We start from the raw sequence: 56,699 nt of genomic DNA, 5'->3' as shown, positions 1-56,699 counted from the left end.
GAGTTTGGGCCGGCACACCATCGCGCTGGCCCAATCCGCGATCAGCGCGGTGCCGAACAGCGGCAGGATCATCGACCGGTCGGCGGTCATCTCCATCACGATGATGATCGCCGTCAGGGGCGCGCGCACCACGCCGGAAAAATAGCCGACAATGCCCAGCACCACGATCGCCCCGCTGGCATGGGTGGGAAAGATCATCGCCAGAGCCTGCCCCAGACCTGCGCCCACCGAAAGCGAGGGGGCAAAGATGCCCCCCGGCGCGCCGCTCAGCGCCGTGGCCAATGTCGAGATCAGCTTGGCCGGGCCGAAGGCCAGCGAAACCTGATGCCCTTCGAGCAGCGCGCGGGTGGTTTCATAGCCCGTGCCCCATGAGAGGCCATTGCTGACAACGCCCGTGATCGCCACAATCAGCCCGCAGGCGCCCGCCAGAACCAGCGGCCGCCCCTTGATCCGGGCCAGCCAGGGCGCGCTCGACCATGCCATGGCCACCATCGCGCGGGCAAACAATCCGCCCAGCAACCCGCCGCCGATCCCGGCCATCGGCACGACCATCAGCATGGTGCGCAGATCCAGCGCCGCGCTCATCGCGCCGAAATAGATGTAATCGCCCGACAGGCCCAGACTGACCAGACCCGCGATCATCACCGCCGCCATCACCTGCACCGCGACCTTCTGCTCGAATGCGGCGGCCAGTTCCTCGATGGCAAAGGCCACCCCGGCCAGCGGCGTGTTGAACGCCGCCGCCACGCCCGCCGCGCCGCCCGCGATCACCACGCCCGAGGTGATCGGCACCCGCAGCATCCGGTTGACCGCCATCATGATCGAGGCGCTTATCTGCACGGTGGGCCCTTCGCGCCCGGCCGATCCGCCCGCCAGCAGGATCAGCAGCGTGCCGACAAATTTGGCCGCAGCCGTTGCCGGCGAAAGCAGCGCTGCGGCTTTGGCCCCGTCGGGTTTATGACAGGCGGCCATCACCTGCGGAATGCCCGAGGCCCGCGCCATCGGCCAGAAGCGGCGTGTCAACCACACCACCGCCATGAACAGTGCCGGGGTCAGGATCAGTGGCGACCACGGCGCATGGTGATAAAGCGCTAGAAAAGCGCGTTGCGCCCATTCGCCGCCTTGCGCAAATGCGATGGCGACTAACGCCAGCGCCATCGCGCCAAGGATGGCGGCAATACGCGATGCAAAATTTCGGGTCCAGCGCAGGCGGGCGAGCCCGGTTTTGGCTTGTCGTTCCATCGACACAGCGGGCCTCTTGTTGCAGCCTGAAAGTTCATCTCCCTTAGGCGCGGAACGCGGCGGCGTCTATGGGCGGTGCGGCGGATCGATGTGCCGGATTTTCCTGGGGAAGGGGCCGGGTCTGGACCTCGGCCCCCATTCCGGTCAGCCTGCGGCCCGCGTGATCAACCGCCCCAGCCGTTCGGCAAAGGCGCGAGGGTCGAGCGGTTGTTCGCCATCGACAATGCGCGCTTCATCCAGCAGCAGATGGGCGGCATCGGCGCGCAATCCATCCTGCGCGGGCAGGGCGGCAAGGCGCGCGATCTGCGGATGGGCGGGGTTGACCTCCAGCACCGGCTTGGCGCCTGCGGGGGCTTGGCCCGCATTGGCCAGCAGCTTTTCAAGCTGGCGGTCAAGGCCGCTTTCGCTGGCCACAAGGCACACCGCGCTGTTGGTCAGGCGGTCCGAGGCACGCACGTCCGACACCGCCTCGCCCAGCGTGTCCTTGATGAAGGCGAGGAAGGAGGAAACCTCATCGTTCGCCTCCGCCTTGGGTGTTTCGGCGCCTTCGGGCAGGGGGATCAGGCTCAGATCAGCCGCGCCCTGCGTCACCGACTTGAACGGCTTTCCGCCCATGTCGATCCCGCCGCGCACCCAGAAACTGTCCACCTGATCGGGCAGCAGCAGCACCTCGATCCCGCGCGCACGGAAGCCCTCCAACTGGGGCGAGGCGGCGATGCGGTCGATGTCGCTGCCGGTGGCGTAATAGATCGCGGTCTGGTTCTCCTTCATCGCCGCGACATAATCGTCGAGCGAACGCCATTCGCCGCCCGAGGTGGTCGTCTTGAACCGGGCCAGACGCAGCAGGCTCTCGCGCCGCTCGAAGTCCTCGTACAGCCCCTCTTTCAGCACCGCCCCGAACGTGTCCCACAGCTTGGCATAGGCCGCCGGATCATTCTTCGCGGTCTTTTCCAGCTCACCCAGCACCTTGCCGGTCAGGCCCTTCTGGATCGTGGTCAGGATCGGGCTGTCCTGAATCATCTCGCGTGAGACATTGAGCGGCAGATCTGCCGAATCCACAAGGCCCCGCACAAAGCGCAGATAGCGTGGCAGCAATTCGGCCTCATCGGTGATAAACACCCGGCGGACATAGAGCTTCATCCGCCCCTTGCGGTCCGGGTCGAACAGGTCGAACGGGCGGCTTTCGGGCACAAACGCGAGGACGTTATATTCATACCGCCCCTCGGCGCGGTAATGCAGGGTCAGCGCCGGGGCGTCCCACTGGCCTGCCACGCTGCGATAGAAGTCCTTGTATTCCTCCTCGCTGATCTCGTTCTTGGGCCTGGTCCACAGAGCGGTGCCGTCGGCCAGTTGCTCGCCCTCGGCATCGGGCTTGTCCTTCAGCATGATGGGCACGGGGACATGGCCGGACTGGGCGCGCACCATCTGCTCGATGCGATAGCGCTGGGCGTAATCCTTGGCCTCCTCCATCAGATGCAGCACGATGCGGGTGCCGCGCGCAGGCGCTTCATCGGCGGAGACGGCGCCGACAGTGTAGGTGCCCAAACCGTCGGAGGACCAGATCGCCGCCTCATCCTGTCCGGCGCGGCGCGAGATGACGTCGACCTTGGATGCCACCATGAAGGCCGAATAGAAGCCCACGCCGAATTGTCCGATCAATTGTGTCTGTTCATCGCCCTTGGCCGCCGCGATGCTGTCCAGGAAGGCCTTGGTGCCCGAGCGCGCAATCGTGCCCAGCGTTTCGGCCATGTCGGCCGCGCTCATGCCGATGCCATTGTCCTCAAGGATCAGGCGGTTGCCGTCGGCGTCAATGGTGATGGTGATGCGTGGGGCCGGGTCCTCGCCCAGCAGGTCGGGCCGGGCAATCGCTTCATAGCGCAGCTTCTCGCAGGCATCCGCAGCGTTCGAGATCAGCTCGCGCAGGAACACATCCTTGTCCGAATAGACCGAGTGCACCATCATGTGCAGCAGCTTGGCCACGTCGGCCTCGAATGCATGGGTCTGCGGACGCGCCCCGTCCAGCACTTCGTTCGTCATGGGTCGGCAAAACTCCCTGCTGTTGGTCAATAATGGCGCTCAGATGTTGCGCGGCAGCGCCAGTTTCAAGAGCGGGCGGGCGATAAAGCCGGATCATCCCCTGCCAGCGCGGTGGCGCAATGATGCAGGCTTTGGGCCAGACACACAGCGGAGGCGGAAAAGCGGTGCTCCACCCAGCCTCGCAGGAGCGCGCCCATGGCCCCGGCGATCTGTTCGGCCAGCATGGGGATCGTCTCCTGCCGCCGGGTTGCGGGGCCTGTGCGCAGGCTTTCCTGAAAATGGTCGACGAGCATCGCGTGGATTTTCTCACCGGTCCGACCGGCGAACAGGCGGCGCGCTGTGCCGCGATGCTGCCAGATATGGGCGACCCATTGCTCCAGCTCGGGCGAGACGGAACGGCTCTCCAGCGTGGAGGCCAGAGCCTTGGCGAAAGGCTGAAGATTGGCGAGCAGCAGATCGTCCTTGCCGCTGAAATGGTAATAGAAGGTCGAGCGCGCCACCTGCGCCGCACGGATCACGCTGTTCACGCCGAAATCGGCATAGCGGCGGGTCAGCACCAATTCGCCAAAGCTGCGCAACAGGGCGAGGCGGGCATCGGCCCCGGAATGTGTTTCGCCTGAATGGGGTGCGGGGCGTGTCATGCATGATGGTTCGGACATTACGGCCGACTTGTCCATATCGGCCGTGATCCGCCACCATTAAACACCCGGCCATCGTCACCATTGGAGCCCGCCCTTATGTCCTCACCCAGCCGCAATGCACGAACCGGCGCTGTTGCGCTCGCCCTTGGCGCGGCCTCACAAATGGCTGCCGGCCTGCTGGGCCGGGTCAATCTGCCGTGGGCTTATGCGGGATGGCTGCTGTTGGTTTTCGGCGCGCTTTGCCTGTGCGATGAACTGGGCGCGCGCCGTCCGCTCAACCGGGCAGGCATCATCATGCTGGAGGTGGGTTTCGCGGCGCGGACGGTGATGCTGATCGTGCCCGAACCTCTTGTGACTGTCCGCGCCGAACTGACCTTTGTTCTCTCCTGCCTGCTGGCCCTACTCCTCTGGTCGGTTGCGCTTATGCATCGCTCCGAACGGCCCAAGGCTATCGGCATGTTCGGCACCTTGCTGTCCGGGGGAGGGCTGGCCATGCTGGCGGCGGCGCATATCGCGGTGGCGGGGGTGGGCTATCTGGGCTTTGCCGATCTGTTCGCGGCCCTGCGGCGGCCGGATGCGCAGTCCGCGCAGGCCACAATCACCCTTTGCGCGATCATGGCCGCATGGGCGAGCGCCGTTGCCGGTCTTATGTGGACCGGAGGCATTAACGGCGGAGTGCAGCCGTCATAATCAGGCCGCGCTCCGCTCTTTCCGCTTCACTCCCCGGTGGGCATGGCGCTCATATCCATCCAGAAGGCTTCCCAGACATGCCCGTCGGGATCGGCAAGATTGCGGTTATACATAAAGCCCAAATCCTGCACCGGATTGACGTCCGCCTGACCGCCATGGGCATCGGCCGCCTCGTTCATCCGGTCCACCGCCTCGCGGTTCTCGCAGGAAATAGCCAGCATCACTTCGCTTGATGTGGCGGGCGGGATCGGGCGGCTGGTGAAAACGCGCCATTTGTCATGGGTGAGCAGCATTACGCTGATCGTTTCGCTCCACACCATGCAGGCGGAATTGTCGTCGCTGAACTGCGGGTTGTTGGTGAAACCCAGCGCATCGTAAAAGCGCATGGCGCGGGGCAGATCGGTCACCGGCAGATTCACGAAGATCATTTTTGTCATGCAGCTTCTCCCTTGGCGTCCAAACCCATGCCCTCCGGGTCGGTTCCGTGTCCACAGACGAATTGCTCTCCCCATGCGACGAGAATGGAGGCGCGCAGAGAGGGGACAGCGGCGCCAAGGACCGATGGGAGGCCAGCCCAGCACGCCGCCTTGCAAACCGCTTGCCATTTGCTGTTTAGCGTATTAGCTAAATAGCTATGAACGCTATCTTCGACGCTCTCTCCCATCCGATTCGCCGTGAGGTGCTGGAATTGCTCAAGCGCGGCGGGATGACCGCAGGCGAGCTGGCCGAACATTTCCCGGTTTCCAAACCGACCATGTCCGGCCATTTCGCCAAGCTGAAATCCGCAGGCCTGATTTTGGGCGAAAACCGTGGCGGGACCATCATCTACACACTGAACCTCTCGGTGCTCGAAGAGGCGGTGATGGGGTTCATGAACCGGGTGCGCACCGGCCAAAGCACTTCGGGCCATGGCGCTGCGGCCCAAACCTGTCCGCCAAAGGGAGAAACAGCATGAAAGTGAAGGGCCTTTTGATGGCGAGCCTGCTGCTTGCCGCGCTGATGGCCGCGATCGGGGCGCTGGCGCTGATGCGGCTGCCCGAAGGCGCGCGGCTGATCACGCATTGGGCGGCGGACGGCAGGCCCAACGGCTCCATGCCTGCGGCGCGTGCGCTGTTCATCGCGCCGCTGATGGTTGCGCTGCTGGGCGCGCTGTTCGCCGTTCTGCCCAGCATCGAGCCCTTGCAGGACCGGATGGCGCAATCGGCGCAAGTGCTGCGGGTCGGCTGGATTTCGCTGCTGATGCTGATGACGCTGGTGTTCGCGCAGATTGCGGGTCCGGCCTTCGGCATTGTGCTCCCCGTCTCTTTGGTAAGCTTTGGCGCGGGCGCCATGCTGGTCGCTTTGGGCAATGTGCTGCCCAAGTCGCGGCCCGGCTTTTTCGTCGGCATCCGCACGCCATGGACGTTGACCGACACCGAAAACTGGATTGCCACGCACCGGTTTGCCGCGCGTCTTTTCATCCTTGCGGGCCTTGCCGTGATGCTGGCTTCGGTCTTGCCGGTGCCGATGGCCTTGCGCGGCGGATTGCTGGTGGGCGCGGCGCTCTTTGCCGCACTGGTTCCGACGATCTATTCCTGGTGGTTCTGGCAAAGCCGCAAGAGGCGTTCATAAGCGTTGCGGCATTGCGCAAGAACGGTCGAGCGGGGATCCTGCCTTCATGGCTAAGTGACGGGGCCACCACGAAGGAAGTTCCCGATGACCGCTGCCGACACGACCGAGGCCCGCTATCTGCTGCGAATACAGCGGGTGGTCGATCATATCCACCGCCATCTCGACGGCGATCTTGGGCTTGAAGTGCTGAGCGGGGTTGCGGCCTTTTCGCCCTTTCATTTCCACCGGCAGTTCAGCGCCATGTTCGGCATGTCGCTCCACCGCTATGTGCAGATGGCGCGGATGAAACGGGCCGCATCGCGATTGGCCTATCGCGCAGACACCGTGACCGACATCGCGTTCGAGGCCGGCTATGAAGCGCCCGACAGCTTCGCCCGCGCCTTTCGCCAGCGCATCGGGCAGGCGCCTCTGGCCTTTCGGGAACAACCGGACTGGGCGGCATGGGAGGCGGCAATGGCGCCGCTTTCCCGAGCCAGGAACCGTATCATGACCCAGCAATTTTCCAGCAACGATATATCCCTGCGCGAGGTGTCCGATGTAACCATCGCTTTGATGAGCCATCACGGCGATCCGCAGCGCCTTGGCGAAACGATCAGGCGCTTTATCGCGTGGCGCAAGGGCAATGGCGTGCGTGCCGCCGATCATGCCACCTACACGATCTTTCACACCGACCCGGAGATCAGCGGACCCGAGGCCTATCATCTCGATCTGGCCACCGAAATCCGCCGTCCGTTGACAGCGGCCGATGCCGGGGTTGAGGCGGGCGTCATTCCGGGCGGGCGTTGCGCGGTGCTGCGCGTGATGGGCAACAGCGATGATCTGCGCCCGGCGGCGGAATTTCTCTACGGCACATGGCTGCCCCTCAGCGGAGAGGAATTGCGCGACTTTCCGCTCTACGCCCAACGCATCCGCTTCTTTCCCGATGTGCCCGAGCAGGAGGCGATCACCGATCTGTTCCTGCCGCTGCGATAGGGAGGCCGACCGCGCGGGACGGCTCTGCTCGCTTCCGCGCTATGGCGCCACACGCACCCCTGCGAGGCCAAGCCACGATGCCATGCGTTCAAGTTCGGCCCGAAGCCGCACCATGGTCTCGGCCGGAGCATCCGGTTCAAGCGTTATGCGATGGGCAAGGAGGAGCCCCGCCGCGCGGTCCGCTTTCAGATCGACGCGCGCGACCAGAGCCTCGTCCATCAGGAAGGGCAGGACATAATAGCCATGCGCACGCTTTTCCTGCGGAACATAAATCTCGATGCGGTAGCGGAAGCCGAACAGCCTTTCGGCGCGGCCACGTTCCCAGATCAGCGGATCGAAGGGGGCGAGCAGCGCGGCGCCGGTAATCTTGCGTGGCGCGCGGGCATCGCGGTGCATCCAGGCCTTTTGCGTCCAGCCCTCGACGCGCACCGGCACGAGAAGGCCCGCATCGACCTGCGCCGCGATGGCGTGATCGGCCTCATCCGGTTTGAGACGATAATAGTCGCGCAAATCGGCCAAGGTCGCCACGCCCAAAGCCATGGCGCTGCGGGCGATAAGCTCTTGCTGCGCGGTTGCGGCGTCCGGTGTGGGCAGGGCCAAAATCTTTTGCGGCAAAACCCGTTCCGGCAGATCATACACCCGCGCGAAACTTCCCCGCCGCGTGGAGGTGGTGATCTGCCCGGACCAGAACAGCCATTCGAGGGCGTGCTTGGTCTGGCTCCATTCCCACCATCCGCTTTTGCTGGCCCCATTCTCGAAATCGGCGGCGGTCAGCGGGCCTTCCGCCGCGATCCTGTTGAGCACAAGTTGGGCTTCCTCACGGCGCTCGGTCGCAAAGCGCCGCAAGGCAGAGTATCCGATCTCGCCGCGCTCCGCCCGCGCCATGCGCCAGCGCAGCAGCGGATGGAGATCGAGCGGCAGCAGCGATGCCTCATGGGCCCAGTATTCGAACATGCGGCGGTGCCGTCGGGCGCCCCACGCCGCCTGCTCCAGATCTGCACGATCATACGGCCCGATGCGCGAAAAGGCCGGGAGATAATGCGCCCGCGTCAACACGTTCACGCTGTCGATCTGAAACAGGCCCAGCCTGTCCAGCACGCGGCGCATTTGCCCCGCCGCCGGACGCTCGGACTGACGCCCCCCGAAACCCTGTGCCGCAAGCGCAATGCGTCGGGCGTCGCGAAGGGAAAGCTCAATGGTCATGGCCGCAAGTCTGGCGGCGCAAAGCCGAACCTGTCAATCGGAGGTGGAGCGCCGGTTCACAGATGACTGAAGCCACCGGCTGTTCAGCATAAGCCATCCGATCAGGACAGCGACAAAGAACCGGTTGGTGATGCCATAGGGCGCGCCCCTGTGCAGGGTCAGATACTGAGCGATAAAGGCGGCGATCAAAAGCCCGGCCCATGCCAGCGCCGCAATTCGATGGGCGCGCCAGCGGGGATCGAGAGCATAGGACCATGCCAGGCACATCGTAGAGAGCAGGATGCTGACGATATTCACCAGAAAGCTGATCGCGTGAATATCGCCGGTGCGCGTTGACGGCGCGGTTTCAAGGTCTGTCGGATAGAGCGCTGTAACAAGCAGGCCGACAAACGCCACGACCAGAAGCGCCGCCCCGATCCGGCCCGGCCACGATCCCGGCCCATCCCGCAAAAGCCCCAAGGCCAGCGTCAGGCAGCCCGCGCCCAAGGCGACAAAGGCCGTCGTCATGATCCAGCCGAAACGGCCGACCGCATAGTCGCTGATCATATGATCGATGACCGTGTAATCGGGCCGGATCACATGCATCAGCAACAGCGCAGTCAGGAAGTACGCAAAGAACCCCGTCGCCGCCCTGGGCAGGATGGTGGACCTAGAGTGCTTTCCATCATGGTTGGACTCGGCCATCTGCCGCCTCCCATTTGCTTGCCCCGAGCAGTTTAGAGCATGAAGCTGCGTCTGCAAGTAACCGCTCCTGTGCCCGATGACGGGGCAGGGCGGACGGCGCTTTACCGCAGATAGGCTCTGACGATCGCCACCAGTTCCTCGGCGGCCTGCACCTTGGGGTCGCTGACGGGCAGGTCCGGCTCGATCATATGTTCGCGGATGTGATCCTCGATCACCTCGGCGATGAAGCCTTCAAGCGCGCCGCGACAGGCGGTGGCCTGTTGCAGCACGCGGGCGCATTCGACATCGCCGCTGACGGCGCGTTCCAGCGCATCAACCTGTCCCTTCAGCCGTTTCAGCCGATTGAGGAGCTTTTGCTTTTCAGCCGCAACATGGCTCATGCTCTGCCCTTTTCACCTTGATACCATACCCCCCTAGGGTATATGCCCGCCCAAGTCGAGTCGGCCTGCAACCGGCAGCCATGACCGACGTTCCGAGGGAATCAATCGATGCCGCGAAGTTGCAACCATTCCGCCGACGAGGGCGACAGTAGGCTCAACGCCTTGCTGACGCTTGCGTGGCGGTCGGCATCTTTCCGAACCGGGAAGCCATGCGCGTAATCTGATGCGCGATGGGTTGGGACGGAAGGCGTGCCTTTCCGTTCAAGGACCCGATAATGATCAATCTGACTGCTTTGCGCGCCCTGTGCGCCGCGCCTTTCGCGCTGGCTATGCCGGCCGTCCCCGCCTTTGCCGACGAGGCCCCGCCGCCCGATCAGCGCTATGCCGTCCATGGCCAATATACCGGGGTGGTACAGGGCGTCGGCGGCTTCGCCTCACCCTATGCCGCCGACAACAGCCTCGATCCCCATCAGGTCAAGGCCACCAATGATGCCACGCTCTATTTTGGCCTGCGCCTCTGGAAAGGCGGCGAGATCTGGATCAACCCGGAAGTGGATCAAGGCTTTGGCCTGTCAAACACGCTAGGCGCGGGCGGTTTCCCCAGCGCCGAGGCCTATAAGGTCGGCAAGATGGCGCCCTATTTCAAACTGCAGCGCGCCTTTGCCCGCCAGACCATTGCGCTGGGCGGGGATACGGTCGGGCTGGAGGCGGGGATCAACCAGTTGCGCGCGACCACCACGGCAAACCGCATCGTCATCACGGCGGGCAAGATGGGGGTAGGTGATATTTTCGACACCAACAAATTCGCCCATGACCCGCGCGGCGATTTCCTCAACTGGGCGCTGGTCGACACGGGCAGCTTCGATTACGCGGCCAATGCCTGGGGCTATACCTATGGCATTGCGGCGGAATGGTATCAGGGGCCGTGGACCCTGCGCGCCGGTTTGTATAACCTGTCCAAGGTTCCCAATGGCATCGAGCTGGAGGCCGATTTCTCGCAAAACGCCTTGATGGTCGAGGGCGAGCGGCGCTTTCGCATCGCCGGACGCGAGGGCGCATTGCGGGTGACGGGCTTTCGCAATCGCGGCCTGTTCGCGCGGTTCGATGAGGCGCTGGCCAGGGGCGCGCCGCTCGACCTGGCGCCCGTGCGGCGCAGGCAGGATCGCTTCGGCATCGCGCTCAATGCCGAGCAGGACGTGACCGATGCTCTTGGCCTGTTCCTGCGCGCCGGGACCAGCGACGGTGCGATCGAGACCTATGACTTCACCGACATCGACCGCAGCCTTGCTTTCGGCGGAGCGCTCAAGGGCAAGGCATGGGGGCGGCCGCAGGATACGCTGGCCGTAGCGGGCGTGGTCAACGGCATTTCCGATGCACACAGGCGCTGGCTGGCGGCGGGCGGCATGGGCGTGCTGGTAGGCGATGGCGCGCTGCCCCATCCGGGGGATGAAGAGATCATCGAGGCCTATTACGCCTTGCGCCCTGTGGGCTGGGCTTCGTTCACCCTCGATTATCAGCATATCGCCAATCCGGGCTACAACCGCGATCGCGGCCCGGCCGATATCATCGCCTTTCGCGTTCATGCAGGCTTCTGAAGCCTTGTGAGAGGGTCGTTCCATGAGCCCTGACAAAAAACCGCTCCCCGTCCTGCCCAGCTTCTCGCGGATGCTGCGCCTGACACGCCCCAGCCGCGAGGATGCGATGGCATTCGTCATCCTCGCGGGTCTGGCGCTGCTGGTGTTCCGCGCGGGTGAGGGGATGGTCGAGCCGCTCTCCAGCCTGCATCTGGAGCCGGTGACGCTTGATCCGGCGCATCTGCCCTATTATGCGCTGCGCACGGTGCTGCGCATGTTTGCCGCGCTGCTCGCCTCCACGCTGTTCACGCTGATTGTCTCGACGCTGGCCGCACGCAGTCGGCGTGCCGGACAGATCATCGTGCCCGCGCTGGATATTCTGCAATCGGTGCCGATCCTTGGCTTCCTGACCTTCACCGTCACCTTTTTCATGAACCTGTTTCCCGGCAATGTGCTGGGGGTGGAACTGGCCAGCATCTTTGCCATCTTCACTTCGCAGGCGTGGAACATGGCCTTCAGCTTCTACCAGTCGCTGCGCAATCTGCCCGGCGATCTGGAGGAAGTGTGTGAGGGGTTCGATCTCTCGCCGCTGCGTCGGTTCCTGCGGCTCGACCTGCCCTATGCCACGCCCGCGCTGGTGTGGAATGCGATGATGTCCATGTCGGGCGGGTGGTTCTTTGTGGTGGCCTCCGAAGCGATCACTCTGGGCAATACGACCGTGACCTTGCCGGGGATCGGTTCCTATCTGGCCTTGGCCATCGCGCATCAGGATTTCGGCGCGGTGGGCTGGGCGGTGGGCATGATGGCCCTGGTCATCATCGCCTATGACCAGTTGTTTTTCCGCCCGATCGTGGCTTGGGCCGACCGGTTCCGTTTTGAACAGACGGCTAGCGCCGAGGCGCCGCAAAGCTGGGTCTATAATTTGCTTCGTCGCACCCGTGTCCTGCCGTTGCTGTTCGCGCCTCTTGGGGCCTTGATCGGATTGCTGCTAGCGCTTGAACCGCGCCGATCCAAACGCCGCGCGGACGAAACTCGCCCGGCCAATGCCGTGGTCGAGCGGATATGGCAGGCGTCGGTCTGGATGGTGGTGGTCGCGGCCCTGGGCTGGACCGGTCATTATGTGCTGACCTCGCTGGGCCTGCATGACATCCTGCTGGCCTTTGGCTATGCGGCGATCACGCTGGTGCGGGTCGTGGTGCTGATCGTGCTGGCCAGCGCGGTCTGGGTGCCGCTTGGGGTGATGATCGGCCTGCGCTCGCGCCTTGCCGAGAGGGTTCAGCCCTTTGCGCAATTTCTTGCCGCGTTCCCGGCCAATGTGCTGTTTCCCTTTGCGGTGATGGGCATCGTGCGGTTCGGCCCGCTGCCCGACATCTGGCTCTCGCCGCTGATGATTCTGGGTACGCAATGGTACATCCTGTTCAACGTGATCGCGGGGGCCAGTTCGATCCCCAATGACCTGCGCGAGGCGGCGGACATGTTTGGCGTGCGGGGCTGGCAATGGTGGCGTCAGGTCGCGCTGCCCGGCGTCTTTCCCTATTATATCACCGGCGCGCTGACCGCCTCGGGCGGCTCGTGGAACGCCTCCATCGTGGCCGAGGTAGTGACATGGGGCAGCCATCGCCTCGAAGCGCATGGCCTTGGCGCCTATATCGCCGATGCCACCGCGGCGGGCCATTATCCGCAGGTCGCGCTGGGCATCGCCGTGATGAGCCTGTTCGTCCTTGGTTTCAACCGTCTGGTCTGGCGCCCACTCTATGCCTTTGGCGAGCGCCGCCTGCGGCTTTCCTGATTTTCGGAGTATTTCCCATGGCAACCATCGCTCCTGCCGCCCCGCTGCCCGCCATCCCGCTGATCGAGGTCAATGGTCTCAACCATTATTACGGCCCGCCGCCGGGCGGCCATCTGGTGCTCGAAAATGTCGATCTGACGCTGTATCAGAACGAGGTTGTCGGCCTGTTGGGGCGTTCCGGTTCGGGCAAATCCACCTTGCTGCGCTCGATTGCGGGGCTGATCCGCCCGCGCCACGGCACGGTGGAGCGCGTCGCCGGCCCGGATTGCCCCGACCCCAGCGTGGCCATGGTGTTCCAGACCTTCGCGCTTTTCCCATGGCTGACGGTGCAGGAAAATGTCGAACTGGGGCTGGAGGCGCAGAAAGTGCCGCCTGAGGAGCGCCGCGCCCGCGCGCTGGCCGCCATTGACCTGATCGGGCTGGACGGGTTTGAACACGCCTATCCCAAGGAATTGTCTGGCGGGATGCGGCAGAGGGTGGGGCTTGCACGGGCGCTGGTGGTCAATCCGTCCCTGCTGTTGATGGACGAGCCGTTTTCCGCGCTCGATGTGCTGACGGCCGAAACCTTGCGCACCGATCTGCTCGATCTGTGGTCGGAAGGGCGGATGCCGATCAAGTCGATCCTGATCGTGACGCACAATATCGAGGAAGCAGTGCAGATGTGCGACCGCATTCTGGTGTTTTCCTCCAATCCGGGGCGCGTGGTGGCCGAGATCAGGGTGGATATTCCCCGCCCGCGCGACCGGCTCGATCCGCCGTTTCGCGCGCTGGTTGATGATATTTACGCCCGCATGACCGCGCGCCCGGATCAGGTTCAGCCCACTCGCGATGGCGTGTTTCCCGGCACAGGCATCGCCATGGTCCTGCCGCGCGTTTCCACCAATACGCTGGCGGGGCTGATCGAGGAGGTGGATGGCACACCCTTCAACGGCAAGGCCGGTATGGCCGAACTGGCCGCCACGCTCAATTTCGAGGTGGATGATCTGTTTCCGATGGCTGAAACGCTGCAATTGCTGCGCTTTGCCGAATTGCGGGGGGCCGATCTGCTGCTCACCCCATCCGCGCGGCGCTATGCGCAGGCAGGCGTTGACCAGCGCAAGGCGATGTTTGGCGAGGCGCTGCTGGCCCATGTGCCGCTGGCGGGTCATATCCGCCGCATCCTTGACGAGCGCGCCAGCCACAAGGCCCCCGCGCGCCGTTTCCGCGACGAGCTGGAAGACCACATGAGCGAGGATTTCGCCAGCGAAACGCTGCGGACCGTCACTAACTGGGGACGCTATGCCGAGATCTTCACCTATCATGAGGATGTCGATCAGTTCAGTCTGGACGATCCGCAATGACCGGCTTTCATGGGCGCCTTGCCGAAACAAGAGTGCAGGCGCCCGCCACAATGAGGGCCGCGATGCTCAATTCGCCGGTACGAATCCATGCGAACAGTCCGCTCTCTGACAGGGGCATGTGCGGAATCGGGGCGGCGAGGCACAGCAGGCCAAGGCGGCGGACCTGCCATGTCCATGCGCGATGCGCGCATGGGCCGGGACAACCATGGTGGCTGCAACGGCGGCCATACGAAAACTTCCTGATCACAAGCCGACGGGGATTGGTCCGTGACAGCGAGTTGAATTACGAGTTCTCCCGCTGGAAATACGAACCATTCGCAATGGCCGGTTTGGACCTCCTTTGCGGATACCCGCCCCGGTCCGTTCAGCCTTTTCCCTTTGCCTTGCGCGTGCGCTCGGCGGCGATGGTCATCAGGCGGCGGAAGGTGGGGCATTGCGCATGGCTGGGCGCGGGACAGGCTGCCGCATGGCGCAGCCCATCGCGCAGTGCGGCAAGGCGATGAATGGTCCGGTCGATCTCCTCGGCCTTGTTCAGCAACATTGCCCGATCAATATGCGGCGCGCCGCCATCCCCCAGCATATCGGCGATTTCATCCAGCGAGAAACCCGCGGACCGGCCCAGCGCGATGAGCGACAGGCGCTCTACCACATCGGCATCGAATGTGCGGCGCAGACCGCGACGGCCCAGCGATTCAATCAGCCCCTTCTCCTCATAGAAGCGGAGCGTCGATGCTGGTACGCCGCTGCGACGGGCCAGTTCGGCAATATCGATCAATGCCATCTTGACCTCAAGTGGACTTGAAGTGGCAACATGGCGCGAATCGACAGGTTAGGCAAGGAGCGCATATGACGGATCAGCAACCGGAAACCACGGGGTGGAACACACAGCGCAGTCAGGTGTGGGTTGAATTGCAGCCCATGCTCGACCGGTTGTTTTCGCCCTTCGAACGCATTCTGGTCGACGCGGTGGGGGTTCGGGGCGCGCGCGCCGTGCTCGACATAGGCTGCGGGGCAGGGGCGACGACGCTGGCCATCGCGCAGCAGTTCGGGGGCGAGGTGGATTGCACCGGTCTCGACATTTCGCAGGACCTTGTCGATGCCGCCTCCCGCCGCGCGGAGGGCATGGACAACGTTCGCTTTCTGTGTGCCGATGCCCAAAGGCACGCCTTTCCGCCCGAGCAGTTTGACGCGATTGTCTCGCGCTTCGGGGTGATGTTCTTCGATGATCCGGTCGCCGCTTTCGCCAATCTGCGAGCGGCGGCCCGACCGGGAGCCGCGCTGACCTGCATCGCCTGGCGCAGCGCTTCGGACAATCCTTTCATGACGGTGCAGCGCCGGGCCATCGCCGAAGTGCTGGGGCCGCAGGGCGATCCCGCCCCCGATGCGCCCGGCCAGTTCGCCTTTGCCGATGACGGGCGGGTGAGGGGCATTCTTGCCGATGCCGGATGGAGCGACATCGACATTCGGCCGATCAATGTGCCATGCACCTTGCCCGCCGAGAATCTGCCGATCTACGCCCGGCGCATGGGCGGGATGGACGCCATCGCGTCCGATCTGGACGAGGCGCAATGGGGCCGCCTCGAAGCGGCTTTGGATCGCGGCTTCGCCGGTTTCGTGGTCGACGGCGTCGCCCGGTTCGAGGCTGCATGCTGGGTGGTGCAGGCCAGGCGATGATGGTCGCGCCGGAGCGGCTATAGCATCTCAAGCCCTCGGCGCGCGGTCGGGCGGGGGAAGCTGCGCTCAAGCTGGGCGATGTCCTCGTCGCTCAGCTTGAGATCGGCCGCCGCGCGATTGTCCTGCACGTGCCGGACCGACCCCGCCTTGGGAATGGGCAGGATACTGGGGCGGCTCAGCAGCCATGCCAGCGCGATCCGGGCCGGGCTTGCCTCATGACGGCGGGCCACTTCGGCAAGAGTCTTGTGCGAGAGCAGGCGCCCCTGCTCGACCGGGCTGTAGGCCATGACCGGCATCGAGCGATCCGCCAGCCAGGGCAGAAGATTCAGTTCCGGCGCGCGGCGCGTGAGGTTATATAGGATCTGATCGGTGGCGCAGGAATTGCCTCCGGCATCGATCAGTTCTTCCATATCGTCCATATCCAGATTGCTGACCCCCCAGCGGGCGATCAAACCCGCCTCGACCAGTCTCTCCATGGCTTCGACCGTTTCGCCCAGCGGGACCGCGCCGCGCCAGTGCAGGAGATAGAGGTCGAGATGGTCGGTTCCCAGCCGCTTCAGGCTGGCCTCGCAGGATCGGCGCAGGAGCCGGGCCGAGGCGTGATGGGGATAGGCCTTGCTGACCAGAAACACCTTGTCGCGCAGGCCCGCGATCGCCTCGCCATACATTTCGGCGGTGTCGATCAGGGTCATTCCAAGCTCGACCCCTTCGCGCAACGCGGCGATCTCGTCATTTCGCCGCGCGGGGTTTTCGGCCATCATCCATGTGCCTTGTCCCAGCGCAGGAACGGCGGTGCCATCGGGAAAGCGGATTGTCTTCATGATCCTTGCCATGCCTTTCGCGCAGATCGCCCTAGGGCTCCTCAATAGGGCTGCAGACGCAGACTGACTGTTTTTTGCAGCGCCTGATCCAGTTCTTTGCGATGGATTGCAGCGCGGCGATACCTTTGGCAAGCGCGGGACACAAAGCAGCGATCAGCAAAGCAATCATGGGGCGTATCACCACATCGCGGCGGCGCGCCAAACCGGCCCTCGATAGGCGGCTTGCGGTCCTTTGCGCGGTCACCGCGCCCGGCGCCCGCGCCAATGGGCGGCCAGCAGGCCCAGTACAGGCATGGCAATCACGGTGAGCACGCCGATGGTGGCGGCGGCATGACCGGGCAAGGAGCCGACCAGCGTCAGGGCGTCGAGCATGATATAGGCCGCCGCGCCCAGAGACAGCGTGACCACCAGCCAGCCGACCAGACGGCGAAACCGTTCGATCCGCTGCTTTCGCATCGAGCGCAGGACGCGGGCCACGATCTGGCTGTCGATTGTGTCGACCAGTATCATGCCCGCCGAAAACACCCCGATCAGCGCCAGCACAGCCGCAGGGCCGCCGCGCGTTGTGGCCGTCGCGCCCCATGCCGCAGCCTGAGTAATGGTATCGAACACCAGTCCGAACATCAGCCCCACGCCGATGATCGACACCGGCCGGTCGAGCTTGTCGATCCGGCCCGCCAGCACCCGTGAGCGCCAGCCGGTCGGGCGAAAGGGTGTGGGCTTTAAAAGCCCGTGGAGATTGGCGATGCCGACCACCAACAGCATGGCCAGCACCATAACCTCGCTGGCCGGGGCAAACCACGCGGGCGGCGAAAGCCTGTGGGCGACAGCGGCCACCAGAAGCGCCACCACGGCCACGCCAAGACTGTGGCCAAGGGCAAAAAGCGTTCCGATCCACGCGGCCAGGCGCGGTCTGCGCTGGTTTACGGAAAAGACCATATTGTCGATCATGGCGATATGGTCGGGATCAAGACCATGGCGCAGGCCCAGCATGAACATGAGCCCGAGCGCGGATAGATCCAGTCCGGTCGGCAGGGATTGCATCATGGCCCTGGCCACCATGGCTGTCCGGTTTGGGGCAGGAGGGTGCTTGAGAGTATCATGGCATTTCCTTTGGGCGTGAGGCGGTGACGCCTGAGCGCGGGTTGACGGTAGCGTAATATGGTATAACATCACATAATCATCTAGGGATTCTTTGTGAACCCCCTTCTGTTGCCCTTTCCGGCCCCTTGCGGGCGGGCAAACGGAAACACTGTCAGGCCCTTTGATCCGACATGTTTTTATGGCTTTCCGACGGAGGAAATGGGGCTCCATCCCCGCAAACGGAGAAAATGATATGTTATCTTGTTACATTGCAGGATCTCGTCTATGCAGACCCCGTGCCTGAGGGGGCGGCACACTATCGGATCGGAATAAAAAGGACTGAAACCATGAAATTGCCCTCGCTTCTGGCAAGCACCTCGCTTGTGGCCAGCTTGATGGCGGCTGCCCCTGCATGGGCCGCCGATGCCGGCCCGAATGATGGATCGGGACCGGCCATCGTGGTCACGGCAACGCCCTTTCGGCATACCCAGGATGAAACGCCGTCCATCCCCGCCAAAGTGGACACGCAGCAGATCCGGCAGGCGGGCGGGGCCAGCATCGCCGACGCTCTCAAGGACGTACCGGGCGTCTCGGCCTCCGGCTTTGCACAGGGGGCTTCGCGGCCGATCATTCGCGGCATGGATTCCAATCGCGTGCGCCTGCTCGAAGACGGCACGTCGATTTCGGATGTTTCCGACATCGGCCCCGACCACGGCACGCCGATCGACCCGCTGTCCGCGCGCAGCATTGAGGTTGTGCGCGGGGCGGCCACTCTGCGCTATGGTAGCCAGGCGATCGGCGGGGTGATCAACACGATCAACAACCGCGTGCCGACTGAATTGCCCAAGACGCCGTTGTCGGGCGAGCTGACCTCATCCTATACCAGCGTCAATCGCGGTGGCGAGGTCGCCGGGCTGGTGGATGGCAAGGCGGGCGACCTGGCGCTGCATGCCGACGCCTATTACCGGCGCACCGGTGATTATGACACGCCGCTAGGGCGACAGGACAATTCGTTTTTCCATGGTTGGGGCGGGTCGCTGGGCGGCTCCTATTTCTTTGGCAACGGCAGTCACGCCGGGCTGGCCGTCACCCATTATGATGCCCAATATGGCATCCCCAGCGACACGACCTATATCGACATGCGCCAGACCAAGGTCATCAGCCGCAATGTGATCGAGATTGCCTCGCCTTTGCTCAAGTCGGTCAATATCGACGGCAGCTATGGCGATTATCAGCATCAGGAGAAGAATCCCGACGGCTCGGTCAACACCACTTTCCGAAACAAGGAAGCCAATCTGCGCGGCGAACTGCTGTTCAACCGTCTGGGCGCGATCAGCAATTCGGCGCTGGGCGTGGAGTATCAGCACCGTGATTTCTCGGCCGTCGGCGCGGACAGTTCCTATCTTCAGCCTGCCACCTCGCAAAACATCGCCGGATATGTGTTCAGCGAGGTCGAACTGGCCAAGCCGCTGCATCTGGAGGCCAGCGCCCGCGTGGAGCATGTCTCCGTCACCGGCACACCGCTGTCGGATCAATTCACCAGCCGCAATTACACACCGGTCAGCGCTGCGTTGGGCATGCTCTACACCGCAGCGCCGGGGATCAAGCTTGGCTTGACGGCTTCGACCACGGGACGTGCGCCCGCGCTGACGGAATTGTTTGCGCGCGGCGGGCATGATGGCCCCCAGACCTATGAAACCGGCGACCCCAATCTGAAGGTCGAGCGCGCCAAGGCATTGGAGCTGAGCCTGCGCGCCAATCGCGGCGCCTTTCATTTTGAAGGCAGCCTCTATTCCACATGGTTTTCCAATTACATCTATGGCGAGCTGACGGGGCGGACCTGCGATGATGACGGCAATTGCGTGGCGGGCGATACCAATGATCTGCGCGAAGTGTTCTATCGCCAGCAGGGCGCCCATTTCCGGGGGCTGGAAGGCGAGGCGCGCTATGATCTGACCAAGACCGCCCACACCAGCCTGACCGCGCGGGTGATGGGCGATCTGACCCGGGCCACACTGAATGACGGCAACAATGTTCCGCGCATCGCGCCATGGCGTCTGGGCGGCGGGCTGGATTGGCAAAGCCCGCGCTGGGATGCCGGTTTCAGCTATACCCGCTATGGCACCCAGAATGACTATGGCCTGTTTGACACGGCCACGGCGGGCTACAACGCGCTCTCGGCCCATGTGGCGGTGCGCCCTTTCAAACAGTGGCAGGGCGTGGAATTTTCGCTGGTGGGGCAGAACCTGACCAATGACGTTCAGCGCTATGCCACATCCTTCAACAAGGATCTGGTGGTGATGCCGGGCCGCTCGGTTCGGATTGTGGCAAGGATCGCCAGCTTTTGATGATGGCGGGCCCGTATCGTTTGGGCGGGTGAATTTGGGGCCGCTTCGCCACGCTGCCGGGCGGGATCTTACCTGTTCGGCAGCGGGGCAGGCGGCCCGGCCTCGCTGTCATTGCGGAAGGCCTTCCTTCCCTGCGGGCTCGATGATAGCTTGCGGCAAGGACATCGACCGGGTGCCGTTTGCATCGCGGTCTGAGGGCAGCGAATGGTCAGCGCGGGCATCCATACGACCGATTTCCCGACGAAAGGCATCCGGCCTGATGGCGCGGATGGCCCGTCCCATGCCCCGGAATACCCGCCGGGCCCGCAAGCGAAAATGAGCGCGGACGTCTCCTTGGCCGCTTTGTTCGCATGGGATACGGGGGCGTCGATCCTGCCTGAAAGCTATGCCCGCCTGCGCCAGGATCCCGCCTATCCGCGCGCGGTCCGCCGGTTGATCCGAACCATGCTCGAAGCCGCCGCCGACGATCCGGCGCTGGACGGCATCTTCAAGGATGCCGGGCGCAAGGTCGCCGCGCTGGCGGCTGCGCATCTGCACATGTCGGGCGGGATATCCCTGCCGCGCCTGAAATCCCTGATGGCGGAATTTGGACTGGCCAGTCCCGGCCGTGCCCGCGCGCTTCTCCTCTACATGATCTATCTGGGTTTTGTGGAAGCGAAACCGTTGAGGGAGACCGGTGCACCGGCACGCTATCTCGCCACGGAAAAGTTTCTGGCCACCTATCGCAGGCATCTGGCGCTGCTGGCCGAAGCACTGGCGGTCCTTGCCCCGGCGGCGGGGGAAATCGCATCGGATATTGAAAATCCCATCGTGTTCGACAGCTTCATCCGGCACCTCATGCACGGTTTCCTCTACGAAACCCGGCAGGGCCATGACGTCGATGCTTATCACCATGTGTTCCTGCACCGGAATGCCGGCACCCAGATCCTGTATCGGCTTCTTGATGCGGCGCCCGATCACGTCTTCCCGCCGGATGTGCCCGTTCCCTTCGCGATCGCGACGGAGGCGCGCAGATTCAAAGTGTCGCGGATGCATGTCCGCCGTATGCTGGCGGCGGGCGAGGCGGCGGGCCTGATTGCGGTCAGAAACCGGGCGGTCCTGTTCACCCCTGCAGGGCGGACGGCGGTGGAATGGGTCTTTGCAACCAAGATGATCGTTTATCTGGGCGCGGCGGCACGCACATTGCGCGACCGGGCCGCCGCCGTGGGCCACATCGCCGCCTGAACAGGCCGTCGTCTATGCCCGGTCAAAAATGTGCCATTGGGGCATCGGCACTTTCGCGTTAATCCAATCATCGAGACGGGCAAAGGTTCGTTTTCCACGCGATCACAACCGAGGATGAAATCGCCCGATCGCGCCGGAAAATTCGGGTTCCTGCCCGCTGACCAGAAGATTGGTTTTCGCAATGAAGGCATTTTTCATGCGTCCCGGCCGGGTGGTTCGCGATTGTCCGCCTGCTCCCCGTCTGCGGACCGCGCGTTTCATGCCATGGCCGGGCGGCATAGTGTTTCAGCCGTCCAATTGATCAAGCGCGGATCGGCGATTTTGCCCCTCCGATAAACACAATTTCCCCGTCAACCCACGCGCCCGCCCCCCCGCGAGGTCGCGGGCGCACCCGCCTGTCCGTTGGACAAGCACAATGCAGGAGCAGATCCATGGCCAAGACCTTCATCATCGCCACGTTTGCCGCCGCTTTGGCCAACATTCCCGCCATGGCCCACGGCACCATGAATCCGGGTGATCCCGCCGCGGAACCCGCGCCAGTCGCCGTGACCTATGCCGATTTGAATCTGGGCTCGGCCGCCGGACAGGCCACACTGCACCAACGCATCGCCCACGCCGCAACCGAAGCCTGCCTGAATGCCGGTGACGGATTGAGTACACCCCGCGCGGTGTATGAACAGCGAGTATGTCGCGCCCGCGCGATGTCGGGCGCGGAAATCAAACTGGCAACGCGCGGAGCGCCTATGTCGCATTGATCGCTGCTGGGCTGAACATTGCTGACCAACCGCTCTTCGGTTCGGACCTGTGCATAGCAGGCATAGGGGCCGGCCGCATAGTATCCGGGAAATGAACCCGTCGCTTTGATTTTCGATGATAATCGAAGAATGGCTGGGGCGGGAGGATTCGAACCTCCGCATGGCGGTACCAAAAACCGCTGCCTTACCGCTTGGCTACGCCCCAGCATCGCTCCGGCCGCCTTGGGCCGGGAGGCGTCGCATAACGGGATTGCGCGGCGAAGAAAAGAGGCAATTTGAACTTTTTGCGCAAATTGCCTCTTTGTCCGCTTTCATAGCGCGATCAGGCGCTGGCGTTCACAAGAGCGGCGAAATCCTCGGCCGAATGGCGCTCCAGCAAGCCCTTGCGATTGTTGACCAGACGTCCGCGCTGGGTCGCCTCGCGCGCGTCGATTTCCGTTACCCACCGACCCACGTTTTCATACTCCTCAAGGCCGAGGAAGGTTTTGGCATCGCCATAGGCTTCGCCGCGCCACAGGTTGCCCAGCCAGGGATAGGCCGCCATATCGGCGATCGAATAATCGTCGTTGCCCAGAAAACGGCTTTGCGCCAGACGCTTGTCGGCCACGTCGAACAGGCGCTTGGTTTCCATCGCATAGCGGTTGATCGGATATTCGTATTTTTCCGGCGCATAGAAATAGAAATGGCCAAAGCCGCCGCCGATGAAGGGCGCGCTGCCCATCTGCCAGTTGAGCCAGCTAAATGTCTCGGCGCGCGCGGCCCCGCTGGTGGGCAAAAATGCGCCGAATTTCTCGGCCAGGTAAATCAGGATCGCCCCCGATTCGAACACGCGAACCGGCTTGGCCTCGGTCCGGTCGAGCAGGGCGGGGATTTTGGAATTGGGGTTGATCTCGACAAAGCCCGAGCCGAACTGATCGCCCGCGCCAATGTCGATGAACCACGCATCATAGTCCGCGCCCGCATGGCCCGCGGCCAGCAGTTCCTCGAGCAGGATCGTCACCTTCTGTCCATTGGGCGTGGCCAGCGAGTAGAGCTGCAGCCCATGCTGTCCCACAGGCAGTACTTTTTCATGCGTGGCGCCGGAAACGGGGCGGTTGATGCTGGCGAACTGGCCGCCGTTGGTCTTGTCCCAGGTCCAGACCTTGGGCGGGGTATAGGTGTCGCTCATCGTGACAGGCTCCTGCGGGGGTTGATTGCTGGGGCAAGATAGGAACACCCCGCGCGATCCGCCAGAAGCGCGCGTCACAAGAAAGTTTTGACCGGGCAAAAGAAAAGCGGGGGCGTGTTAGGCCCCCGCTTGACGCATTCTCATTTGACTTTGACCTCAGGGGCCTCAGGCGATTTTCATCACCCAGCCATGCGTGTCGGGCATCTGTCCGCGCTGAATGGCCACAAGGCGATCCTTCAGCTTGGCCGTGGTCTGGCCCGGGCCGCCGCTGCCGATGGTAAAGCTGGTGCCGTCGGGCGAGGCCACGCGGCCCACCGGGGTCACCACCGCCGCCGTCCCGCAGGCGAAGGTTTCCAGCAGCTTGCCGCTGGCCGCATCCTCGCGCCACTGGTCGATGGAATAGCGTTCCTCGCGGATGGTCAGCCCTTCCTCGCGCGCCAGTTCAATGAGGCTCGCCCGCGTGATGCCGGGCAGGATCGTGCCCGACAGCGGCGGGGTCAGCAGGCTGCCGTCCTCAAAGGCGAAGAACAGGTTCATGCCGCCCAGTTCCTCAACCCACTTATGCTCGGCCGCGTCAAGGAACAGCACCTGATCGTGGCCGCGTGCAAAGGCTTCGGCGGTGGGCACCAGCGAGGCGGCATAATTGCCGCCACACTTGGCCGCGCCCGTGCCGCCCGGGGCCGCGCGGGTATATTCCGAAACCCAGATCGACACGGCGGGCGCGCCGCTCTTGAAATAATTGCCGGCCGGGCTGGCGATCACGATAAACTTATACTGCTTGGCCGAACGCACGCCGAGGAAAGGCTCGGTGGCGATCATGAAGGGGCGCAGATAGAGCGAGGCGCCTTCCTGACCCGGAATCCATGCCTGATCGGCCAGAACCAATTGCTTGACCGCCTCGACAAACACGTCCTCGGGCAATTCGGGCATGGCAAGGCGGGTCGCGCTGGCGTTAAAACGCTGCGCATTGGCCTCGGGGCGGAACAGCGCGATCGAGCCGTCGGCGTGCTTATACGCCTTGAGGCCTTCAAAGATTTCCTGTGCGTAATGCAGCACGCTGGCCGCCGGATCGAGCGGGATCGGGCCGCGCGGACCAATGGTGGCATCGTGCCAGCCTTTGCCCTCGGTCCATTCAATCACCACCATATGGTCGGTGAACTGCGTGCCGAAACCGGGCGCGGCCAGAATCCCTTCGCGTACCTCATCGGCCACGGGGGCGGGGTGGGGCAGGCGGGTGAAGGACAGGACAGGCTCGGCGATGGTCGCCATGATACACGACTCCTCATGGGGTGAATGCGGTTGCCTTTGAACGAAAATTACGCGCAAGGCAAGGGGCTTGAAATTAAAAATCACAAGGCCCGTTTGTGTCATGGCTGATAGCACGGTTGATGGCGCGGGAAAACCGCCTGAAACCCATCAATTGTCGATGCGGGGCAATTCGCGGGCCTCAAGCCTTGCGTAAAAATGCGAAACCGAGCGCTGCAACTCATAGCGCGCCAGCGCCACGCCCGCAAAACGCTCCGGGATCGGGATGTCGCCCGCCTCGCTCATATCCAGTCCGCGCGCCACTGCATCGGCCAGCGCGCCTTCCAGCCATGTCAGCCAGTCGCGCGTCTGGGCAATCGCGCCATGGGTGGCGTCGACCGGGCCGTGGCCGGGGATCAGCCGCGCGAATTCCCGCCCGTCCAGCACGTCCAGACTGCGCCGCCATGCGACAAGATCCGCATCGGGCGTCGCGGGCGCGCGATTGTGAAACACCAGATCGCCCGCGATCAGCGTGGCCGTAGCCCGGTCCATGATCGCCAGATCGCCCCCCGAATGGCCCGACAGCGCAATGGCCTCCAGCGCCCGCCCGCCGATCTCGAAAGGCCCCGGCGCCACATCCATCCCCGGCAGCACGACATTCGTGCCCGTCATCCAATCGGCCAGCAGGCGATACATGCCATCGGAAAAGCCCCGAGCATCGCGCTCCAGCTCGCGCCGCGTCTCGGGCAGGGCGGCGATGATCGCGGGATCGAAGGCGGCGGCCCCCATCGCATGATCGGGGTGAAGGTGGGTAATGAGCACGCGCAAAACCGGCCCCCCGGTCAGTTTTTGCGCCAATTCCGCCAGCGCCTGTCCATAGGCCAGCGACGGCCCGCAATCGCACAGGATCGCGCCGCCCTTGGCCGCCAGTATCGTGCAATTGGCAATCGCCCCGCCATTGGCAAAGGCAATCGCCTCATCCGCCCCGCGCACCACCCAGACGCCGGGGGCCAGGTTTTCGGGCTTCAGGACATAGCGCTCCGCAGCCCTTGCGGCCAAAGGCGCGGCCATCATGGCGCCGATCATCGCGCGTCGGGTAAAGCCGTTATCCACGCGGGCGACTCTGCAGGCCGATCACGCCCTGATACTCGCGCCCCTCGCTGTCGCGGGCCTGCACCTTGACCGGGCCTTCGCGCGTCGGACGTAACAGGAAAGTGAAGGCCGGGTCTTCGCTCACCGATCCTTCCACCGTCATGCTGGCCAGTTCCACCCCGGCGGCATCGCGCAGATAGATGGTTTCGATATAAAAACTGGGAATATTTTCCACCAGCCCGGTGTCCATCGGATGGCGCAGCGAGACGCGCAGACGCAGATCATCGCCTTCCTTCCACGCGCTCCCCCGCATTTCGCCCAGATGCAGCGCCCAGTCGCCCTTGGCCCGGCTGACCGGAGGTGCAGAGCAGCCTCCGCCCGCCGCATCGACCCATACGCCCGACACATGCCACGCTCCATCGGCCCCCATCACGGCTGCGCGCACCGGGGTCCGCTGGTCCAGCTTGATGCGCAGCGAGAGGAAGGGTGCTGCATGGAGGGGCCGGAAATCAACCGCCTGCGTCAGCGGGTTGAGGTCGGCAAAGATGATGATCCGCGAGGCGCCCGGGATGGTGCGCGCGTCCACCGTCACAGGAAACTGATGCTGATTTTCCGCGATCATCGGCACCTGCAGCCGCACGCGCGGGTCGAACACCACGGGCGCCCCCTTGAACAGACGCGCCGCATGATAGGTCCACATGGGCGACCCCAGCGGGTCTTTCGGCAGGGGGGAGGCCGCCCACGCGCAGGCGGGCAGCAGGAGTAAGGACAAGACCGTGAGGGCTGCTTTGCGCATCATACCAAGGGCGACTATGCACCCTTGCGCGGGCGGGTATATGCTACCTTGGGATAAGGAGGATGGCATGTTGGGGCTGATGGCGGGCGTGATTTTGGCGGCGACGCAACCCGCTTTGTTCGACGCGGATGGCTATCGCGCCTCTTCCTATCGCGCCCCGGTGGACCGCGATCCGGCCCCCGCAACGCGACTGGCGCTGGGGGCGGCCAAAGAATTGCGGGTGGGGCGTGATGCCATGTTTATCGACGCCTTGCCGCTGGGCCGCGCCGCCGGACAATGGCTGCAGACCGAGCCGCATGACACGATTGCGGGCGCGGTCTGGCGGCCGGAGGTCGGGCGGCCCGGTGTCGATCCGGCGCTGTGGGCGGGTCTGCGCGGCGCGATTGCGGCATGGCGGCGGGGGCATCCCGGCGGGCCGGTGGTGCTGTTCTGCCGGGTGGATTGCTGGATGGGGTGGAATGCCGCCCGCCGCCTTGCGCGCGAAGGCGTGGGCGATGTCTATTGGCTGGCCGAAGGCGTGGAAGGGTGGCGCGAGATGGGCGGCGCGCTGGCGCCTGCAAAACCGGAACCCGCAAAATGAGCCAAGCCCGAAAATGAGAAGGGCCACGACAGCCTAAACCGTCGCAGCCCTTCGCATGGTCAGCGGCCGCAAAAGTGCCGCTCACGAAGCCTCTATCGCTTAATCGTTAAACTCAGCGATAATGCCTCGCGATACGGATTGCCGACCTCTCTGCTGAACCATGAGACATCGGATCACCTCCTTTCGCGCTGTTGAGCCATAGGGAGCCGCCGGGGGGCGCAATACCCAGTCCAGACGACGGGGCGAGGGTCTGTTCAACCGCGCTCGCCTTGGATCAAAGGTGGTGTATTTCGCGCTGCACAACAAGTCTTGAAATGGAAAAAATTGCTGTCACAATCTTGGCTCCCTGGACAGGCGAGTCTGGGGAAATCCGCGAAAATCCGTCATATTGCCGTCATGGGCGGCGCGCTCCGGGCGGGGCGGGCGGCGTGTTGCGGAATTATCCCCAGTGATGATGGCATGGGCCTGAGTCGCGCGGATTTTATCACCCGATTTTTCAACGCGGCGCGCGGCAATCCTCGATCACGCGTGAGGCCGAGGCATCGGCGGGCAGCAGCAGCGGCGCATGGCCCGAAACCTCGACCTGCCAGCGGCCGCGCGTAAAGGCGATCGCGTCGAGCAGGCGGTCTGCGGCGGGCAGGGGCAGGACGGCTCCTGCGGCATCGCTCTGCGCGCTTGCCTGACGGGTCTGGGTGGCGGTGGTGATCTGAATAACGCCTCCGGCCGCGCCCGGAATAATCAGGCGCACCTGACCGCCCTGACAGGCCATGATGATCTGTGGCGCAGCGCCCTGCGTGCCATAAACGGCCTGCGAGACGCCGCCCGACGGGCTCCAGCGCCAGGCGCCCGGCGTGATCGGCAGGTCGCGCCAGTCGGTGGGCGTGGCCATCGGCGCGGGCGCGGGGCGCGGGGCCGGTCTGGCCTGCGGCGTGGGCGCAGGCGCGGCGACGGGAGGCGTGGGGGCGCAACTGGACAGCAGCATGGCCAGCGAGACAGGCAGCCCGATCAGAGCCATAGGGCGCCTTGTGGCGAAGAAAGGGGCGCGCGCGATTGCCATCATCGCCTCCCTATGGAATGGGGGAGCGTCCAAGACAAGCCGCCAAACAGAACCGAGACGATGAACAGTTCCAAAAACCGACCGGATGCTGCCGCCAATAGCGCCAAGGCTCCGCCGCCCAAAAAGCCCGCCAAAACCCGCGTTGATCAACTTCTGGTCGACCGCGGCCTTGCCGAGAGCCGCAGCCGGGCCAGCGCGCTGGTGCTGGCCGGATTGGTGTTCAGCGGCGAGACGAAGATTGCGAAGCCGGGACAGCAGATTGCCGAGGACGCCCCGCTCGAAACGCGCGGCCGCGATCATCCGTGGGTATCGCGCGGGGGGATCAAGCTGGCCCATGCGATCGAGCATTTCGGGCTGGACCCGGCGGGCGCCACTGCGATGGATATCGGCAGTTCGACCGGCGGCTTTACCGACGTTTTGCTGACCCATGGGGCCGTGCGGGTGTTTGCCGTCGATTCCGGCACCAACCAACTCTCGTGGAAATTGCGGCAGGACCCGCGCGTCACCGTGCTGGAGCAGACCTCGGCGCGGATCCTGACCGAGAATGAGATCGATGCGCCCTGCGGCTGGGTGGTGTGCGACGCTTCCTTCATCGGTCTGGCCAAGGTGCTGGAGGTGCCGTTGCGGCTTGCGGCGCCCGAATGCCGCCTGGTGGCGCTGATCAAGCCGCAGTTCGAGGTCGGGCGCGGCGAAGTGGGCAAGGGCGGCGTGGTGCGTGATCCTGCGCTGCACGCCCGCGTTTGCGAAGAGGTGCGCGGCTGGGTCGAGGGACTGGGCTTTGCGGTGCAGGGCATTGTCGAAAGCCCTATCACCGGGCCGGAGGGCAATGTCGAATTCCTGATTTCGGCATGGCGCGGGGGCGGATCGACGCAAGGCGCGCAGGATTAACCCTGTTCACGCGATTGGCTCCGTTTCGGAACCAGCGCGCCATGCGCCATTGCGCGCGCGGTTGGCCCCGGCCAGAACACTTTCATGCGGCACGAATCGTGGCGCCGTGTTAACCAGTCGTTTCACCCGAATGGCTCATAAAGGAGCAGGCAGGGCTGGCTGAAGGCCATCGGGCCGGGCTATGAAGGGAATGCGGCGCGGCAGGGCGCGGCGGCAATCAGACGGGGTTCTGGACGAAGATGACGGAAATTGCCTCCTCGGGTCAATTGCGGGCGGGACTGGCGCGCTGGATGCTGGTGCTGGTGCCGGGGATCAATCTGCTCGGCTTTCTTTCGGCCAGCGTGTCGTTGTCGGGGCCGAGCAATCCGTGGTTTGCCGCGCTGGTCAAACCGGGGATCTATCCGCCGCCGTTGGCCTTCCCGCTGGTGTGGACCGCGCTTTATATCCTGATGGGCGTGGCGCTGGCGATTGTGGTTTCGGCGCGTTCGGCGCCGGGGCGCGGGGCGGCGATTGCGCTGTTTGCCGCGCATCTGGTGCTCAATCTGGCATGGTCGCCGGTGTTTTTCGGGCTGCATCGGATCGCGCTGGCGCTGTGGATCATCGTCGCCATGGCGGTTTCGCTGGTGGGGGTGATCGCGCTGTTCTGGCGGGTGCGGCCCGTGGCGGCGGGGCTGATGCTGCCCTATCTGGCATGGGTGCTGTTTGCCAGCATGCTCAATTATCAGTTCCTCGTGCTTAACCCTGAGGCCGATGGGCAGGACGCGCCTGCTGTGGTGCATATCAAGCTCTAGAATTTTGGTCCGGCCCTTGATCCTTGCGGCTTTGCGCGCCATCTAGGCGGCCATCGGACTCCTTTGTCATGCGGACAGGGGGCCGCAGGATTACAAGACGAAAGCCGCGCCATGCAGAGCGAAAACCCCTTCCTTGCCGATTTCGTGAAGCTGATGAACAGCGCCGCCGGGACCTTTGCGGGGGCCACGCGCGAGGCGCGCGATGCCGCCCGCGAACGTTTCCGCGAGGCATTTGGCGGTCTCGATTTCGTCAGCCGCGAGGAATTCGACACGGTCAAGGCCATGGCGGCCACTGCCCGCGAAGAAGTCGAAGTGCTCAAGGAAAAGCTGGCCGCGCTTGAAGCCAAGATCGGCGGCTGAAGCATAAAGGGCGGGGCGATCATGCGCACCCGCCCCGGTATCTGCGCGCGTAAACGCCGCTATGCCAATGAGGCCGAGGCGGTGGCGGCAGCCTTAAAGGCCGCCGTCACCCTGCGCCCCTATCGCTGCGCGATCTGTCGCCAGTATCATCTGACCAGTCGGACCAAGGGGATGCGGGTGTTGCGGGTGGAACGCGCCCACCCGCCCGTTTAGATTAAACCCCGCCTTCCGGCGCCGAAACGCGGCCCGTCCGCTCCAGCTTGCCCCAGCCGGTGCCGACCCCGCGCACGGCGGCGGCCACAGCCCGGATCACCACCGAATACATCAACTGGCGATAGACAAAGCGCTGGGCCAGCAGCAGGAATGGGCGGAATTTGCGGTCGCGCACATCCATGCGATAGGCGATCCAGCCGCACACAAGGTCAATCGATGAAAACGCCGCCCAATAGACCGCCATGCGCAGCACATCGGTCTGGGTCTGGGCCCAGCCATGCTGGATCACGCGGGTGATCGTGCCCAGAATCGAGACGACCAGCGCCAGATCGATGGTGGGCGAAATGACCGCGAAGAGGATCTGGAACACCCATGCCTGCGGCACGCCGATGAAGGCCAGGCCCCCCGGCTTGCCCCGGCGCATGATCTTGCGATGCTTCCACAGACATTGCAGCGTGCCATAGGACCAGCGGAAGCGTTGTTTGGACAGGGCGCCAAAGCTCTCGGGAGCCTCGGTCCATGCCACGGCCTCCTCGTCATAGGCGACCTTCCACTTCTTGCGCTGGATGGCGATGGTCAGATCCTGATCCTCGGCCAGCGTATCCTCGGGATAGCCGCCCACGCTTTCCAGCGCGCTGCGCCGCCATGCGCCCACCGCGCCCGGCACCACCATGATCGCGTCAAACCGCGTCAGCGCGCGGCGCTCGATATTCTGGGCCGTGGTATATTCCACCGCCTGCCAGCGGGTGACCAGATTGACCCGGTTGCCCACCTTGGCATTGCCCGCCACCGCGCCGATTTTCGGATCGATGAACCAGCGGACAAGGCGCAGGATCGTTTCTTTTTCAAACTGCGTGTCGGCGTCCAGCGCGACGATGATCTCGCCGGTGGCCTCTTTGAGCGCCTTGTTCAGCGCGCTCGCCTTGCCGCCATTGACCAGCGTCATCAGCCGCACGCGCGGATTGTCGCCGAATTTCTCGGTGATGATCGCGCTGGTCCGGTCCTTCGATCCATCGTCCACCACGATCACGTCGAGATAGGGATAGGTCGATTCCAGAATGCGTTTGACGCTGGTCTCGATCACCTTCTCCTCGTTAAAGCACGGGATAATTACGGTGACCTTGGGCCGGAAGGTGGCATCGGGCGTGGGCGCCTTGCGCTTGGCGGGCAGCATGGCCAGCGCCACCAGCGTGACCGAGCGCAGCACGCCCAGCGCGATGGCGAAGAAGAACGACCAGTTGAGCACCACGATCATCACGCCGATCGAGGTAAAGGCGAAAACGTCGGCCCGCACCGCCAGCAGGTCATAGCCCTTGACCGGCGGCATCACCTGATCGGCGGTCAGACCTGCCAGTTCGGCCACGGTGACGAATTTGTACCCCTGCTGGCGCAGCGCGACGATGATGCCGGGCAGGGCGGTCACGGTCTGCTCACGGTCGCCGCCACCATCGTGCAGCAGGATGATGTTGCCCGAATAGCCGGGGCGGCCTTCCTTGACCTGAGTCAGCGTGGAATCGACGATATGCTGGACGCCGGGGCGCATCCAGTCATCGGGGTCCACATGCAGGCCCACGATCGTATAGCCATGCTCCTGCGCGATTTGCGCGGGTACCAGTTCGTCGGCGGTGGTGGGTTCGGCGTCACCGAAATAGGGCGCGCGAAACAGACGCATCGAACGCCCCGTATAGGCTTCGACCAGCCGCTGCGTCGCGTTCAGCTCCAGCCGAATGCCGGTTTCCGAGGAATTGGCCATGTTGGGGTGGGTATAGGAGTGGTTGCCGATCTCCATGCCCGAGGCGACCATCCGTTGCAGGATCGCCCGGTTCGATACCCCGTTTTCGCCGATGATGAAAAAGGTGGCGGGAACCTTGTATTGCTCAAGGATCGAGAGAATTTTCGGCGTCCAGACAGTATCAGGCCCATCGTCAAAGGTCAGCGCGACCTTTTTTTCGGCATAGCCGGTGCGCTGGACCTTATAGGGCGTAGGCAGGCTGTCATAGGTTTGGCCCGAAACCAGCCCGGTCTTTGGGTCAAAGCTCACCTTGCGCTCGCCCTCGCGCGGGGTTGATGTGATGCGCAGGATTTCGCCCGCGCCCTCAACGTCGGCGTTCGCGGTTTGGGCGATATGGCTCAGATCCGGAAAAGGGTTCTGCCTGCCCCCACTGCGCCAGCTTTGCAGCGCCTGCCAGAAACCGGGGTCCTCGGTGCCAAGGCGCCAGAGCGCGATATTGCCCACGCCCAGTTGCGAAAGGATGCGCATCTGGTTCCAGCTCGCCGCCGCGTCGATCATCCACACGTCATGGCGCTGGCCATTTTCGAGGAAAGAGAAGCCGGTGTTGCCGCTGGCCTTGTCATAGGTGGGCGTGGCGGCGGAATCATGGGCCGAAAGCCACGCTTCTTCGACGGTCAGGCTCTCGGCGGCATTCTTGCCATCGGGGCCGGGGTGCCAGTCGTAGGCATAGGAGCCCAGCGCGATGATCACCTTGTCGGCGGGCATATTGCCGATGGCCTTGCGCACCTTGGAGGCGAACCAGTCGTTCGAGGCGATGGGGCCGGGGTTGCCGCTGGCCCAGTGCTCGTCATAGGCCATCAGGATGATCTTGTCGGCAACGGCCGCAAATTGCGAAGGCGACCAGCCATCGCCTTCCATCGGCAGCGTGACGGCCACGACCTGCCCGGTAGGATCAAGCGCGCGCTCGACCTCGGCGATCATGGCGCGATAGGCGGGAATGTCGCTGGGGCGCAGGTCTTCAAAGTCGAAGATGATGCCCGCATCGCCTGATTTCTTCAGGTAATCGATCAATTGCCCGATCAACACCTTGCGCTTGGCCTTGCTGGCGAAAAGCGCGATGGCGGCGAGGCGTGAAAAACCCTTGTCATCCACATTCTGCAGCACCGGCACCACCAGCGGGCGATGCAGCGCCGAGAGCAGGATGCGCCGCAGCGGGCGGTCCTCGCTGACATGCAGGTTGCCCGCCATGTCGATGTTGAGCGAGGTGGGGGCGATCCAGTCGATCTGGTTGATATGGCGCAGCAGTGAAGGCGCCGAGGCATCCGACCAGTTCGAATAGAAGGCGACCGTGATCGTCTGGCCCTTGCTGTTCGCGCGCTGTTTGGGCGGGGTGCTGAACATGCGCGAGAAGGAATGCGACAGGCGCGACACCTGTGTACGCATGGGCAGCGCGGTGCGCCGTTCAAACCCCAAAGGCAGCGGCGAGGGCGCAGGGATATGCACCACGGTCGTGGCAAAGGCGATGGCCGCGATCACCAAGGCGATCAGGCCGAAGAAGGTCAACCGTCGCGTCCAGCGCCGACGGCGCCCCGAGGGATCGAAAAATACTGGTCTGGACAAGTCCGCCCCACCTTTACACTGCGAAGACAGGCGCTTCATCCCGAGCGCCCTTTGGGCCGTCTCTAGCATTGCGCGGGCGCGCCGCAAAGCTGCGGAACGCATTCTCCCCCAAATCAAACGAAAACGCCCCCCTTGGATCACTCCAAGAGGGGCGTCTCGAGCCGACCGGGGAAATCAGGCGGCCAGAGTGTTGAGGATGGGGTCCGGCCCGCTCAACCGCACCGCAGCCCCGCCGCGACGCCGGCGCGCGATCCATTCGCCCAGCATTTCGGCCGTCGTGTGGTCGATGCCATGCACATCCTTCAGGTCCAGATGGACCGGTCGGTCGGCAGGCACGCTTTCCAGACGATTGGTCAGCTTGGTCAGGCTGAGGAAGGTAGCCGAACCCTGAAGGGCGACATGATGCCCATCGTCGGTATGCTTTTCCTCGACGCCCAGCCGCAGACCCTTGGCCAGCGGGATCAGCTTCCACCAGCGAGAGCAGCAGGCCCGCGATCACGCCCGTCAGCAGGTCCTTGCCCACCACCAGCGCGAAAGTGACGACCCAGATCGCCGCCGGAATCACGCCATAGTTGTGGAACAGATGCGTGACATGCTTGAGGCTGACCAGGCGCCAGCCCGTGACGACCAGCACGCCGCCCAGCGCCGCCATCGGCACTTCGCGCAGCAGCCAGGGCAGCAGCGCGACAAAGGCCAGAATCCACACGCCATGCAGGATGGCCGAGAGCCGCGTCATCGCGCCCGCCTGCACATTGGCCGACGAACGCACGATCACGCCCGTCATCGGCAGCGCGCCCACCGCGCCGCACAGCATGTTGCCGATGCCCTGCGCCCACAATTCCTTGTTGTAATTGGTGCGCACGCCATCATGCATACGGTCCACTGCCGCTGCAGACAGCAGCGTTTCGGCGCTGGCGATAAAGGCGATGGCGATGGCCGCCGTAATCACCGCCGTATTGCCCAGCGGGGCAAAGAAGCCCGCGCCCGGCGTGCCAAAGGCGGCGGCCAGCGATTCGGGCACCGCGATGCGCGTGACGTTCAGGCCAAAGCTGGCCGCGATGATCGTGGCCGCGCCCACGCCCAGCAGCGCGCCGGGAACCAGAGCGAGCTTTTTGGGACGCCACTTTTCCCATGCCAGCATGACAAGGATCGTGGTCAGGCCAAGGCCCAGCGCCATTTCGGTCGAGCGAATGTCGGGCGAAAGGCCCAGCACGCGCCCGGGAATGGCCGCCAGATTGGCCAGCCCGTTCGACATCGGCTTGGCGTCAAACAGGATGTGGAACTGGCCCAGCACGATCAGCGCGCCGATGCCCGCCAACATGCCATGGACCACCGCCGGGCTGATCGAGCGGAACAGGCCGCCCAGTTTGGCAATGCCCGCCACCAACTGAATCGCGCCTGCCAGCACCAGCATCGGCCCCAGCGCCGACAGCCCGTGATCGCGCACGAATTCGAACACGATCACCGCCAGACCCGCCGCCGGGCCCGACACCTGCAAGGGCGAGCCGGCCAGCGCGCCCACGACAATGCCGCCGATCAGGCCCGTTACCAGGCCTTTTTCGGGCGGCACACCAGAGGCGATGGCGATGCCCATGCAAAGAGGCATCGCCACCAGAAAGACGACTATGGAGGCGGTGAAGTCGCGCGCGAGAAACGCGCCGATCCCGCTCTTTTGCGCCGTCTGGCTCATTCAGCCGCCTCCGCAATCAGCGTTTCGTCGGCGATCCGGCGCGAGGCGGGCATAGCGACGGGCAGCGGGCTGTCCTCGCGCAGGGGCACGAAATGGCCGGATTCGCCGTCAAGGCCCAGCACCTGCCCGGCGTGAATGTCGACGAACCAGCCATGCAGCGCCATTTCGCCGCGCGCGATGGCCGAGGCCACCGAGGGGTGGGTGCGCAGATGGGCGATCTGGGCGATGATGTTTTCCAGCGTGATCGCGCGCACGCGTTCCTTGTCCTGCAAATGGCCCTTGCAGGTCGAGACGATATGTTCAGCCGCAGCGCCGTGATCCAGCCATGCCTTCACATTGGGCATACGCTCAAGGCCGACCGGGTTGGACAGCGCCTTCATCGCGCCGCAGTCCGAATGGCCGCACACGATGATGTCGCGCACGCCCAGCGCGGCCACCGCATATTCCACCGTTGCCGACACACCGCCAAGCTGGGTGCCGTAGCTGGGCACCATATTGCCCGCGTTGCGGCATACGAAGAGGTCGCCGGGCTGGGCCTGAAGAATCTGTTCGGGCACAACGCGCGAGTCAGCGCAGGAAATCATCAGCGCCTTGGGGAATTGCCCATGGGTGGTCAATTTGTTGAACAGCTCGCCACTGGCCGGAAAAGTGGTCTTTTCAAAGCTGAATACGCGGCCAATCAGTTCGTTCATGGTCACACCTTTTGATCTGTTGCCTGCCGCAAGGGGGGCTGGCTGATGAGATCAGTTTATGTGTCCGATTTTGCTATGACCGCGCTTCTATGTAAGGAAGTGTTTCTGGAAACTGAGCGCGGGATGAACCACTTACATCGGCGGTTGCGGCAGGCGGATAAGCGCGCGCAGCCCCCCGTCAGGCTTGTTCGACAGGATCAGCTCGGCCCCCTCGCTGCGCAGAACCCGCACCACGATGGGCAGGCCCAGCCCCATGCCCGCCGTATTGCGCGCCCGCGCGCTGTCCAGCCGGATGAAGGGTTGCAACACCTTGCCCAGATGTTCCTCGGGAATGCCGGGGCCGTCATCCTCGACCGCCAGCGTGACACTGGCCTTTTCGATCTCGACGCGCACCATGACATTGCCGCCGTAATGCAGCGCATTCTCGATCAGGTTCGACATGGCCCGGCGCAGCGATACCGCCCGCGCCATCACCACCAGCCGGTCCGGCCCCTCATACTCGGCCGGATAGCCGCGATCCTGCGCGCCATCGACCAAGGTTTGCGCCATTGCGGCAAGGTCCACCGGCTCCTTGGCGGGGCCGGGTTCGTCCAGCGCCACAAAGTCCTGTAGCGAGGAGAGCAGGTCGCGCATTTCCGACAGATCGCCATCCATCGCATCGCGCTCTTCGGCATCCATCGGCACACCGTCCAGCCGCAACTGCATCCGCGCCAGCGGCGTGCGCATGTCATGGCCGATGGCCAGCATGGTCTGAGTATTGGCGTCGAGCAGGTCGTCGATCCGGCGCTGCATCGCGTTGAACGCGCTAATCAGTTCGCGCACTTCGGCCGGGCCGTCCATTTCGATGGGGCGGGCATGGGGCGTGCCGACATGCCGACTGGCGCGCACCAGCCGCCGCAAGGGGCGCAGCGAGGCGTAGACCAGAAACCACGCCAGCGGCACCAGCAGCAAGGTGGGCAGGATGATGCGCAACAGATAGCTGGCGCGCAGCACGAATATATCGCGCGCCTCGCTGTGGAAGGTGATGAGCGAGCTGTCGGCCAGCATCATCGAGCCATCCACCTCATGCCGGGCATGGAGCGGGGCCAGATGCAGTTGCAGGCGATACTGGTTCAATTGCGGCTGATAGGCGATCAACTGCTGCTGCATCGTGCCCAGATCAAGCGCGGCCAGCGGTCGTTCGCCGCCCTGCGGTTTCCACAGCAGTTTCAGGCCCGGGCGGCTCAATTCCCGCGCAACACGTTCGCGCTGAGGAGGGGGCGTCTCGTTCAACAATCGCGCGGTAACGATCAGATCATCGGCGAGATTGTCGGCCTCTTCGGCCTCCAGCGCGAATTCATTGGCGCGTTCGAACAGGATCGCATTGGCGCCGATATCCACCAGCATGACCATCGCAAGGATGGCCAGCATCCGCGCGGGCAGGCCCAGAGCGTGAAGCCACTTCAATGACGCGCAACCTCGGCGGTGAACATATAGCCGATGCCGCGCACGGTGGCGATCGGGGCCTGACCATTGGGGTTGGACAGCTTGCGGCGCAACCGGCTGACCAGCACGTCGATGCTGCGGTCCGAGCTGTCGGACAGGCGCGTGCGCGACAGTTCGATCAGGCGCTGACGCCCGATCACGCGCTGGGGCTGGCCAAGGAACGTGGCGAGCAGATCGAATTCCGCCCCCGTCAGATCCACCAGCGCCCCTTCGGGCGAGCGCAGTTCATGGCGCGATAGCGAGAGCGACCAGCCATCGAAGGTCAGCATCTTCTGGACGGGCGCGCGTTCCTCGTCGCTGCCCCCGCGCCGCAAGACCGCGCCGATGCGCGCGATCAGCTCGCGCGTGCTGAAAGGCTTGGCCAGATAATCGTCCGCGCCCAGTTCGAGGCCCAGAACGCGGTCCTCCTCGCTGCCGCGCGCGGAAACGAAGATGACCGGCGTGTCCGATTCCTTGCGCAACCGGCGAAAGAGTTCGATGCCCGTCGTGCCCGGCAGCATGATGTCGAGCACGATCAGATCGGCCGGCGCGCTGTCGAGCATCACCCACATTTCCGCGCCTGTGCTGGCCGTGCGCACGTCATAGCCATTGGCCCGCAGCGCCCGCGCCGTCAGCAGGCGCAGCGCCGGATCGTCTTCTACAAGCAGGATGGATTTAGCTGTCATGATTTTATGAACCTGGCCGTTGTCGGCGCACAGTAAAGGCGATCGGGGCGCGAGGTAAAGACCTCTTGCCCCGATCGCAAGGGGGCAGGCGCGGATGGAGTGGCGCCTGCGGCATGAACCGGCCTCAGGAGGGTTCTTGGGGATCTTCGGCCGGAACGCGTAAAACCGATCAATGCGGAGCGGGGATCAGCGCCGTTTCATTCAGGGCATGGGCCGATGTGAAAGGTACCCGGATCATTTCGCTCCTCGTGCATTCGTCCGTGCATTCGATGGTCATGATCTAGAGCGCCCATTTTGCGGGTTAAGTGCCGGTTTGTGATAAAATGTTTCTGCCTGTCCGTGTTTAGGTGGGGGTGCCGCTTGCGGCCGCCGCGCAATGACGACATGCTGGGCTATTGCATCTGCACAAAAGGGGCTTTCCCATGAAACTGCTTCGTTCCGGCGCGTTCCTTGCGCTGGCCTTTGCTCTTGCAGCGCCCGCAGGCGCGCAAAATGCCGTGACGCCGATGACGCCCGATGTGGTCAAATCCTATGACGCGGTGCGCGCCAATGCCGATTTCACCCTGCGCGAGGTGATGATCCCGATGCGCGACGGCACGAAACTCTATACCGCCATTGTGTTCAAGAAGGGCGCGAAGAACGCCCCCATCCTGATCTCGCGCAGCCCCTATAACGCGCATGGCGACGTGACGCGCACGGCCAGCCAGAAGATCACCGAGATCCTGCCCGCGATGGATGCCGAATTTGCCGAAGACGGCTATATCCGCGTCTATCAGGACATCCGCGGCATGCATAAATCCGAGGGCGACTGGGTGCTCAACCGCCCCATCGTCGGCCCCCTGAACAACACCGGGATCGACGAGGCGACCGACGCCTATGACACGATCGACTGGCTGGTGAAGAATGTGCCCGAAAGCAACGGCAAGGTGGGCATCATCGGCAGCTCCTATCTGGGCTTCACCTCGCTGATGGCGCTGATCAATCCGCATCCTGCGCTCAAAGCTGCCGTGCCGCAAAGCCCGATGGTCGACGGCTGGATGGGCGATGACTGGTTTCACAATGGCGCGTTCCGGGTGAACAGCTTCGACTATATGGTCGACATGAGCGTGGGCAAGGGCGATGCCGACGCCAAGATCCCGCGCGGCGCAGGGGACGATTACAGCGCCTATCTGGAGGCAGGCTCTGCGGGCGATTTCGCGCGCAAATGGGGCATTGAAACCATTCCGGGTGTGCGCAAGCTGATGGACAATCCGGCCTATACGCCGTTCTGGTCGCTTCAGGCGGTGGACAAATGGCTGGCCGCGCGGCCCTTGACCGTGCCCACCATGCTGGTCGTGGGCCAATGGGATCAGGAGGATTCCTATGGCGCCCCGGCCGTCTATCGCGCGCTGGAGCCCAAGGACACCGGCAATGACAAGCTCTCGCTGGTGATCGGGCCGTGGCGGCATTCCGGCGTCAACCATTATGGCTATGAGCTGGGCGATGTGAGTTTTACCGGCGACACGGCCCATGAATTTCGCGTCAAATGGCTCAAGCCCTTCTTCGACCACTGGCTGAAGGATGCGCCCGATCCGCACACGCCCCCGGTGCTGACTTATGCCACCGGCATCAACCAGTGGGAGGTCTCGCAGAAATGGGATGATGCGAAAATGACCCCGCTCTATCTGGGCGCGGGGGGCGGCCTGTCCTTTACGCCGGGCGCGGCGGGGCATGATGATTACGTCTCCGATCCGGCCCATCCGGTGCCTTTCCTGCCGCGCCCTCTGTCCATGAGCGACCGCAAGCAATGGACGACATGGCTGGTCCACGATCAGCGCTTTGTCGAGGATCGCCCCGATGTGCTGACCTACAAAAGCGCTCCGCTGGACAAGCCGATCCATATCAAGGGCGCGCCCAAGGTGGACCTCTATGCCGCCACCACGGGCACGGATTCGGACTGGGTGGTCAAGCTGATCGACGTAGCCCCCGACACCACGCCCGAGGCGGCCTCGCAGGGGGCCAAGCCTGCCAATCCCGGTTTCGAACTGCCGCTGGGCATCGAGATTTTCCGGGGCCGCTATGTTCACGGCTTTGCCACGCCCGGCGCGTGGAAGCCGGGCAAGGTGGAGAATGTCCGCTTCGAACTGCCGCATATCAACCATGTGCTGCTGCCCGGACATCGCTTGATGGTGCAGGTGCAATCCAGCCTGTTCCCGCTTTATGATCGCAATCCGCAGACCTATGTGGCCAATATCTTCAACGCCAAACCCGGCGATTACAAAGCCGCCACGCAGAGCATCCAGCGCGGCGGGGCCACGGCCAGCGCCGTCCTGCTGCCCATCGCGCAGGATTGAGGGCGAGGGGGCGGATCAAACCGCCCCCTTCCTTGACGGGCGCCTGTCGCCTTCACGCCCTGCGGATTTTGCGCGGATCCCGCTCTTGCCCCGCCGGATTCATCGGCCTAGAGCCTTTCGCAAATGCAGCAAGCGACTCCCCCGATTGCCGATGCGGCCCCCGTCGAAGAGATGGGCGCCAGTGATTATCGCCTGATCGGTCTGATCGTTGCCTGCGCGCTGTTCATGGAGCAGTTCGACGGCACGGTGCTGACCACGGCCTTGCCCACCATCGCGCGTGATTTCGGGGTGCGGCCTCCCGCGCTTTCGGTGACGGTCACGTCCTATCTGCTGGCGCTGGCGGTGTTTGTGCCGGTCTCGGGCTATATGGCCGACAGGTTTGGTGCGCGGCGGGTGTTTTGCGTGGCGATCGGCGTTTTCGCGCTCGGCTCGCTCGGCTCGGCGCTGACAAATGGGCTGGAAGCCATGGCGGCGGCGCGTTTCCTGCAAGGCGTGGGCGGGGCGATGATGTTGCCGGTGGGGCGTCTGGTGATGCTGCGCACGGTGCCGCCGCGCGATCTGGTCAATGCCACAAGCTGGATGCTGGTGCCCGGCCTGCTGGGCACGATTCTGGGGCCGCCGCTGGGTGGCTTTATCGTCACCTATATGCATTGGCGGGCGATCTTCTGGATCAATCTGCCGATTGCCATGCTCGCGCTGGTGCTGGTGTCGCGCTACATTCCCGATGTCCGCGCGCAGGAGCCGCCGGTGTTTGACGCTGTGGGATTCGTGCTGTCGGCCGTGGCGCTGGCCGCGCTGATGGTGGGGTTCGAGGCGGCCGGGCCGATCCATGCGGGCGCGGTGGCGCTGTTGCCGCTGGGGCTGGGTGTGGCGATGGCGCTGGCCTATTGGGCCCATGCGCGGCGACACTCCGCGCCGATCATGGATTTTGCGCTGCTGCGCCACCGCAATTTCCGCCTGTCATGGATTGCCGGGTCGATCACCCGCCTGCTGCAGGGCGCGCAGCCCTTCCTGCTGGCGCTGATGGTGCAATATGGCTTTGGCTTTTCCGCCGCGCGGGCGGGCACGATCACGCTGGCAACGGCGGTCGGGTCCATCGTGATGAAGGGGCTGGCCGGGCCGGTCCTGCGGCGGCTCGGCTTTCGGCGGGGGCTGACCCTGATGGGCGCGGCGGGAACGGTGGTCTATGCAACCTGCGGCTTCTTTTCGCCCGCATGGCCGGAATGGGCGATCTGGGGCGTGCTGGTGCTGGCCGGTTTTCTGATGTCGTTTCAATTCACCGCCTATAACACCATCGCCTATGACGGATTGGCATCTGAGGAAATGAGCCGCGCGACCAGTTTCTACACCACGTTTCAGCAGCTCACCCTGTCGCTGGGCGTGTGCATGGCGGCCACGATCCTTCAGATCAGCACCGCCGCGCATGGTGTGCAGCACCCCGAGTTGCGGGATTTTGCGCTGGCCTTCTGGATCATCGCGGCGATCAGTTTTACCGCCATCATCCCCAATCTGGCCTTTGCCCCCGATGCCGGATCGAGCCTTACCCAGACCCCCTGAAGGCGGCGTCGATGCGGGCCACTCAGACCGGCGCGTTTTGGGACGCTGATGGGCAGAACGCTTGACGTTGCAGGGCAAGTAGCCCATGGCCCGAGCCGAATTTTTTCGTCCTGATTTTACCTGATCAACATATTCGGGGGTCACTTGACCAAGGCAGTAATTCTAGCGGGTGGTTTGGGAACGCGGCTGGGCGAGGAGACTTCGAGCCGCCCCAAGCCGATGGTCGAAGTGGGGGGTATGCCGATCCTTTGGCATATCATGAAGATCTATGCGGCCCATGGCGTCAATGACTTCATCATCTGTCTTGGCTATAAAGGCTATGTCATCAAGGAATTTTTCGCCAATTACTTCCTTCATGCCGCCGATGTGACCATTGATCTGGCCAATAACAAGATGACCGTGCATGAGGCCAAGAGCGAGCCCTGGACGGTGACTTTGGTGGACACCGGGCCGACCGCGCAGACGGGCGGGCGCCTGTGGGGCGTGCGCCGGTTCCTGACCGATGGCGAGCCTTTCTGCTTCACCTATGGCGACGGCGTTTCCGACATCGACATTTCGGCCGAACTGGCCTTTCACCGCGCCCATGGCAAGAAGGCGACGATTGCGGCCGTTGCGCCTCCGGGCCGGTTTGGCGCGCTGGAATTCGGCGATGGTTCGGGCGGGCATGAGGTAACGAGCTTCAAGGAAAAGCCTGCGGGCGATGGCGGCCTGATCAATGGCGGTTTCTTTGTGCTGGATCCTTCGGTGATCGACCTGATCGCGGGTCCGGATCAGGTTTGGGAGGATTATCCGCTCGAAACGCTGGCGCATAGCGGTGAGCTGGTGGCGTACCGCCATGACGGCTTCTGGCAGCCGATGGATACGCTGCGCGACAAGCAGCATCTTGAACGGCTCTGGGCGCAGGGCGCCGCGCCGTGGAAAAAGTGGTAAGGGATCGTGGCTGTCGTGCATGATCCATCCTTCTGGGCAGGGCGACGAGTCCTGCTGACAGGGCATACCGGCTTTAAGGGGAGCTGGCTGGCGCTCTGGCTGCATCAGATGGGCGCGGTGGTGACGGGCCTGTCGCTGCCCGCCGAGGAGATCAGCCTGTTCCGTCAGGCGCGGGTCGAAAGCCTGCTGACCCATATCGAGGGCGACATCCGCGACATGGCCGTGGTCGAGGCCGCCGTGGCGCAGGCCGACCCGGAGGTGGTGTTCCATCTGGCCGCGCAACCTTTGGTGCGCCTGTCCTATGACACGCCGGTCGAAACTTTCGCCACCAATGTTCAGGGCACGGTGCATGTGCTGGACGCCTGCCGCCGGGCGCCCAATCTGAAGGCCATCGTGGCGATCACCTCGGACAAGGCCTATGAGAACCGCGAATGGGTCTGGCCCTATCGCGAGAGCGACCCGATGGGCGGGCATGATCCCTATTCGGCCAGCAAGGGCGCGGCCGAACTGGTGATCGCGGCCTATCGACGCAGTTTCTTCTCCGCGCCGGGCGCGCCGCTTTTGGCATCGGTGCGGGCGGGCAATGTGATCGGCGGGGGCGACTGGGCGCTCGACCGGCTGGTGCCCGACATCATCCGCGCGCTGATCGCCGGGGAGCGTCCGCTGATCCGTTCGCCCCATTCGATCCGCCCGTGGCAGCATGTGCTCGAGGCGCTGGGCGGCTATCTGCTGATCGCGCAGGTGCTCGCCGCCGGCGAGGCCTGGGCCGCCGAGGGCTGGAACTTCGGCCCGGCCGATGATGACACGCAGCCGGTAAGCTGGATCGCCGACCGGATCACCGGGCATTGGGGCAATACCGGCTGGGACCAGCCCGAGCAGGTGTCGGGCCCCCATGAGGCCAAGATCCTCAAGCTGGATTGCGCCAAGGCCCGCAATTATCTGGGCTGGCGCCCGGCCTGGGGGCTGGGCGAGGCGCTGAACCGGATCGTGGAATGGCACAGGGGCGTGGCCGAGGGCGGCGATGCGCAGGCAATTTCACTGACACAATTGGCCGCCTATCGCGCTTTGTTTCAACAAGGCTAATAATGTTTCAACGCGTCTGAAATTTTCAGAAGACAGTTTACAGGCAGACAGTTTCTATGGCCACGATTGATAATCCCATGCTCGACCTTTCCTCCGCCGTGGCGGGCATGGTGAAGGACAGCGATGAAGGGCAATTGCGCGAACTGATCCTTGGTCTGTCCGAGGAATATGCGCGCCGTTACCACGCCCCCCGCGCGTTTCTGCCTGGCGAGAGCGTCGTGCCCGTCTCAGGCAAGGTCGTGGGCGAGGGCGAGCTGCGCAATCTGGTGGATGCCAGTCTGGACATGTGGCTGACCACGGGACGCTATAATGCGCAATTCGAGGAAAAGCTGGCCGCGCGTCTGGGGGTGGCCCATGCGCTGACCACCAATTCGGGCTCTTCGGCCAATCTGCTGGCGCTGGCGGCGCTGACCTCGCATTATCATCGCGGCGATGCATTGAAGCCGGGCGATGAAGTCATCACCGTGGCGACGGGGTTCCCCACCACGGTCAATCCTTCGCTGCAATATGGGCTGGTGCCGGTCTTTGTCGATTGCGATATCCCGACCTATAACATCAAGCCCGAGATGATCGAGGCGGCGATTTCGGACAAGACCCGCGCCATCATGATCGCCCATACGCTGGGCAATCCCTTCGACATTGCCGAAGTGATGCGCGTTGCCGAGAAGTACAATCTGTGGGTGGTCGAGGATACGTGCGACGCGCTGGGCGCGACGTTTGACGGCAAGCCGGTGGGCACGTTCGGCCATCTGGGCACGCTGTCCTTTTACCCTGCGCATCACATCACCATGGGCGAGGGCGGGGCGGTCTTCACCGACAAGCCGCGTCTGAAGCGCGTGGTCGAATCGTTCCGTGACTGGGGCCGCGACTGCTGGTGCGCGCCGGGTCAGGACAACACCTGCGGCAAGCGCTTCAACCGCAAGCTGGGCACGCTGCCTCATGGCTATGACCACAAGTATACCTATGGCCACGTCGGCTATAACCTGAAGATCACCGACATGCAGGCGGCCGTGGGGCTGGCCCAGCTTGACCGGCTCGACGGCTTCATCGCCGCGCGCCAGCGCAATTTCGACAAGCTGACGCAATTGCTGAAGCCGCTGGAGGATATCTTCATCCTGCCGCAGGCGACCGAGCGTTCGCAGCCCTCGTGGTTCGGCTATCCCATCACCATCCGTCCCGAGACCGGCATCAACCGCGAGGCTCTGGTCGAATTCCTGACCGAGCAGAAGATCGGCACCCGTTTGTTGTTTGGCGGCAACCTCTTGCACCAGCCCTATATGAAGGGCCGCAACGTGCGCGTGGTGGGCGATCTGGCCAATGCCGATCTGGTGACGACCAATACTTTCTGGTTGGGCATCTATCCGGGTTTGACGGATGACCACCTTAGTTATACCGCCGAGCAGATTGGTGTCTTCCTTGCGGATCATTACGGATCGGCTAAGGGCTAAGGGACCAAGGTTTGTTACGGGCAGGGTCGGAAAGCCAGCCGAAGAGGTTTAGACGTGAACGCATACGAAAAACGCATGTTGGCGATTCTGGCCGAAGGCGCGGCCAAATATGGTTTTGTCTCGGTCAAGGCCGAGTTTGAGGCCGAAGGCACGCGCAGCGATGAATTCCTGCGCCTGCTCGAACTGGCCCGCCGCGCCGGGTTGAAGGTCGCGCTCAAGATCGGCGGTTGCGAGGCGATCCGCGACCTGATCGAGGCGCGCCAATATGGTGTGGATTACATCATCGCTCCGATGGTCGAGACGCCCTATGCGCTCTCGAAATTCATTGCCGCCAAGGACAAGGTGTTTCCCAAGGACGAGCAGGCGGACATGTCCTTCCTGTTCAACGTGGAAACGGCCACGACCTTTGACAGCCTGGAAAAGCTGGGCGAAGTGGCGCAGGCGGGCAATGTCGGCTTTGTGTTTGGCCGCGTCGATTTCGCCGGTTCGCTGGGCCATGACCGTTCGTTTGTGAACAGCGATGCGATGGCCGACTATGTCAATGCCGTGGCCAAGGTGGCGCAGGAGCGCGGCCTCGAACTGGTCGTGGGCGGCGGGGTCAGCCCGGATTCGGTGCCTTTGCTGGCGGGCGCCCGCGCGCATCGTCTGGATCGTTTCGAAACGCGCAAGGTCGTGTTCGACGCCGCCGTGGTCGAGGATGGCCGCGCGCAGGCGGGCATGGAGCTGGCGATCGAGTTTGAGCTGCTTTGGCTCAAGAACAAGCGCGATTTCTATCGCGGCATTGCCGAGGAAGACGCCACCCGCATCGCCATGATGGAGGCGCGTCAGGCCACCGCCAAGACCGCCGAGCCTGCGTAAATCATCATGGCTGAGACTATCCGGGTCGCGGACCTGATCGCCCGCCTGTTGGTGCAAAGCGGTGTTTCGGACTGCTTCATGCTGACGGGCGGCGGGGCCATGCACCTCAACGACGCCTTTGGGCGCGAAGCGGGCCTGCGCAAGATCTTCAATCACCACGAGCAGGCCAGCGCCATTGCGGCGGAAAGCTATGCCCGGCTGTGCGGCAAGCCTGCGCTGGTGAATGTGACGACGGGTCCGGGGGGCGTGAACACGCTCAACGGCGTCTATGGCGCCTATGTCGATTCGATCCCGATGATCGTGGTGTCGGGTCAGGTGAAGCGCGAGACGATTGCGGGCAATTTCCCGCATATCCCGCTGCGCCAGTTGGGCGATCAGGAAGTCGATATTGTCGGCATGGTGCGGCCGATCACCAAATATGCGATGGTGCTGCAGGACCCGGCGCAGGCGCGCAAGGTGGTGGAAAAAGCGATCTACCTTGCCACGCGCGGGCGGCCCGGCCCGGTGTGGATCGATGTTCCCATCGACGTTCAGGCCGCGCCCGTGGACCCGGATGCGCTGGAGGCCTTCGATCCTGCGGCCGATGTGGACACAGCGGCCGAATGGCCAAAGGAATGGAACGCGCCCAACAATGTGGCTGAAACCGGCGCGCTGACCGGCGATGCGTTGCAGGCCGAGGTCGGCGCAATGCTGGCCGAATTCTGCGCGGCGGAGCGGCCGGTGGTGTTTGTCGGCGCGGGCGTGCGTCTGTCGAACACGCATGAGCGGTTTCTGGCGCTGATCGAGCGTCTGGGCGCGCCGGTCGTCACGGGCTGGAACGCGCATGACGCGCTGCCCAATGCCCATCCTCTCTATGTCGGCCGCCCGGGCAGCGTGGGCGACCGCGGCGGCAATTTCGCCGTGCAGGGCGCCGATTATGTGCTGGTGCTGGGCAGCCGCCTCAACATCCGCCAGATCAGCTATAACTGGCAGAGCTTTGCCCGCAATGCGCGCGTGGCGATGGTCGATATCGACAAGGCCGAGCTTTCCAAGCCGACGCTCAACCTGCACCGGGCGATCCATGCCGACCTGCGCGATTTCTTCGCGGCGGTCGATGCGGTGGGCGTGCCGGCAACGGGGGCGGACAACCGCGCCGCCTATCTGGCGCGCAGCCGCGAACGCAGCGCGCAATATCCCACCGTGCGCGATGAATTTCGCAGCGAGACCGGCCCGATCAACCCCTATGTCTTTGGCGAGGCATTGTTCAACGAGTTGGAGGAAGGCGACATCATCGTCTCGGGCGACGGCACGGCCTGCGTCACGATCTTCCAATGCGCCGATCTGAAAAAGGGTCAGCGGCTCTATACCAATTCCGGCTGCGCCAGCATGGGCTATGACCTGCCCGGCGCCATCGGCGCCTATTATGCGGGCGGCGGGCGGCGGATCATCTGCCTTGCCGGTGATGGCTCGATCATGATGAACCTGCAGGAGTTGCAGACCATCGTGGGCGCGCGTCTGCCGATCAAGATCTTTGTCCTCAACAATGACGGCTATCACTCGATCCGTCAGTCGCAGGTGGCCCATTTCAAGGGCTTCTCGGTCGGCTGCGGGCCGGACAGCGGGTTGACCTTCCCCGATTTCGCGCGTCTGGCGGCCGGTTTCGGCTTCCCCGCGCGCAAGGCGGAAAAGGATGGCGATCTGTCCGCCGCGATCCGCGCCACGCTGGATGGCGAGGGCCCGCAATTGTGCGAGGTGATGATCGACAAGGCGCAGCAGTTCGAGCCCAAGCTGTCGAGCCGCCGCCTGCCCGATGGCACGATGGTCTCGCCCCCGCTCGAGGATCTCTCGCCCTTCCTGTCGGACGAGGAACTGGCCGCAGCCATGGCGCCCTGCGCCACCTTGCGGTGAGCACATGCTTCGCCATCTGATCTTCGATCTCGACGGTACGCTGGTCGACTCTTGTGCGATCTGCATCGAAATCCTCGAAGGGATGCTGGCGGAGCGCGGTAATACGCGCAAGATCGACCCCGAATTTGCCCGCCCGTGGATGAGCCATGGCGGGCAAAAGATGGTGATGGCGCTGCTGGGCGATGACTGCGGTGATCCGGCGCAGGAACTGGCCGAATTCCGCCGCCGTTATGCGGTGACGCAGACGCGCGTGGAAACGCTGTTCAACCATGTCGCCACCAGCCTGCGCAGCCTGCATCGACAGGGTTTCGTGCTGTCGATCTGCTCGAACAAGCCGCAAAATCTGGTCGACAAGGTGCTGGAGGATACCGGCCTTGCCCCGCTGTTTCAAAGCGTGGTGGGATCGCGCGCAGGGGTTGCGCCCAAGCCTGCGCCCGACCTGCTCGATCTGGTGCTGGCCGATCTGGGCGCTTCACCCGACCATTGCCTGTTTGTGGGCGACAGCGAGTTGGACCATGCCGTGGCCGATGCGCGGGGCATGCCCTTCCTGTTCCTGACCCATGGCTATGCCGACCCCGATTACCGGCCCGATCCGGCGATGAGCTATGATTGTTTCGGCGAACTGGCCCGCGCGGTGATGGAGCGGGCGCATGGCTGAAGGTTTGGCTCCCGAAGTGGTGCAGGCGCTGGTCGAGGACGGGCGGCGCATCGTCATCACCGGGGCGGGGGGCTGGATCGGCCTTGCCACGCTCGATCTGCTGGCCGCCGCGCTGGGTGACAAGTTTGAGAAGCGGGTGCGCCCCTTCGGCTCGAACACGCGCGCGCTGCGTCTGGCCGATGGATCGCAGGTGTTGCAGCGCCCGCTGGCGGACATGGCATGGCTGCCCAAAGAGCCGACCATTGTGCTGCACACCGCTTTCCTGACCAAGGATCGCGCCGAGGCGATGGATAAGGCCGCCTATATCGCCGCCAATCGCGCGATCAGCGAAAGCGTGCTCAAAGCCCTTAACCCGATCGGCGCCGAGGCGATTTTTGTGGCCAGCAGCGGGGCGGCGGCCAAGGCCGATGATCCGCAGGCCAGCGCGGCCATGCGGCTTTATGGCGCCCTGAAGCGCGAGGACGAGGAACGCTTTGCCGCATGGGCCGATGAAACGGGCCATCGCGCCGTTATCGCCCGAATCTATGCGCTGACCGGGCCCTATATCAACAAGCCGGGCGCCTATGCCATCGCCAGCTTCATCGACGACGCCATCGCTGGCCGCCCGGTTGAGGTGCGTGCGCCCCGCCAGGTCGTGCGCGCCTATGTCGCCATTCGCGAATTGATGAGCCTTGCCTTTGCCGCCCTGCTGCCGCCCAAGGGCGTGCTGCGGTTCGACAGCGGGGGCGAGGCAATGGAACTGGGCGAGATCGCGGGCGTGGTGGCCGCCCAGACCGGCGCCAGCGTTCAGCGTGCCGAAATCACCACCGGCCCCGCCGATATCTATCACGGCGACGATGCGGCCTATCGCACCCTGCTGGCCGACCATGGCATCGCGCCCGTCCCTCTGGCCGCGCAGGTGGCCGAGATGATCGCGTGGGCACAACGCTCCTCTTGAGCGGGAAGGTAATTCATGACGAAGAATGCCGACATTGATGTCTCGGTGGTCATCCCCTGTTACAACGAGGAGATGAACGCCGGGCCGATTGCCGAGGCGGTGATCGCGCAACTGGAGCCGTTGGGCGTCAGCTTTGACATCATCTTTATCGACAACCATTCGACCGACAACACGGTTGGCATCATCAAAGCGATGTGTATGCGCGACCCGCGCATCCGCCTGATCGTCAACACGCGCAATTTCGGGCAGATGCGCTCGCCCACCCATGGCATTTATGCCGCGCGGGGGCGGGCGGTGATCGGCATGTGCGCCGATTTTCAGGACAGCCCCGAACTGCTGCCCCATTTCGTGCGCCGCTGGCAGGAGGGCGTCGACATCGTGCTGGGCGTGCGCGAGCGGGAAAAGTCGGGCCTGATGCTGACCGCGATCCGCGCGCTGTCCTATTGGCTGGCCAAGAATTTCGGCGACTTTCAGACCATTCCCAACGCCACCGGCTTTGGCATCTACAGCCGCCGCGTGGTCGATGCGATCAAGGCGCTGAACGAGCCGGAGCCGTTTTATCGCGGGTTGCTGGTGGAAACGGGCTTTCCGCTGGAGACGATCAACTATGTTCGCCCGCCGCGGACGAGAGGCAAATCGAAGAACAATTTCTTCACCCTGCTCGATTTCGCCATCGCGGGCCTGACGGGTTCATCCAAGCGCCTGCTGCGCGCGCCGCTTTATCTCAGCGTGCTGGGGGCGGTTGTGTCCCTGCTGATGCTGGTGGGCGCGGGGATCGCCTTTTTCACCGGGCGTCCGATTGCGGGTTGGCTGATCGGCATGGTGCTTCAGGCGCAATTCGCGCTGATCTTCGGCTTTATGGGCCTGATGGGCGACCATATCCGTCAGATCTCCGAACGCACACGCGGCACGCCGCTGGTGCTGGAGCGCGAGCGGGTGAACTTCCCCGAGGATTACGGATGATCTCGCGGGATCGCGCCGCTGAAATCCTGCGCTTTCTGATTGCGGGCGCGCTCAACACGGCCTTTGGCTATGGGCTTTATGCCGGGCTGATCTGGCTGGGGCTGGACCGCTATCTGGCGCAGGCCATCGGCTATGTGCTGGGCACTGGGTTCAATTATTTCACCTATTCGCGCGGGGTGTTTACCGGGGCGGGCCCAGCGAAATTGCGTTTCGCGCTGTCCTATGCGGGCAATTATCTTATCAATCTGGCGGGGTTGAAGCTGGCCTCGCATTTCATCGCCGATCCCTATCTGGCGGGCGCGGTCACGACCTTTGTGGTGGTGGTGCTCAACTATGCGGTGCTCAAACGGCTGGTGTTCAGGGCTTGAAAAATTGTAAGTAATACGTCTCTTTTTTGCTAGGCAAGGTCAGACCTCCCCGTTATCCTCCCCCCATAAATCCCGGATACAGATGGAGCGGAGAAACCGCCCAGCCGGGGGAGAGAGGATTGCGATGCATATGCAGACGGGGGGAATTGCGCCCTCAACGACCCGCGTGGCCAAGGGCGGATGGTATGCCCTGCTGCTGGTCTGCGCGATGCAATTGCTCAGCCTGCTGGATCGCAACATTCTGGCGATCCTTTCCCCGCGCATCAAACATGATCTGAACATCGGCGATGCGGAGATGGGCCTGCTCTATGGCACGGTCTTTGCTCTGTTTTATGCGGTTTTTTCGCTGCCCTTGGGCCGTCTGGCCGATGGCTGGCGGAGGACATGGCTGCTGGCCATCTGCATCGCCTTCTGGTCGTTGGCCACGGGCCTTGCCGGGATCGCCAGCGGCTTTGCGCTGCTCGCCCTCTCGCGCCTTGGCGTGGGTATCGGCGAGGCGGCCAGCCAGCCTGCGGGTACGAGCCTGATCTATGACTATTTCCCCAAGGCGCGGCGGGGCCTTGCCATGGCGGTGATGGCGGCGGCGATTGCCATTGGCCTTGGCCTGTCCAGCGTGCTGGGCGGAGTGGCGGCCGATTGGTGGGATGGACGCTTTGCGGCGGTCGGTGCGCCCTTTGGCCTGCGGGGGTGGCAATTCGCTTTCCTGCTGGCGGCGGTGCCGGGCCTACCTTTGGCCGGTCTGCTCTGGCGTCTGGCCGAGCCCGTGCGCGGGGCCATTGAGGGCATCACCACGCCCCCCGATCCGCGCCCCTTTGCCGCCTCGTTCGAAGTGCTGTTGGCGGTCGTGCCGTTTACCAACTGGCTGATGCTGGCGCGGCGAGGGGCTTCGGCGCGGGTCTGGGCGGTCAATCTGATGGCCACGGCGGTCATTGTCGGCGCGATGGTGGCGCTGGCCCGCGCGGGCGCCGCTTTCAGCCCGCGCCCGCTGCTCAATCTTGGCGTGGTCAGCCTGTCGCCCCATACGCTGCAATGGGCGGTGGTGGGGTTGGGCCTGTTCGCCACGCTCAATCTGGTGCAGGCGGTGCGTATCACCGACCGGCCCGCCTATGCGGTGATGCGCAGCCCTTCGCTGATCCTGTGCATTGCGGCCGGATCGCTGCAAAGCATGATCAATTACGGCTGCATGGCCTTTACCCCGGCCTTTCTGATGAAGACCTATCACCTCACGCCTGCCCAGACCGGGCTGCAATTCGGCCTGCTCTCGGCGGCGCTGGGCGTGGTGGGGCCGATGGTGGCGGGGCCGGTGACGGACTGGGCGGGGCAAAGGCTGCCCGGCGTGGGGCGCGTGCTGCTGGCGCTGTTCGCGATGGGGGTTTCGCCCTGTCTGGCCTACTGGGTCTATCATGCGCCTGATGCGGCCGGGTTCTATGCGCGCTTTGTGCTCTACAGCTTCGTGCTGACCATGTGGATGCCGCCGCTCTATGCGGTGATGTATGATCAGGTTCTGCCCCGGATGCGCGGGCTGACCGCCTCGACCTATATCGTGGTGATGACCATCGCGGGGCTGGGCGTGGGGCCGTATATTGTGGGGATGATTTCGGATGCCACGCATGGCGATCTGGGCCGGGCGATCCTGTCGATCAATCTGGTGGCGGTGCCTTTGGTGCTGGTGCTGGTGGCTCTGGCCATGCGGGTGCGGAGTGATGAGGGCGCGGTATTGACCCGCGCCCGCGGGGCGGGTGAGCCGGTTTAGAGCCAGACCCGATCTGTTAGGATCGGGTCTGGCGACAAGCCCGCGCGGCAATTGAGCGTTGCTTTGCGTTCGCGCAGCTTGAAGGCAAAACGCATTACACCACGCGCCACACCCACAATTTGATGCCCAGCGGATAGCGCGCGCCCGAGCAGATGAAGATCGAGCGGTTCATCCATTCATACGGCCCCTTGGGCGCGATGAATTCAGGCACGGTGCGGAAATAATATTCGGCGGGGTCCACCGTCTCGCCCGCCGCCAGTCTTTGCATCACCTCGGGCGGGCCGTGGCGCAGCCCCTTGTTGCGGATCTGGATCACCACGCCATCGTCGGTTTCGATGGCATAAATCGCATCGGCCACGGTCACGCCATCGGGCCGCGTCACCTGCCAGTCGGCGGCATTGCCGATCAGACGGCCCTTGATCAGCGGTCCTTCGACGCGCCCGCCGCCCACGATTGGGATGATGCGCCGTGTGCCGTCATAGGTCTCGCCGATGGGGCGGGGCGGTTCCAGTTCGCCGGTGGCTTCATAGACGAATTCCAGTTCGGGCTTGATCATGCAGGCTCTCCCAATTTTGCTATGGAGAATAGCGCTGTGTCCGAAGGGCGCAAGTGCGGGGGCAAGCGCGGGGTGGCAAAATGATCGCCTTGGGATTATGGGGCGGGCATGATCCGCCTTTCCGACCTCGCCCTGCCGCTCGACCACACGCCACAACAGCTTGACGCTGCCATCGCCCAAAGGCTGGGCGTGGCGCCGCAGCGTATTTTGCGCCGCACCATGGTCCGGCGCGGCAATGATGCGCGCAAAAAGGGCGCGATCAAGCTGGTCTATGTCTTTGATGTCGAAGTGGACGATGAGGCCGAAGTGCTGGCCCGGTTGGACGGAGACAGCCATGTGCGACCTGCGCCCGACACGGCCTATCGCCCGCCGGTGGTGGCGCCCGATGGGTGGGCCGGGGACAAGGAAGGCGAGCGCCCCGTGGTGATCGGGGCGGGGCCTTGCGGTCTGCTGGCGGCGCTGATTCTGGCGGAAATGGGGCTGAAGCCGATCATCATCGAACGTGGCACGGCGGTGCGCGAGCGTACCAAGGACACCTGGGCGCTGTGGCGCAAGAACAAGCTGACCCCGGAATCGAACGTCCAGTTCGGCGAGGGCGGGGCGGGCACCTTTTCCGACGGCAAGCTCTACAGCCGGATCAAAGATCCGCGCCATCTCTCGCGCAAGGTATTGACCGAATTTGTGAAAGCGGGCGCGCCCGACGATATTCTCTATGAGGCGCACCCCCATATCGGCACCTTCCGTCTAGTGACGATGGTGATTTCGATGCGCGAGACCATCGAGACGCTGGGCGGGGAATACCGTTTCCAGACCCGCGTGGCCGATTTTGACATCAAGGATGGTGTGCTGCGGGGCCTGCATCTGGTCAGCACCAGGGATGGGGCGGAAAGCTATCTGCCCGCGCGCCATTGCATCCTTGCCCCCGGCCATTCCAGCCGTGACACGTTCGAGGTGCTCCACCAGCGCGGCGTATTCATGGAGGCCAAGCCCTTTGCCATCGGCGTGCGCATCGAACACCCGCAAAGCTGGGTGGACAAGGCGCGCTATGGCGCCTGCGCGGGCCATCCGGTGCTGGGGGCTGCGGCCTATGCGATCTCGCATCAGGCATCGAACGGGCGGGCGGTTTACAGCTTCTGCATGTGTCCGGGCGGGCGCGTGGTGGCGGCCACCAGCGAGGAAGGCCGCGTTGTCACCAACGGCATGAGCCAATATTCGCGCGCGGAATTCAACGCCAATTCGGGCCTCGTGGTCACGGTCGATCCCGGCAAGGATTATCCTGCCGACCCGCTGGCGGGCATTGAATTTCAACGCAAATGGGAAAGCCTGGCTTTTACCGCAGGCGGCGGCGACTATTGCGCGCCGGGGCAGAAGGTGGGCGATCTGCTGGCCGGGCGCGCCTCCTCGGGCGATTTCGGGGCGGTGAAGCCGTCCTATCAACCCGGCGTGAAACTGACCGACCTGTCGGCCTGTTTGCCCGATTATGTGCTCGACGCGATCCGTGAGGCGCTGCCGGTGTTTGGCCGCCAGATCCCGATGTATGACCATCCCGATGTGGTCATGACCGGTGTGGAAACGCGGACCTCAAGCCCTCTGCGCATCACGCGAGGCAAGGATTTCCAGTCACTTAACACACGCGGGCTGTATCCGGCGGGTGAGGGGGCGGGCTATGCTGGCGGGATCCTGTCGGCGGCGGTGGATGGGATCAAGGTGGCGGAGGCCTTGGCGGTGGAGGTTTTGAAGTAAGGTTTGCCTCCGGCGGGCAAAGGGCGGGGGCCCTTTGCAATCCCGATAATGGGGTGTTGGGTTCGCCGAGATTGCTTGTGGATCATGCGATTAAAGCCTGCGGCGCTCGTGATAGGCGCCGCAGGCTTTAAATTTGAAACATTGCGTCCGGCACCCAACGCCGATCCGATCGCGCAACGCATACAGTAACGGGAGCGCGAGGGTCTAGACCCTCGCATTTCCCCCTTATCTTCTGGAAAACTCCACCCCCAGCCCTTTGCCCAACGCTCCCCACACGCTACTAGGCCAACCGTGACTGCATCCATCATCATAGGCGAAGAATCGAACGGCAAAGCGGTGCCGATCGATATTGAGGAACTGCTGGCCACGCGCCTGTTGGTGCAGGGCAATTCGGGTTCGGGCAAATCGCATCTGCTGCGTCGTTTGCTGGAGGAATCCGCCCCGCTGGTGCAACAGGTCGTAGTCGATCCCGAGGGCGATTTCGTCACGCTGGCCGAGCCGTTTGGCCATATCGTCGTGGATGGTTCGGCCTATAATACCAATGACTTGGTTCGGCTTGCCAATCGGGTTCGTCAACATCGCGCGAGCGTTGTTCTGGCGCTCGACGGGCTGGAGATCGAGGCGCAGATGCGCTGTGCGGCGACGTTCCTCAACGCGCTGTTCGATGCCCCGCGTGAGATCTGGTATCCAGCGCTGGTGGTGGTGGACGAAGCGCAGATGTTCGCTCCTGCCGCCGCTGGCGATGTGACGGATGAGGTGCGCCGCCTGTCGCTCTCAGCCATGACCAACCTGATGTGTCGCGGGCGTAAGCGCGGCCTTGCGGGCATCATCGCCACCCAGCGTCTGGCCAAGCTGGCCAAGAATGTCGCGGCCGAGGCGTCGAACTTCCTGATGGGTCGCACCTTCCTCGACATCGATATGCAGCGCGCCGCCGACCTGCTGGGCATGGATCGGCGTCAGGCCGAAACCATCCGCGATCTGCAACGTGGGCAGTTTCTGGCGCTGGGCCCGGCGATCACGCGGCGGCCTCTGTCGGTCCGCATCGGGGGCGTGCAAACGCGAAGCCAGGCTGTGTCCACCGGGCTTCTGCCCCCGCCCAGCGTGACGGGCGATGATCTTCATGCGCTGCTCCACGCGGCCCCCACCGCCGAGGAACTGGCAGCGCAGGAAACCCCGCTGCTGGCCGGTCTGCCGCGCCCCGATGCCGGCGAATTGATGGAGCAGATCGGCGCCTATGTCATGGCCCCCGCGCCGGGCGAGGAGCCGCTGGTCGATGACAGCGGCCCCAATCTGTTTTCCGCCGCCAGCGTCCCCGCGCCGCCCAGCCTGCCGCCCGAAGAGGTGCAGTCGATCATGGCCGCGATCATGGAGGATATCACCGCCGAGCGTGATTGCACCTATCAGCCGATTTCATCGCTGTTTCAGGACTTTACCACCCGCTGCCGGATGAAGAAGATCGGTCAGCATGTGGGCGATGTGACCC

The 56,699-nt window shown here is 63.9% G+C and carries 50 protein-coding genes, 1 tRNA gene and 1 pseudogene (2 of these 52 cut by a window edge); 30 read left to right on the top strand and 22 right to left on the bottom strand.

From position 1 onward, the window contains the following. The 3 genes from BGP00_RS06735 to BGP00_RS06725 all read right to left on the bottom strand — a co-directional run. A protein-coding gene (locus BGP00_RS06735; protein ID WP_366522353.1) for a chloride channel protein crosses the window boundary here: on the bottom strand, positions 1-1,158 show its 5' portion. Its footprint begins 30 nt before the window's first position; 1,158 of the gene's 1,188 nt are visible here — the first part of the coding sequence; it begins with the start codon at positions 1,156-1,158; its stop codon lies beyond the left edge, outside the window. Positions 1,159-1,386: 228 nt separating this feature from the next. Further along, positions 1,387-3,279, bottom strand: coding sequence for a molecular chaperone HtpG (gene htpG / locus BGP00_RS06730; RefSeq protein ID WP_292689871.1), 1,893 nt, complete (start codon positions 3,277-3,279; stop codon positions 1,387-1,389). 65 nt (positions 3,280-3,344) lie between these two features. Continuing rightward, positions 3,345-3,920 (bottom strand): TetR/AcrR family transcriptional regulator, encoded by a 576-nt coding sequence (locus BGP00_RS06725; protein ID WP_292689872.1) that lies wholly within the window; start codon positions 3,918-3,920, stop codon positions 3,345-3,347. A 162-nt stretch (positions 3,921-4,082) separates the two neighbouring features. Between BGP00_RS06725 and BGP00_RS06720 the strand changes: the two genes are divergently transcribed. Beyond that, positions 4,083-4,610, top strand: coding sequence for a hypothetical protein (locus BGP00_RS06720; RefSeq protein ID WP_292689873.1), 528 nt, complete (start codon positions 4,083-4,085; stop codon positions 4,608-4,610). A gap of 26 nt (positions 4,611-4,636) precedes the next feature. Here BGP00_RS06720 and BGP00_RS06715 read toward each other — a convergent pair whose 3' ends face one another. Continuing rightward, a complete protein-coding gene (locus tag BGP00_RS06715) occupies positions 4,637-5,047 on the bottom strand; it encodes a VOC family protein (RefSeq protein ID WP_292689875.1) in 411 nt (136 codons plus the stop codon). Positions 5,048-5,244: 197 nt separating this feature from the next. On the opposite strand from BGP00_RS06715, the gene BGP00_RS06710 reads away from it, so the two are divergent. From BGP00_RS06710 to BGP00_RS06700, 3 genes are all read left to right on the top strand, one after another. Then, positions 5,245-5,565, top strand: coding sequence for a metalloregulator ArsR/SmtB family transcription factor (locus tag BGP00_RS06710; RefSeq protein WP_168604786.1), 321 nt, complete (start codon positions 5,245-5,247; stop codon positions 5,563-5,565). Next, positions 5,562-6,221, top strand: a complete 660-nt coding sequence (locus tag BGP00_RS06705; protein ID WP_292689877.1) for an SdpI family protein — start codon at positions 5,562-5,564, stop codon at positions 6,219-6,221. The genes BGP00_RS06710 and BGP00_RS06705 overlap by 4 nt, the downstream gene beginning before the upstream one ends. An 84-nt stretch (positions 6,222-6,305) precedes the next feature. Then, positions 6,306-7,193, top strand: a complete 888-nt coding sequence (locus BGP00_RS06700; protein ID WP_292689879.1) for a GyrI-like domain-containing protein — start codon at positions 6,306-6,308, stop codon at positions 7,191-7,193. A gap of 39 nt (positions 7,194-7,232) precedes the next feature. On the opposite strand, the gene BGP00_RS06695 is transcribed toward BGP00_RS06700, so the two are convergent. From BGP00_RS06695 to BGP00_RS06685, 3 genes are all read right to left on the bottom strand, one after another. Then, the gene (locus tag BGP00_RS06695; protein WP_292689882.1) at positions 7,233-8,396 is read right to left on the bottom strand and encodes a crosslink repair DNA glycosylase YcaQ family protein; all 1,164 of its coding nucleotides are present in this window, start codon (positions 8,394-8,396) and stop codon (positions 7,233-7,235) included. Positions 8,397-8,429: 33 nt separating this feature from the next. Beyond that, positions 8,430-9,080, bottom strand: a complete 651-nt coding sequence (locus BGP00_RS06690; RefSeq protein WP_292689884.1) for a DUF998 domain-containing protein — start codon at positions 9,078-9,080, stop codon at positions 8,430-8,432. A 101-nt stretch (positions 9,081-9,181) separates the two neighbouring features. Further along, positions 9,182-9,460 carry a metal/formaldehyde-sensitive transcriptional repressor gene (locus BGP00_RS06685; protein ID WP_168604782.1) on the bottom strand — a complete coding sequence of 93 codons (279 nt, stop codon included), beginning with the start codon at positions 9,458-9,460 and terminating at the stop codon, positions 9,182-9,184. 275 nt (positions 9,461-9,735) lie between these two features. On the opposite strand from BGP00_RS06685, the gene BGP00_RS06680 reads away from it, so the two are divergent. From BGP00_RS06680 to BGP00_RS06670, 3 genes are read left to right on the top strand one after another with little or no spacing between them, the layout of a single operon-like run. Beyond that, positions 9,736-11,055 (top strand): carbohydrate porin, encoded by a 1,320-nt coding sequence (locus BGP00_RS06680; RefSeq protein WP_292689886.1) that lies wholly within the window; start codon positions 9,736-9,738, stop codon positions 11,053-11,055. A 22-nt stretch (positions 11,056-11,077) separates the two neighbouring features. Continuing rightward, positions 11,078-12,823, top strand: a complete 1,746-nt coding sequence (locus tag BGP00_RS06675; RefSeq protein WP_292689888.1) for an ABC transporter permease subunit — start codon at positions 11,078-11,080, stop codon at positions 12,821-12,823. 17 nt (positions 12,824-12,840) lie between these two features. After that, a complete protein-coding gene (locus tag BGP00_RS06670) occupies positions 12,841-14,163 on the top strand; it encodes a nitrate/sulfonate/bicarbonate ABC transporter ATP-binding protein (protein ID WP_292689889.1) in 1,323 nt (440 codons plus the stop codon). Positions 14,164-14,527: 364 nt separating this feature from the next. Here the strand turns inward: BGP00_RS06670 and BGP00_RS06665 are convergent, their stop codons facing one another. Continuing rightward, positions 14,528-14,944 carry a helix-turn-helix domain-containing protein gene (locus BGP00_RS06665; protein ID WP_292689891.1) on the bottom strand — a complete coding sequence of 139 codons (417 nt, stop codon included), beginning with the start codon at positions 14,942-14,944 and terminating at the stop codon, positions 14,528-14,530. 65 nt (positions 14,945-15,009) lie between these two features. On the opposite strand from BGP00_RS06665, the gene BGP00_RS06660 reads away from it, so the two are divergent. Then, the gene (locus BGP00_RS06660; protein ID WP_292689893.1) at positions 15,010-15,837 is read left to right on the top strand and encodes a class I SAM-dependent methyltransferase; all 828 of its coding nucleotides are present in this window, start codon (positions 15,010-15,012) and stop codon (positions 15,835-15,837) included. A 17-nt stretch (positions 15,838-15,854) separates the two neighbouring features. Here the strand turns inward: BGP00_RS06660 and BGP00_RS06655 are convergent, their stop codons facing one another. After that, positions 15,855-16,658 (bottom strand): aldo/keto reductase, encoded by an 804-nt coding sequence (locus BGP00_RS06655; protein WP_292689894.1) that lies wholly within the window; start codon positions 16,656-16,658, stop codon positions 15,855-15,857. 240 nt (positions 16,659-16,898) lie between these two features. Further along, the gene (locus BGP00_RS06650; protein ID WP_292689895.1) at positions 16,899-17,705 is read right to left on the bottom strand and encodes a nickel permease; all 807 of its coding nucleotides are present in this window, start codon (positions 17,703-17,705) and stop codon (positions 16,899-16,901) included. 383 nt (positions 17,706-18,088) lie between these two features. Here BGP00_RS06650 and BGP00_RS06645 point away from each other — a divergent pair, with 383 nt between their 5' ends. The 3 genes from BGP00_RS06645 to BGP00_RS06635 all read left to right on the top strand — a co-directional run bounded on the left by BGP00_RS06645 (position 18,089) and on the right by BGP00_RS06635 (position 22,068). Next, a complete protein-coding gene (locus BGP00_RS06645) occupies positions 18,089-20,089 on the top strand; it encodes a TonB-dependent receptor (RefSeq protein ID WP_292689896.1) in 2,001 nt (666 codons plus the stop codon). Positions 20,090-20,404: 315 nt separating this feature from the next. Then, entirely contained in the window at positions 20,405-21,313 is a 909-nt protein-coding gene (locus BGP00_RS06640; protein WP_292689898.1) for a hypothetical protein, read from the top strand. Between the two features lie 431 nt (positions 21,314-21,744). Beyond that, positions 21,745-22,068 (top strand): UrcA family protein, encoded by a 324-nt coding sequence (locus tag BGP00_RS06635; protein ID WP_292689900.1) that lies wholly within the window; start codon positions 21,745-21,747, stop codon positions 22,066-22,068. Positions 22,069-22,198: 130 nt separating this feature from the next. Here the strand turns inward: BGP00_RS06635 and BGP00_RS06630 are convergent. The 5 genes from BGP00_RS06630 to BGP00_RS06610 form a co-directional block, all read right to left on the bottom strand. Continuing rightward, positions 22,199-22,273: transfer RNA gene (locus BGP00_RS06630), tRNA-Gln, on the bottom strand. 117 nt (positions 22,274-22,390) lie between these two features. Continuing rightward, positions 22,391-23,236 (bottom strand): glutathione-dependent disulfide-bond oxidoreductase, encoded by an 846-nt coding sequence (gene yghU / locus BGP00_RS06625; protein WP_292689901.1) that lies wholly within the window; start codon positions 23,234-23,236, stop codon positions 22,391-22,393. Positions 23,237-23,401: 165 nt separating this feature from the next. Next, positions 23,402-24,505, bottom strand: coding sequence for a branched-chain amino acid aminotransferase (locus tag BGP00_RS06620; protein ID WP_292689903.1), 1,104 nt, complete (start codon positions 24,503-24,505; stop codon positions 23,402-23,404). 147 nt (positions 24,506-24,652) lie between these two features. Beyond that, complete coding sequence (locus BGP00_RS06615; RefSeq protein WP_292689905.1) at positions 24,653-25,567, bottom strand: quinoprotein relay system zinc metallohydrolase 1; 915 nt, start codon at positions 25,565-25,567, stop codon at positions 24,653-24,655. 19 nt (positions 25,568-25,586) lie between these two features. Further along, a complete protein-coding gene (locus BGP00_RS06610) occupies positions 25,587-26,273 on the bottom strand; it encodes a quinoprotein dehydrogenase-associated SoxYZ-like carrier (protein WP_310014586.1) in 687 nt (228 codons plus the stop codon). Positions 26,274-26,436: 163 nt separating this feature from the next. On the opposite strand from BGP00_RS06610, the gene BGP00_RS06605 reads away from it, so the two are divergent. Further along, positions 26,437-26,949 (top strand): rhodanese, encoded by a 513-nt coding sequence (locus tag BGP00_RS06605; RefSeq protein WP_292689906.1) that lies wholly within the window; start codon positions 26,437-26,439, stop codon positions 26,947-26,949. Positions 26,950-27,445: 496 nt separating this feature from the next. Here BGP00_RS06605 and BGP00_RS06600 read toward each other — a convergent pair whose 3' ends face one another. Continuing rightward, positions 27,446-27,964 (bottom strand): hypothetical protein, encoded by a 519-nt coding sequence (locus BGP00_RS06600; protein WP_292689907.1) that lies wholly within the window; start codon positions 27,962-27,964, stop codon positions 27,446-27,448. 102 nt (positions 27,965-28,066) lie between these two features. Here BGP00_RS06600 and BGP00_RS06595 point away from each other — a divergent pair, with 102 nt between their 5' ends. The 4 genes from BGP00_RS06595 to BGP00_RS06580 all read left to right on the top strand — a co-directional run bounded on the left by BGP00_RS06595 (position 28,067) and on the right by BGP00_RS06580 (position 30,258). Then, a complete protein-coding gene (locus tag BGP00_RS06595) occupies positions 28,067-28,894 on the top strand; it encodes a TlyA family RNA methyltransferase (protein WP_292689908.1) in 828 nt (275 codons plus the stop codon). Positions 28,895-29,133: 239 nt separating this feature from the next. Next, positions 29,134-29,685 (top strand): TspO/MBR family protein, encoded by a 552-nt coding sequence (locus BGP00_RS06590; RefSeq protein ID WP_292689909.1) that lies wholly within the window; start codon positions 29,134-29,136, stop codon positions 29,683-29,685. A gap of 111 nt (positions 29,686-29,796) precedes the next feature. After that, positions 29,797-30,045: an accessory factor UbiK family protein gene (locus BGP00_RS06585; protein WP_168604462.1), complete on the top strand. Its 249-nt coding sequence runs from the start codon at positions 29,797-29,799 to the stop codon at positions 30,043-30,045. 21 nt (positions 30,046-30,066) lie between these two features. Beyond that, the gene (locus BGP00_RS06580) at positions 30,067-30,258 is read left to right on the top strand and encodes a hypothetical protein (RefSeq protein WP_168604463.1); all 192 of its coding nucleotides are present in this window, start codon (positions 30,067-30,069) and stop codon (positions 30,256-30,258) included. Between the two features lies 1 nt (position 30,259). On the opposite strand, the gene BGP00_RS06575 is transcribed toward BGP00_RS06580, so the two are convergent. The 5 genes and pseudogenes from BGP00_RS06575 to BGP00_RS06555 form a co-directional block, all read right to left on the bottom strand. Then, positions 30,260-33,610, bottom strand: a complete 3,351-nt coding sequence (locus BGP00_RS06575; protein ID WP_292689912.1) for a glycosyltransferase — start codon at positions 33,608-33,610, stop codon at positions 30,260-30,262. A 174-nt stretch (positions 33,611-33,784) separates the two neighbouring features. Next, a pseudogene (locus BGP00_RS06570) lies at positions 33,785-35,300 on the bottom strand (SulP family inorganic anion transporter). Next, positions 35,297-35,992, bottom strand: a complete 696-nt coding sequence (locus tag BGP00_RS06565) for a carbonic anhydrase (protein WP_168604466.1) — start codon at positions 35,990-35,992, stop codon at positions 35,297-35,299. The pseudogene BGP00_RS06570 and the gene BGP00_RS06565 overlap by 4 nt, the downstream one beginning before the upstream one ends. Positions 35,993-36,124: 132 nt before the next feature. Beyond that, on the bottom strand, positions 36,125-37,438 hold the full coding sequence (locus BGP00_RS06560; RefSeq protein ID WP_292689914.1) for an ATP-binding protein: 1,314 nt from the start codon (positions 37,436-37,438) through the stop codon (positions 36,125-36,127). After that, positions 37,435-38,142 (bottom strand): response regulator transcription factor, encoded by a 708-nt coding sequence (locus BGP00_RS06555; RefSeq protein ID WP_168604467.1) that lies wholly within the window; start codon positions 38,140-38,142, stop codon positions 37,435-37,437. Before BGP00_RS06555 ends, BGP00_RS06560 begins: the two co-directional genes overlap by 4 nt. A gap of 506 nt (positions 38,143-38,648) precedes the next feature. Here BGP00_RS06555 and BGP00_RS06550 point away from each other — a divergent pair. The 12 genes from BGP00_RS06550 to BGP00_RS06495 all read left to right on the top strand — a co-directional run bounded on the left by BGP00_RS06550 (position 38,649) and on the right by BGP00_RS06495 (position 52,917). Beyond that, positions 38,649-40,475: a CocE/NonD family hydrolase gene (locus tag BGP00_RS06550; RefSeq protein ID WP_292690210.1), complete on the top strand. Its 1,827-nt coding sequence runs from the start codon at positions 38,649-38,651 to the stop codon at positions 40,473-40,475. Between the two features lie 123 nt (positions 40,476-40,598). After that, the gene (locus tag BGP00_RS06545; protein WP_292689916.1) at positions 40,599-42,032 is read left to right on the top strand and encodes an MFS transporter; all 1,434 of its coding nucleotides are present in this window, start codon (positions 40,599-40,601) and stop codon (positions 42,030-42,032) included. A gap of 144 nt (positions 42,033-42,176) precedes the next feature. Next, entirely contained in the window at positions 42,177-42,962 is a 786-nt protein-coding gene (gene rfbF, locus BGP00_RS06540; RefSeq protein WP_292689919.1) for a glucose-1-phosphate cytidylyltransferase, read from the top strand. 15 nt (positions 42,963-42,977) lie between these two features. Further along, complete coding sequence (gene rfbG, locus BGP00_RS06535) at positions 42,978-44,045, top strand: CDP-glucose 4,6-dehydratase (protein WP_292689921.1); 1,068 nt, start codon at positions 42,978-42,980, stop codon at positions 44,043-44,045. 56 nt (positions 44,046-44,101) lie between these two features. After that, a complete protein-coding gene (gene rfbH, locus BGP00_RS06530; protein ID WP_292689923.1) occupies positions 44,102-45,493 on the top strand; it encodes a lipopolysaccharide biosynthesis protein RfbH in 1,392 nt (463 codons plus the stop codon). A gap of 54 nt (positions 45,494-45,547) precedes the next feature. Next, on the top strand, positions 45,548-46,351 hold the full coding sequence (locus tag BGP00_RS06525; RefSeq protein WP_292689925.1) for an aldolase/citrate lyase family protein: 804 nt from the start codon (positions 45,548-45,550) through the stop codon (positions 46,349-46,351). A gap of 6 nt (positions 46,352-46,357) precedes the next feature. Continuing rightward, positions 46,358-48,238: a thiamine pyrophosphate-binding protein gene (locus BGP00_RS06520; protein ID WP_292689927.1), complete on the top strand. Its 1,881-nt coding sequence runs from the start codon at positions 46,358-46,360 to the stop codon at positions 48,236-48,238. A 4-nt stretch (positions 48,239-48,242) separates the two neighbouring features. Then, entirely contained in the window at positions 48,243-48,896 is a 654-nt protein-coding gene (locus tag BGP00_RS06515) for an HAD hydrolase-like protein (RefSeq protein ID WP_292689929.1), read from the top strand. Then, a complete protein-coding gene (locus tag BGP00_RS06510) occupies positions 48,889-49,833 on the top strand; it encodes an NAD(P)-dependent oxidoreductase (protein ID WP_292689931.1) in 945 nt (314 codons plus the stop codon). Before BGP00_RS06515 ends, BGP00_RS06510 begins: the two co-directional genes overlap by 8 nt. Positions 49,834-49,848: 15 nt before the next feature. Further along, entirely contained in the window at positions 49,849-50,796 is a 948-nt protein-coding gene (locus BGP00_RS06505) for a glycosyltransferase family 2 protein (RefSeq protein WP_292689933.1), read from the top strand. Next, positions 50,793-51,164: a GtrA family protein gene (locus tag BGP00_RS06500; protein ID WP_292689935.1), complete on the top strand. Its 372-nt coding sequence runs from the start codon at positions 50,793-50,795 to the stop codon at positions 51,162-51,164. Before BGP00_RS06505 ends, BGP00_RS06500 begins: the two co-directional genes overlap by 4 nt. Positions 51,165-51,288: 124 nt before the next feature. Beyond that, on the top strand, positions 51,289-52,917 hold the full coding sequence (locus BGP00_RS06495; RefSeq protein WP_292689936.1) for an MFS transporter: 1,629 nt from the start codon (positions 51,289-51,291) through the stop codon (positions 52,915-52,917). A 94-nt stretch (positions 52,918-53,011) separates the two neighbouring features. Here BGP00_RS06495 and BGP00_RS06490 read toward each other — a convergent pair whose 3' ends face one another. Then, complete coding sequence (locus tag BGP00_RS06490; protein WP_168604476.1) at positions 53,012-53,473, bottom strand: DUF3237 domain-containing protein; 462 nt, start codon at positions 53,471-53,473, stop codon at positions 53,012-53,014. A 108-nt stretch (positions 53,474-53,581) separates the two neighbouring features. Between BGP00_RS06490 and BGP00_RS06485 the strand changes: the two genes are divergently transcribed. Both BGP00_RS06485 and BGP00_RS06480 read left to right on the top strand, forming a co-directional pair. Further along, positions 53,582-55,216, top strand: a complete 1,635-nt coding sequence (locus BGP00_RS06485; protein ID WP_292689938.1) for an NAD(P)/FAD-dependent oxidoreductase — start codon at positions 53,582-53,584, stop codon at positions 55,214-55,216. A 291-nt stretch (positions 55,217-55,507) separates the two neighbouring features. Beyond that, on the top strand, positions 55,508-56,699 hold the 5' portion of the coding sequence (locus tag BGP00_RS06480) for an ATP-binding protein (protein ID WP_168604478.1). Its footprint extends 323 nt past the window's final position; the window shows 1,192 of its 1,515 coding nt (coding positions 1-1,192); it begins with the start codon at positions 55,508-55,510; its stop codon lies off the right edge, out of view.

The sequence above is a fragment of the Novosphingobium sp. 63-713 genome (genome assembly GCF_001898925.1).
Lineage (GTDB): Bacteria > Pseudomonadota > Alphaproteobacteria > Sphingomonadales > Sphingomonadaceae > Novosphingobium.
Note: the sequence above shows the minus strand (reverse complement) of the source record. Positions and strands in the feature narration are given on the sequence as shown.

Excerpts from the sequence above, each read along its gene's own strand:
- htpG (WP_292689871.1), bottom strand. The coding sequence starts at position 3,279 with ATGACGAACGAAGTGCTGGACGGGGCGCGTCCGCAGACCCATGCATTC.
- BGP00_RS06725 (WP_292689872.1), bottom strand. The coding sequence starts at position 3,920 with ATGACACGCCCCGCACCCCATTCAGGCGAAACACATTCCGGGGCCGAT.
- BGP00_RS06720 (WP_292689873.1), top strand. The coding sequence starts at position 4,083 with ATGGCTGCCGGCCTGCTGGGCCGGGTCAATCTGCCGTGGGCTTATGCG.
- BGP00_RS06715 (WP_292689875.1), bottom strand. The coding sequence starts at position 5,047 with ATGACAAAAATGATCTTCGTGAATCTGCCGGTGACCGATCTGCCCCGC.
- BGP00_RS06710 (WP_168604786.1), top strand. The coding sequence starts at position 5,245 with ATGAACGCTATCTTCGACGCTCTCTCCCATCCGATTCGCCGTGAGGTG.
- BGP00_RS06705 (WP_292689877.1), top strand. The coding sequence starts at position 5,562 with ATGAAAGTGAAGGGCCTTTTGATGGCGAGCCTGCTGCTTGCCGCGCTG.
- BGP00_RS06700 (WP_292689879.1), top strand. The coding sequence starts at position 6,306 with ATGACCGCTGCCGACACGACCGAGGCCCGCTATCTGCTGCGAATACAG.
- BGP00_RS06695 (WP_292689882.1), bottom strand. The coding sequence starts at position 8,396 with ATGACCATTGAGCTTTCCCTTCGCGACGCCCGACGCATTGCGCTTGCG.
- BGP00_RS06690 (WP_292689884.1), bottom strand. The coding sequence starts at position 9,080 with ATGGCCGAGTCCAACCATGATGGAAAGCACTCTAGGTCCACCATCCTG.
- BGP00_RS06685 (WP_168604782.1), bottom strand. The coding sequence starts at position 9,460 with ATGAGCCATGTTGCGGCTGAAAAGCAAAAGCTCCTCAATCGGCTGAAA.
- BGP00_RS06680 (WP_292689886.1), top strand. The coding sequence starts at position 9,736 with ATGATCAATCTGACTGCTTTGCGCGCCCTGTGCGCCGCGCCTTTCGCG.
- BGP00_RS06675 (WP_292689888.1), top strand. The coding sequence starts at position 11,078 with ATGAGCCCTGACAAAAAACCGCTCCCCGTCCTGCCCAGCTTCTCGCGG.
- BGP00_RS06670 (WP_292689889.1), top strand. The coding sequence starts at position 12,841 with ATGGCAACCATCGCTCCTGCCGCCCCGCTGCCCGCCATCCCGCTGATC.
- BGP00_RS06665 (WP_292689891.1), bottom strand. The coding sequence starts at position 14,944 with ATGGCATTGATCGATATTGCCGAACTGGCCCGTCGCAGCGGCGTACCA.
- BGP00_RS06660 (WP_292689893.1), top strand. The coding sequence starts at position 15,010 with ATGACGGATCAGCAACCGGAAACCACGGGGTGGAACACACAGCGCAGT.
- BGP00_RS06655 (WP_292689894.1), bottom strand. The coding sequence starts at position 16,658 with ATGAAGACAATCCGCTTTCCCGATGGCACCGCCGTTCCTGCGCTGGGA.
- BGP00_RS06650 (WP_292689895.1), bottom strand. The coding sequence starts at position 17,705 with ATGATGCAATCCCTGCCGACCGGACTGGATCTATCCGCGCTCGGGCTC.
- BGP00_RS06645 (WP_292689896.1), top strand. The coding sequence starts at position 18,089 with ATGAAATTGCCCTCGCTTCTGGCAAGCACCTCGCTTGTGGCCAGCTTG.
- BGP00_RS06640 (WP_292689898.1), top strand. The coding sequence starts at position 20,405 with ATGAGCGCGGACGTCTCCTTGGCCGCTTTGTTCGCATGGGATACGGGG.
- BGP00_RS06635 (WP_292689900.1), top strand. The coding sequence starts at position 21,745 with ATGGCCAAGACCTTCATCATCGCCACGTTTGCCGCCGCTTTGGCCAAC.
- yghU (WP_292689901.1), bottom strand. The coding sequence starts at position 23,236 with ATGAGCGACACCTATACCCCGCCCAAGGTCTGGACCTGGGACAAGACC.
- BGP00_RS06620 (WP_292689903.1), bottom strand. The coding sequence starts at position 24,505 with ATGGCGACCATCGCCGAGCCTGTCCTGTCCTTCACCCGCCTGCCCCAC.
- BGP00_RS06615 (WP_292689905.1), bottom strand. The coding sequence starts at position 25,567 with ATGATCGGCGCCATGATGGCCGCGCCTTTGGCCGCAAGGGCTGCGGAG.
- BGP00_RS06610 (WP_310014586.1), bottom strand. The coding sequence starts at position 26,273 with ATGTGGACCTATCATGCGGCGCGTCTGTTCAAGGGGGCGCCCGTGGTG.
- BGP00_RS06605 (WP_292689906.1), top strand. The coding sequence starts at position 26,437 with ATGTTGGGGCTGATGGCGGGCGTGATTTTGGCGGCGACGCAACCCGCT.
- BGP00_RS06600 (WP_292689907.1), bottom strand. The coding sequence starts at position 27,964 with ATGGCTCTGATCGGGCTGCCTGTCTCGCTGGCCATGCTGCTGTCCAGT.
- BGP00_RS06595 (WP_292689908.1), top strand. The coding sequence starts at position 28,067 with ATGAACAGTTCCAAAAACCGACCGGATGCTGCCGCCAATAGCGCCAAG.
- BGP00_RS06590 (WP_292689909.1), top strand. The coding sequence starts at position 29,134 with ATGACGGAAATTGCCTCCTCGGGTCAATTGCGGGCGGGACTGGCGCGC.
- BGP00_RS06585 (WP_168604462.1), top strand. The coding sequence starts at position 29,797 with ATGCAGAGCGAAAACCCCTTCCTTGCCGATTTCGTGAAGCTGATGAAC.
- BGP00_RS06580 (WP_168604463.1), top strand. The coding sequence starts at position 30,067 with ATGCGCACCCGCCCCGGTATCTGCGCGCGTAAACGCCGCTATGCCAAT.
- BGP00_RS06565 (WP_168604466.1), bottom strand. The coding sequence starts at position 35,992 with ATGAACGAACTGATTGGCCGCGTATTCAGCTTTGAAAAGACCACTTTT.
- BGP00_RS06555 (WP_168604467.1), bottom strand. The coding sequence starts at position 38,142 with ATGACAGCTAAATCCATCCTGCTTGTAGAAGACGATCCGGCGCTGCGC.
- BGP00_RS06550 (WP_292690210.1), top strand. The coding sequence starts at position 38,649 with ATGACGCCCGATGTGGTCAAATCCTATGACGCGGTGCGCGCCAATGCC.
- BGP00_RS06545 (WP_292689916.1), top strand. The coding sequence starts at position 40,599 with ATGCAGCAAGCGACTCCCCCGATTGCCGATGCGGCCCCCGTCGAAGAG.
- rfbH (WP_292689923.1), top strand. The coding sequence starts at position 44,102 with ATGGCCACGATTGATAATCCCATGCTCGACCTTTCCTCCGCCGTGGCG.
- BGP00_RS06520 (WP_292689927.1), top strand. The coding sequence starts at position 46,358 with ATGGCTGAGACTATCCGGGTCGCGGACCTGATCGCCCGCCTGTTGGTG.
- BGP00_RS06515 (WP_292689929.1), top strand. The coding sequence starts at position 48,243 with ATGCTTCGCCATCTGATCTTCGATCTCGACGGTACGCTGGTCGACTCT.
- BGP00_RS06510 (WP_292689931.1), top strand. The coding sequence starts at position 48,889 with ATGGCTGAAGGTTTGGCTCCCGAAGTGGTGCAGGCGCTGGTCGAGGAC.
- BGP00_RS06505 (WP_292689933.1), top strand. The coding sequence starts at position 49,849 with ATGACGAAGAATGCCGACATTGATGTCTCGGTGGTCATCCCCTGTTAC.
- BGP00_RS06500 (WP_292689935.1), top strand. The coding sequence starts at position 50,793 with ATGATCTCGCGGGATCGCGCCGCTGAAATCCTGCGCTTTCTGATTGCG.
- BGP00_RS06495 (WP_292689936.1), top strand. The coding sequence starts at position 51,289 with ATGCATATGCAGACGGGGGGAATTGCGCCCTCAACGACCCGCGTGGCC.
- BGP00_RS06490 (WP_168604476.1), bottom strand. The coding sequence starts at position 53,473 with ATGATCAAGCCCGAACTGGAATTCGTCTATGAAGCCACCGGCGAACTG.
- BGP00_RS06485 (WP_292689938.1), top strand. The coding sequence starts at position 53,582 with ATGATCCGCCTTTCCGACCTCGCCCTGCCGCTCGACCACACGCCACAA.